General features: G+C 69.2%; 55 protein-coding genes, 5 tRNA genes and 1 riboswitch (2 of these 61 cut by a window edge). Of the genes, 20 read left to right on the plus strand and 40 right to left on the minus strand.

From position 1 onward, the window contains the following. The 6 genes in view from B842_RS10300 to pcaH are tightly spaced (at most 16 nt apart) and all read right to left on the minus strand, a layout consistent with a single transcriptional unit that may run on beyond the window. On the minus strand, positions 1–486 hold the beginning of the coding sequence (locus B842_RS10300) for an MFS transporter (RefSeq protein ID WP_040086533.1). 819 nt of this gene lie to the left of the window's left edge; 486 of the gene's 1305 nt are visible here — the first part of the coding sequence; the start codon lies at positions 484–486; its stop codon lies off the left edge, out of view. Continuing rightward, the gene (locus B842_RS10305; protein ID WP_040086534.1) at positions 487–1680 is read right to left on the minus strand and encodes a 4-hydroxybenzoate 3-monooxygenase; all 1194 of its coding nucleotides are present in this window, start codon (positions 1678–1680) and stop codon (positions 487–489) included. Continuing rightward, positions 1680–2093, minus strand: coding sequence for a 4-carboxymuconolactone decarboxylase (pcaC, locus tag B842_RS10310; RefSeq protein WP_040086535.1), 414 nt, complete (start codon positions 2091–2093; stop codon positions 1680–1682). Before pcaC ends, B842_RS10305 begins: the two co-directional genes overlap by 1 nt. Beyond that, entirely contained in the window at positions 2086–3207 is a 1122-nt protein-coding gene (pcaB, locus tag B842_RS10315) for a 3-carboxy-cis,cis-muconate cycloisomerase (RefSeq protein WP_040087605.1), read from the minus strand. The genes pcaC and pcaB overlap by 8 nt, the downstream gene beginning before the upstream one ends. Position 3208: 1 nt before the next feature. Then, positions 3209–3802: a protocatechuate 3,4-dioxygenase subunit alpha gene (gene pcaG / locus B842_RS10320; RefSeq protein ID WP_040086537.1), complete on the minus strand. Its 594-nt coding sequence runs from the start codon at positions 3800–3802 to the stop codon at positions 3209–3211. Between the two features lie 16 nt (positions 3803–3818). After that, a complete protein-coding gene (gene pcaH / locus B842_RS10325) occupies positions 3819–4508 on the minus strand; it encodes a protocatechuate 3,4-dioxygenase subunit beta (RefSeq protein ID WP_040086538.1) in 690 nt (229 codons plus the stop codon). Between the two features lie 436 nt (positions 4509–4944). On the opposite strand from pcaH, the gene B842_RS10330 reads away from it, so the two are divergent. Next, a complete protein-coding gene (locus B842_RS10330; protein ID WP_040086539.1) occupies positions 4945–5226 on the plus strand; it encodes a hypothetical protein in 282 nt (93 codons plus the stop codon). A gap of 54 nt (positions 5227–5280) precedes the next feature. Here B842_RS10330 and B842_RS10335 read toward each other — a convergent pair whose 3' ends face one another. From B842_RS10335 to catA, 3 genes are all read right to left on the minus strand, one after another. Continuing rightward, complete coding sequence (locus B842_RS10335; RefSeq protein WP_040086541.1) at positions 5281–5517, minus strand: muconolactone Delta-isomerase family protein; 237 nt, start codon at positions 5515–5517, stop codon at positions 5281–5283. Positions 5518–5533: 16 nt separating this feature from the next. Further along, positions 5534–6655, minus strand: a complete 1122-nt coding sequence (locus tag B842_RS10340) for a muconate/chloromuconate family cycloisomerase (protein WP_040086542.1) — start codon at positions 6653–6655, stop codon at positions 5534–5536. A 70-nt stretch (positions 6656–6725) separates the two neighbouring features. Continuing rightward, positions 6726–7595 (minus strand): catechol 1,2-dioxygenase, encoded by an 870-nt coding sequence (gene catA / locus B842_RS10345; protein WP_040086547.1) that lies wholly within the window; start codon positions 7593–7595, stop codon positions 6726–6728. Between the two features lie 508 nt (positions 7596–8103). Between catA and B842_RS10350 the strand changes: the two genes are divergently transcribed. Then, positions 8104–10761, plus strand: coding sequence for a helix-turn-helix transcriptional regulator (locus tag B842_RS10350; RefSeq protein ID WP_052437887.1), 2658 nt, complete (start codon positions 8104–8106; stop codon positions 10759–10761). A 54-nt stretch (positions 10762–10815) separates the two neighbouring features. Continuing rightward, positions 10816–11586, plus strand: a complete 771-nt coding sequence (gene fabG, locus B842_RS10355) for a 3-oxoacyl-ACP reductase FabG (protein WP_040086549.1) — start codon at positions 10816–10818, stop codon at positions 11584–11586. A 141-nt stretch (positions 11587–11727) separates the two neighbouring features. Here the strand turns inward: fabG and B842_RS10360 are convergent, their stop codons facing one another. The 5 genes from B842_RS10360 to B842_RS10380 all read right to left on the minus strand — a co-directional run bounded on the left by B842_RS10360 (position 11728) and on the right by B842_RS10380 (position 14897). Further along, entirely contained in the window at positions 11728–12354 is a 627-nt protein-coding gene (locus tag B842_RS10360) for an ATP-dependent Clp protease proteolytic subunit (protein WP_040086550.1), read from the minus strand. Between the two features lie 20 nt (positions 12355–12374). Then, entirely contained in the window at positions 12375–12974 is a 600-nt protein-coding gene (locus B842_RS10365; protein ID WP_040086552.1) for an ATP-dependent Clp protease proteolytic subunit, read from the minus strand. Positions 12975–13216: 242 nt separating this feature from the next. Continuing rightward, positions 13217–14578 carry a trigger factor gene (tig, locus tag B842_RS10370; RefSeq protein WP_040086553.1) on the minus strand — a complete coding sequence of 454 codons (1362 nt, stop codon included), beginning with the start codon at positions 14576–14578 and terminating at the stop codon, positions 13217–13219. A gap of 65 nt (positions 14579–14643) precedes the next feature. Continuing rightward, positions 14644–14717, minus strand: a tRNA-Pro gene (locus tag B842_RS10375). 105 nt (positions 14718–14822) lie between these two features. After that, positions 14823–14897, minus strand: a tRNA-Gly gene (locus tag B842_RS10380). Between the two features lie 168 nt (positions 14898–15065). Here B842_RS10380 and B842_RS10385 point away from each other — a divergent pair. Together B842_RS10385 and B842_RS10390 are read left to right on the plus strand one after the other, a co-directional pair. After that, on the plus strand, positions 15066–15827 hold the full coding sequence (locus tag B842_RS10385) for a DUF1542 domain-containing protein (protein WP_174520259.1): 762 nt from the start codon (positions 15066–15068) through the stop codon (positions 15825–15827). Positions 15828–15854: 27 nt separating this feature from the next. Continuing rightward, the gene (locus B842_RS10390; RefSeq protein ID WP_040086555.1) at positions 15855–16700 is read left to right on the plus strand and encodes an aldo/keto reductase; all 846 of its coding nucleotides are present in this window, start codon (positions 15855–15857) and stop codon (positions 16698–16700) included. Here B842_RS10390 and B842_RS10395 read toward each other — a convergent pair. The 4 genes from B842_RS10395 to B842_RS10410 are packed head-to-tail and all read right to left on the minus strand — an operon-like array spanning position 16621 to position 20499. After that, positions 16621–17496: a glycosyltransferase family 2 protein gene (locus tag B842_RS10395; RefSeq protein WP_156119504.1), complete on the minus strand. Its 876-nt coding sequence runs from the start codon at positions 17494–17496 to the stop codon at positions 16621–16623. The two genes, B842_RS10390 and B842_RS10395, sit on opposite strands and share 80 nt — an antisense overlap. A gap of 8 nt (positions 17497–17504) precedes the next feature. Further along, positions 17505–18449 (minus strand): hypothetical protein, encoded by a 945-nt coding sequence (locus tag B842_RS10400; protein ID WP_040086556.1) that lies wholly within the window; start codon positions 18447–18449, stop codon positions 17505–17507. After that, positions 18446–19510, minus strand: coding sequence for a glycosyltransferase family 4 protein (locus tag B842_RS14095; RefSeq protein WP_040086558.1), 1065 nt, complete (start codon positions 19508–19510; stop codon positions 18446–18448). The genes B842_RS10400 and B842_RS14095 overlap by 4 nt, the downstream gene beginning before the upstream one ends. Next, complete coding sequence (locus B842_RS10410) at positions 19507–20499, minus strand: glycosyltransferase family 1 protein (protein WP_245631340.1); 993 nt, start codon at positions 20497–20499, stop codon at positions 19507–19509. Before B842_RS10410 ends, B842_RS14095 begins: the two co-directional genes overlap by 4 nt. Positions 20500–20677: 178 nt before the next feature. Here B842_RS10410 and B842_RS10415 point away from each other — a divergent pair, with 178 nt between their 5' ends. Continuing rightward, the gene (locus tag B842_RS10415) at positions 20678–21610 is read left to right on the plus strand and encodes a WcbI family polysaccharide biosynthesis putative acetyltransferase (RefSeq protein ID WP_156119505.1); all 933 of its coding nucleotides are present in this window, start codon (positions 20678–20680) and stop codon (positions 21608–21610) included. Continuing rightward, on the plus strand, positions 21607–23559 hold the full coding sequence (locus tag B842_RS14005) for a glycosyltransferase (protein ID WP_040086561.1): 1953 nt from the start codon (positions 21607–21609) through the stop codon (positions 23557–23559). The genes B842_RS10415 and B842_RS14005 overlap by 4 nt, the downstream gene beginning before the upstream one ends. On the opposite strand, the gene B842_RS10425 is transcribed toward B842_RS14005, so the two are convergent. The 3 genes from B842_RS10425 to B842_RS10435 all read right to left on the minus strand — a co-directional run bounded on the left by B842_RS10425 (position 23560) and on the right by B842_RS10435 (position 25016). Next, positions 23560–24033, minus strand: coding sequence for a ribose-5-phosphate isomerase (locus B842_RS10425; protein WP_040086563.1), 474 nt, complete (start codon positions 24031–24033; stop codon positions 23560–23562). A gap of 104 nt (positions 24034–24137) precedes the next feature. Continuing rightward, on the minus strand, positions 24138–24395 hold the full coding sequence (locus B842_RS10430; protein WP_040086564.1) for a hypothetical protein: 258 nt from the start codon (positions 24393–24395) through the stop codon (positions 24138–24140). A gap of 3 nt (positions 24396–24398) precedes the next feature. Then, entirely contained in the window at positions 24399–25016 is a 618-nt protein-coding gene (locus B842_RS10435; RefSeq protein WP_040086565.1) for a mycothiol-dependent nitroreductase Rv2466c family protein, read from the minus strand. Positions 25017–25083: 67 nt separating this feature from the next. On the opposite strand from B842_RS10435, the gene pepN reads away from it, so the two are divergent. Beyond that, entirely contained in the window at positions 25084–27645 is a 2562-nt protein-coding gene (pepN, locus tag B842_RS10440) for an aminopeptidase N (protein ID WP_040086566.1), read from the plus strand. Here the strand turns inward: pepN and B842_RS10445 are convergent. Continuing rightward, positions 27642–28385 carry a GntR family transcriptional regulator gene (locus tag B842_RS10445; protein ID WP_040086568.1) on the minus strand — a complete coding sequence of 248 codons (744 nt, stop codon included), beginning with the start codon at positions 28383–28385 and terminating at the stop codon, positions 27642–27644. The genes pepN and B842_RS10445 overlap by 4 nt on opposite strands. A 282-nt stretch (positions 28386–28667) precedes the next feature. Here B842_RS10445 and B842_RS10450 point away from each other — a divergent pair, with 282 nt between their 5' ends. Beyond that, entirely contained in the window at positions 28668–30593 is a 1926-nt protein-coding gene (locus B842_RS10450) for an FAD/NAD(P)-binding protein (RefSeq protein WP_040086569.1), read from the plus strand. On the opposite strand, the gene B842_RS10455 is transcribed toward B842_RS10450, so the two are convergent. Further along, positions 30590–31309 (minus strand): SDR family oxidoreductase, encoded by a 720-nt coding sequence (locus B842_RS10455; protein ID WP_040086570.1) that lies wholly within the window; start codon positions 31307–31309, stop codon positions 30590–30592. The two genes, B842_RS10450 and B842_RS10455, sit on opposite strands and share 4 nt — an antisense overlap. Positions 31310–31353: 44 nt before the next feature. On the opposite strand from B842_RS10455, the gene B842_RS10460 reads away from it, so the two are divergent. Further along, the gene (locus tag B842_RS10460) at positions 31354–32295 is read left to right on the plus strand and encodes a DMT family transporter (protein ID WP_040086571.1); all 942 of its coding nucleotides are present in this window, start codon (positions 31354–31356) and stop codon (positions 32293–32295) included. Between the two features lie 119 nt (positions 32296–32414). Here the strand turns inward: B842_RS10460 and B842_RS10465 are convergent, their stop codons facing one another. Together B842_RS10465 and B842_RS10470 are read right to left on the minus strand one after the other, a co-directional pair. Further along, the gene (locus tag B842_RS10465) at positions 32415–33599 is read right to left on the minus strand and encodes a cystathionine gamma-synthase (RefSeq protein WP_040087611.1); all 1185 of its coding nucleotides are present in this window, start codon (positions 33597–33599) and stop codon (positions 32415–32417) included. 49 nt (positions 33600–33648) lie between these two features. Continuing rightward, the gene (locus B842_RS10470; RefSeq protein WP_052437889.1) at positions 33649–34425 is read right to left on the minus strand and encodes an ABC transporter ATP-binding protein; all 777 of its coding nucleotides are present in this window, start codon (positions 34423–34425) and stop codon (positions 33649–33651) included. Between the two features lie 23 nt (positions 34426–34448). On the opposite strand from B842_RS10470, the gene B842_RS10475 reads away from it, so the two are divergent. Beyond that, positions 34449–34859, plus strand: a complete 411-nt coding sequence (locus B842_RS10475; protein ID WP_040086573.1) for a globin — start codon at positions 34449–34451, stop codon at positions 34857–34859. On the opposite strand, the gene ald is transcribed toward B842_RS10475, so the two are convergent. Then, complete coding sequence (gene ald, locus B842_RS10480; protein ID WP_040087612.1) at positions 34816–35907, minus strand: alanine dehydrogenase; 1092 nt, start codon at positions 35905–35907, stop codon at positions 34816–34818. The two genes, B842_RS10475 and ald, sit on opposite strands and share 44 nt — an antisense overlap. Positions 35908–36017: 110 nt before the next feature. On the opposite strand from ald, the gene chrA reads away from it, so the two are divergent. Next, positions 36018–37226 carry a chromate efflux transporter gene (chrA, locus tag B842_RS10485; RefSeq protein WP_052437890.1) on the plus strand — a complete coding sequence of 403 codons (1209 nt, stop codon included), beginning with the start codon at positions 36018–36020 and terminating at the stop codon, positions 37224–37226. A 5-nt stretch (positions 37227–37231) separates the two neighbouring features. Here the strand turns inward: chrA and B842_RS10490 are convergent, their stop codons facing one another. The 6 genes from B842_RS10490 to arsB form a co-directional block, all read right to left on the minus strand. After that, positions 37232–37855, minus strand: coding sequence for a DUF8185 domain-containing protein (locus B842_RS10490; RefSeq protein WP_211257055.1), 624 nt, complete (start codon positions 37853–37855; stop codon positions 37232–37234). Beyond that, complete coding sequence (locus B842_RS10495) at positions 37852–38301, minus strand: acyl-CoA thioesterase (RefSeq protein ID WP_040086574.1); 450 nt, start codon at positions 38299–38301, stop codon at positions 37852–37854. Before B842_RS10495 ends, B842_RS10490 begins: the two co-directional genes overlap by 4 nt. Positions 38302–38500: 199 nt before the next feature. Beyond that, positions 38501–39127, minus strand: a complete 627-nt coding sequence (locus tag B842_RS10500) for an arsenate reductase ArsC (protein ID WP_040086575.1) — start codon at positions 39125–39127, stop codon at positions 38501–38503. A gap of 44 nt (positions 39128–39171) precedes the next feature. Continuing rightward, positions 39172–39585, minus strand: a complete 414-nt coding sequence (locus B842_RS10505) for an arsenate reductase ArsC (protein WP_040086576.1) — start codon at positions 39583–39585, stop codon at positions 39172–39174. 3 nt (positions 39586–39588) lie between these two features. After that, complete coding sequence (locus B842_RS10510; RefSeq protein WP_040086583.1) at positions 39589–40005, minus strand: arsenate-mycothiol transferase ArsC; 417 nt, start codon at positions 40003–40005, stop codon at positions 39589–39591. Then, complete coding sequence (gene arsB / locus B842_RS10515) at positions 40002–41120, minus strand: ACR3 family arsenite efflux transporter (RefSeq protein ID WP_040086584.1); 1119 nt, start codon at positions 41118–41120, stop codon at positions 40002–40004. Before arsB ends, B842_RS10510 begins: the two co-directional genes overlap by 4 nt. A gap of 81 nt (positions 41121–41201) precedes the next feature. Here arsB and B842_RS10520 point away from each other — a divergent pair, with 81 nt between their 5' ends. Further along, positions 41202–41549 (plus strand): ArsR/SmtB family transcription factor, encoded by a 348-nt coding sequence (locus B842_RS10520; RefSeq protein ID WP_040087615.1) that lies wholly within the window; start codon positions 41202–41204, stop codon positions 41547–41549. A gap of 289 nt (positions 41550–41838) precedes the next feature. Here the strand turns inward: B842_RS10520 and ettA are convergent, their stop codons facing one another. From ettA to B842_RS10535, 3 genes are all read right to left on the minus strand, one after another. Beyond that, the gene (gene ettA / locus B842_RS10525) at positions 41839–43509 is read right to left on the minus strand and encodes an energy-dependent translational throttle protein EttA (RefSeq protein ID WP_040086585.1); all 1671 of its coding nucleotides are present in this window, start codon (positions 43507–43509) and stop codon (positions 41839–41841) included. 97 nt (positions 43510–43606) lie between these two features. Next, entirely contained in the window at positions 43607–44131 is a 525-nt protein-coding gene (locus B842_RS13865) for a single-stranded DNA-binding protein (protein ID WP_052437891.1), read from the minus strand. A 133-nt stretch (positions 44132–44264) separates the two neighbouring features. Further along, a complete protein-coding gene (locus B842_RS10535; protein WP_082028437.1) occupies positions 44265–46424 on the minus strand; it encodes a bifunctional copper resistance protein CopD/cytochrome c oxidase assembly protein in 2160 nt (719 codons plus the stop codon). Between the two features lie 120 nt (positions 46425–46544). On the opposite strand from B842_RS10535, the gene B842_RS10540 reads away from it, so the two are divergent. Next, positions 46545–46618: transfer RNA gene (locus B842_RS10540), tRNA-Arg, on the plus strand. Between the two features lie 94 nt (positions 46619–46712). On the opposite strand, the gene B842_RS10545 is transcribed toward B842_RS10540, so the two are convergent. Then, on the minus strand, positions 46713–48068 hold the full coding sequence (locus B842_RS10545; RefSeq protein ID WP_040086586.1) for a Na+/H+ antiporter family protein: 1356 nt from the start codon (positions 48066–48068) through the stop codon (positions 46713–46715). A gap of 84 nt (positions 48069–48152) precedes the next feature. Between B842_RS10545 and cmrA the strand changes: the two genes are divergently transcribed. The 4 genes from cmrA to B842_RS10565 all read left to right on the plus strand — a co-directional run bounded on the left by cmrA (position 48153) and on the right by B842_RS10565 (position 50291). Next, positions 48153–48956: a mycolate reductase gene (cmrA, locus tag B842_RS10550; protein WP_082028438.1), complete on the plus strand. Its 804-nt coding sequence runs from the start codon at positions 48153–48155 to the stop codon at positions 48954–48956. A 1-nt stretch (position 48957) separates the two neighbouring features. Next, positions 48958–49587, plus strand: coding sequence for an oligoribonuclease (gene orn / locus B842_RS10555; protein ID WP_040086588.1), 630 nt, complete (start codon positions 48958–48960; stop codon positions 49585–49587). Between the two features lie 49 nt (positions 49588–49636). Further along, a tRNA-His gene (locus B842_RS10560) sits at positions 49637–49709 on the plus strand. 210 nt (positions 49710–49919) lie between these two features. Continuing rightward, the gene (locus B842_RS10565) at positions 49920–50291 is read left to right on the plus strand and encodes a carboxymuconolactone decarboxylase family protein (RefSeq protein WP_040086589.1); all 372 of its coding nucleotides are present in this window, start codon (positions 49920–49922) and stop codon (positions 50289–50291) included. A 4-nt stretch (positions 50292–50295) separates the two neighbouring features. On the opposite strand, the gene B842_RS10570 is transcribed toward B842_RS10565, so the two are convergent. Both B842_RS10570 and B842_RS10575 read right to left on the minus strand, forming a co-directional pair. Continuing rightward, complete coding sequence (locus tag B842_RS10570; RefSeq protein WP_040086590.1) at positions 50296–51567, minus strand: LLM class flavin-dependent oxidoreductase; 1272 nt, start codon at positions 51565–51567, stop codon at positions 50296–50298. 4 nt (positions 51568–51571) lie between these two features. Continuing rightward, positions 51572–52348, minus strand: coding sequence for a 3-oxoacyl-ACP reductase (locus tag B842_RS10575; RefSeq protein WP_040086591.1), 777 nt, complete (start codon positions 52346–52348; stop codon positions 51572–51574). A 30-nt stretch (positions 52349–52378) separates the two neighbouring features. Further along, a riboswitch (TPP riboswitch) is annotated at positions 52379–52480 on the minus strand. 111 nt (positions 52481–52591) lie between these two features. On the opposite strand from B842_RS10575, the gene B842_RS10580 reads away from it, so the two are divergent. After that, on the plus strand, positions 52592–53473 hold the full coding sequence (locus B842_RS10580; RefSeq protein ID WP_040086592.1) for an SDR family oxidoreductase: 882 nt from the start codon (positions 52592–52594) through the stop codon (positions 53471–53473). Here the strand turns inward: B842_RS10580 and B842_RS10585 are convergent, their stop codons facing one another. Further along, positions 53474–54664 (minus strand): L,D-transpeptidase, encoded by a 1191-nt coding sequence (locus tag B842_RS10585; RefSeq protein WP_245631338.1) that lies wholly within the window; start codon positions 54662–54664, stop codon positions 53474–53476. A 238-nt stretch (positions 54665–54902) separates the two neighbouring features. On the opposite strand from B842_RS10585, the gene B842_RS10590 reads away from it, so the two are divergent. Beyond that, a tRNA-Lys gene (locus B842_RS10590) sits at positions 54903–54975 on the plus strand. Between the two features lie 164 nt (positions 54976–55139). Here the strand turns inward: B842_RS10590 and B842_RS10595 are convergent. Continuing rightward, on the minus strand, positions 55140–55510 hold the 3' portion of the coding sequence (locus B842_RS10595) for a membrane protein (protein ID WP_040086594.1). It continues 292 nt past the right edge of the window; only the last 371 of its 663 coding nucleotides appear in the window; the start codon falls outside the window, past its right edge; it ends in the stop codon at positions 55140–55142.

Raw genomic sequence — 55510 nt, forward strand, 5'->3', positions numbered from 1 at the left:
CAGGGCGGTGAGGACGGCGCCGACGTGGTAGCCGGTCATGACGGTGGTCGTCGAGGAGCCGGCCCGGGCGCGGCCACGGAACTCGGTGACCATGGAGATCGCGGTGGGCAGGCAGCCGCCGAGGCCGACGCCGGCGAGGAAGCGCAGGAGCATGAGCATCCACACGGAACCGGCGAAGCCCATGCCGAGGGTGAGCAGGGAGAAGGCCAGGACGGAGACGATCATCACCCAGCGGCGGCCGAGTTTGTCGGTGAGGGTGCCGATGGCTAGGGCGCCGATGGTCATGCCGATGAGTCCGGCGGTGACGATCTGGGTGCCCTCGGCCGCGGTGACCTGCCAGGTGGGGTCCTCGATCATGGAGGGCAGGACGGCGCCGATGACGACCATGTCGAAGCCGTCGAGAAGCACGGCGATCCACAGGAGGATCGTGACGGTCAGGGTGGAGCGGGTGCCGGCGCGGGGCGCGGGCGGAGCGGTGGTGGTCATCTACACCTCGAACTTCGGGAGGTCGAGGCCGACGTACTGCTGCGCCAGGTAGGTGCGGCCGGCCTCGGTGGACAGGACGGAACGGAGCTCGGCGTGCGAGCGCTGGGTCTGGAAGTGGTCACCGTCGGGGACGGTGTGGAGCATGGAGGACATCCAGTAGGAGAAGTGCTGGGCCTTCCAGACGCGGGGGACGGCGAGGGAGGAGTAGGCGTCGAGAAGATCGGTGTTGTTCTTCTTCAGCGCCCGGGCCAGTCCCGGGGCCAGGACGGAGACGTCGGCGACGGCGAGGTTGAGGCCCTTCGCGCCGGTCGGCGGCACGGTGTGGGCGGCGTCACCGGCGAGGAACAGGCGGCCGCGCTGCATCGGGTCGGTGACGGCGGAGCGGAAGCGCAGGACGGCCTTGTCGAAGATCTCTCCCTCCGAGACCCGCAGGTCATCGGTGGAGACGCGCTTGTGCAGCTCCTCCCAGATGCGCTCGTCGGACCACATGTCCACGGTGTCGTCCGGGTCGCACTGCAGGTAGTAGCGCTGGACGGAGGGGGTGCGGGTGGAGATCAGCGCGAAGCCGTGCGGGGAGTTCGCGTAGATGAGCTCCTTCTGGGTCTGCGGCGCGTTGACGAGGATGCCGAACCACGCGTACGGGTACTCGTGCTTCGAACGCACCGCACCGGGCAGCTCGGTGATGAGCTTGCGGCGCGGGGAGGCGGAGCCGTCGCCGGCCATGACGTAGTCGGCGGTGAGGGTCTGCTGCTCCCCGCCCTCGGTGGCGTAGGTGACGGTGACGCGGTCATCGTCGTAGCCGGTGACGTCGTCGACGGTGGTGTTGAACAGGATGGTCTGGCCGGCGGCGAGACGGGCGGCGATGAAGTCCTTGAGGTACTCGTGCTGCGGGTAGACGGCCATGGGGTGGCCGGTCAGTCCGGCGAGGTCGATGCGGGTGCGCTGCCCGTCGAGGGCGATGTCGATGGCGTCGTCGATGTCGGCCTCACGGTCCATGCGCTCGCCGACGCCGGTCTCCCGCATGAGGTTCATGGTGCCCTGCTCGAGCACGCCGGCGCGGACGGTCTCCTCGACGTCCTGCCGGGAGCGGGACTCGAAGACGACGGATTCGATGCCGTAGTTGTGGTGGAGGAGGTGGGCGAGGGTGAGGCCGGCGGGGCCGGCTCCGATGATGGCTACGGGTGTGTGGGACATCAGTTGTCTCCTTCGAGGTCGGTGACGGCCTGCTGCAGGAGCTTGAAGCCGTGGTTGGAGTTGGGCACACCGGCGTAGACGGCGGTGTGGAGGAGGACCTCTCCGATGAGGTCGGCGTCCACCCCGGCGCGCAGGGCGGCGCGGATGTGCATGTCGAGTTCGCCGTCGTTGCCCACGGCGGTGAGGATCGCGATGGTGAGCAGGCGGCGCTGCGTGTGGTCGATCGCCTCGCGGTTCCAGATGTCACCCCAGGCGGTGCGGGTGATGAAGTCCTGGAACTTCTCGGTCACGGGCGTCTGCTTGGCGACGGCCGCGTCCACGTGCGCGTCCCCCAGCACCGCACGGCGGTTGCGCATTCCGGTCTCATGGGCCGCTGCGCGGCCCCCGTCGTAGATGTTCGTGGAGTCAGTCACGGGTCTCCCCTTCCAGGATGAGGTCGGTGATCTCGGCGGCGTGCCCGGTGGCCCGGTCAGCGGTGCGCTGCGCCATGGTGTCGGTGTGCACCCGGATGCCGTCGAGGCTGGCGTGGAGGCGGGCGACGGCGGAGGCGGTGGCGGCGAGCAGGTCGCGGATGGTCTGCCACTCGGCGTGCCAGCTGCCGGTGCCGCGCTGCCAGCGGCAGTCGAGGGTGTCGAGCAGGGTGGCGGCCAGACCCGGGGTGCGGCGGGCGTAGCCGTCGCAGGCGACGGCGGCCGCGGGGTTGGCCTTGTGCGGCATGGAGGAGCTGCCGCCCGGGGTGGCCTCGGCGAGTTCGGCGATCTCGGTGGCCGAGGAGACGATGATGTCGCCGGCGATCTTGCGCACGGCGCCGGCCACCTGGGCGGTGGCCAGGCCGACGCTCACCAACGGCAGGCGGTTGGTGTGCCACACCAGCGGGCGGTCCGCCAGGCGGAGGTGCCGGGCGAGCCGGTCGTGGACGTCGATGCCGTGCGGGTGGGTGGCCACCAGGTTGCCGGTCGCCCCGGCGTACTGCACGGGCAGTGCCTCGGCGGCCAGGCCCAGCTGGCGGGCGGACTCACGGACGGCCTCGAGCCAGCCGCCGGCGATGAGGCCGAAGGTGGTCGGCAGGGCCTGCTGGCCGAGGGTGCGGCCCATGACGGGGCTGTCGCGGTGGGTGGCGGCGAGGTCCGCCAGCAGCGTCTCGACGTCACTCAGCTGCCCGTCCAGCTCCCGCACCGCACGACGCACGCACAGCACGAGGGCGGTGTCGACGGCGTCCTGGCTGGTGGCGCCGACGTGGATGCCGGCGGTGTCGGCGGCCTGCTCCTTGAGGGCGGCGACAAGGGGGATGGCGGGGTTGCCTCCCGCCGCGGAGGCGGCGGCAATGGCGGTGACGTCGAGCTGGTGGGCGTCGATGGCGTCGCGCGCGGCCTGCGCGGACTCCGGGCTGATGTGGCCGGCCTCGGCGGCGGCGTCGGCGAGGGCGCGTTCGAACTCGAGGATCGCGGCGAGGAACGCGCGGTCCGAGAGGTGCTCGTGGACGCGGGTGTCGCCGCCGGCGACGTCACTGTAGGTGGTGCGGCTCAGGTCAGACACGGAAGAACGGGGTCTCCTTCTCCGGATCCTCGTGCTGCATGACGATGGTCTTCCGGAAACCACCGTCCACCGGTTCCGCGAGGAGGAGGTCGCGGCGGGGGGCGTCGACAAGCTGGAGCACCGGGTCGGCGCTGTTGTCGTTGGCCGGGAAGTAGAGGCGGGTGTACAGGCGCTCGAGCATGCCGCGCGCGAACACACCGACCTTGAGGTGCGGGGCCTCCTCGCCGGCGGCACCCGGCAGCACGGTGGTGAAGGTGACGGAGCCGGTGTCGTCGCACATGCCCCGGCCCAGGCCGCGGAAGCCCTCGGCCTCCTCGGTGTTGTAGGTGCCGTCCGGGCCGGTCTGCCAGATCTCGATCATGGCGTCGGCCACCGGGTCGCCGTTGCCGTCGAGGACGGTGAAGGTGACGTCGACGGTGTCGGCGGTGCCCTCCGGGGCGATGATCTCGGAGCCCTCACGGGTGAGCCCGATGTGGACGTAGGGGCCAACCGTCTGGGAGGGGGTGATGCCGAAGCCGGCCTCGTCCTGGTCGCGGATGTCGGAGACCTCGTAGCGGAACTCGCCGGTCTTGTGGGTGTCGATCATGGGTTTTCCTCTGTCTCTACTCGAAGGGGGTGGCGTTCTTGCCGCGCAGGACGATGTCGAACTTGTAGCCCAGGGCGTAGTTCGGGCGGGTCTCGTCGTAGTCGAAGACGGCGATCATGCGCTCGCGGGCGCCGGCCGGGACCGCGTTGTAGATGGGGTCCTGAAAGAACATCGGGTCGCCCGGGAAGTACATCTGGGTGACCAGGCGCTCGGTGAACTGGCGGCCGAAGAGCGAGAAGTGGATGTGCGCCGGGCGCCACGCGTTGTGGTGGTTGCCCCACGGGTACATGCCCGGCTTGACGGTGTAGAAGCTGTAGTGGCCGTTCTCGTCGGTCATGGTGCGGGCCACGCCGTTGAAGTGGGGGTCGAGCGGGGCGGGCCAGGAGTCGTTCTTGTGGCGGTAGCGGCCCGCGGAGTTGGCCTGCCACGCCTCGATGAGGGTGTTCGGGACCGGCTTGCCGTCCCAGCCGAGGACACGGCCGTGGACGAGGATGCGCTGGCCGATGGCCTCGCCGCCGTTGGCCTGGGTCATGTCGTTGTCGATGCCGCCGAGGTCGTAGCTGCCGAAGACGGGGCCGGAGAGTTCACCGAGACGCTCGGGGACCATGATGAGGTCGTTGTTCGGGTTGCGCTTGACGGTGGTGCGGTACTCCGGGAAGTGGAGTGGGGCGAAGAAGCCGTCGGTGGCGGCGTTGAGGGTGGTCATGGGTGGGTCCTCCTGTTCCCTGTGGGGTGTTGGACGTCACCGTAGAGACGTGGTTCACATTTTGGCAAGGGGTTCGCCATGCGAACGTACCGCTCCCGAATGAATCCCCGCTGGCCAGCGCGTTTAGCGCGCCCATTTGACCCGGGGGTTAGTTAGGGGTGTGCACCAGGGTGACGGAGGGCGGCCGAGAAATCAGACCGGCGGGGCGTCGATAAGCGGCAACACAGGGACCACCCCCTTTGCCCCCAAAACAAAACACGGCTGACCTGTTGCAATGGTCATCCGTGTGAAGCAGAACACCCCCATTGGGCCACAGAATGGCAACTGTTGGCCGCAGGACGAGCATCCACTGAAGAGCACACATAACCTCGGGACTAAGCACCACCCACAGTGCGAATAAAGTTCCCCATACACTGCACCTACACAGGAGGCTCCCATGCTTCGTAAGTCCATCGTCGCCCTCGCCACCACCGCCCTCGTCCTGGGTGGCACCTCTGCCGTCGCCAACGCGCAGTCCGCGGCCCCGTTCCCGTCCTCCGAGATCCCGGTCGACCACGCGTGGGTCCAGGGCGTCCAGAACGTCTTCCCGGGCGCTCCGGCCGACCAGATCCACGCCGGCATCCAGATGGGCGCCGCCTGGGTCCTCTGGTCCGTGGGCTCCTCCCTCGTGGGTGGCGGCCTGGGCCTCGGCTCCTCCGCACTGACCTCCTCCCTGTAGAGGAAAAAGCCGACTCCCCGTCCCTGCATCAGGGACGGGGAGTTCTTTCATGCCTCACAACCGGACGAGCGGCTCCACCGTGACGTCCAGCCACGGCCCCAGCGGCAGCCCGGCGACGAGTGCGTGCGGGTCCGCCGACTCCACACGCGCGACCACCGTCCACCCGCCCGGGATGCGCCACACCTCACCGGGCCATCCGGCGAGCAGGTCGGCGGTGCGCTGGAGGAGGTCGGCGCGGACCTCGGGATCCATGTCGAGGGGCAGGCGTGCCACGAGTCGGATGAGCCACATGATGGCGAGGATATCGCTAGTCGCGGGTGAAGTGGTTGATCTTGTCCCAGTCGGGCTCCAGGCCCAGTCCCGGACCCTCCGGCAGCCGGACCACGCCGTCCTCGTAGACGAGGTCCTCGGTGGTGTAGGACTCCCGGAGCAGCATCGGGCCGAAGAGCTCCGAGCCGTAGGAGATCGCCTTGGTGGAGCACGCGAAGTGCAGGGACGCGGCGGTGCCGAAGGGCCCCTCGAGGGAGGTGGCGCCGTGGCAGGCCAGGCCGGCGGCCTCGGCGATGGCGGCGGTCTTCTTCGACTCGAGGAGACCGCCGAGCTTGGTGGTCTTCACGGCGATGACGTCGGCGGCCTCCTCGCGGACCACGGCCAGGGCATCAGCCGGGGAGCACACGGACTCGTCAGCCATGACGGGCACGCCGATGCGGCGGGTGATCTCGCGGAGGGTGGCCAGGTCATGGGCCGGGGTGGGCTGCTCGAAGAGCTCGATGCCCGCCTCCGCCAGGACCGGCAGGTACTTCAGGGAGGTGATGCGGTCCCAGCGGGCGTTGACGTCGATGCGCAGACCGACGCGCCCGTCGAGTTCGCGGGCCAGCTCGGCGATGCGCGAGGTGTCCACGGCCGGGTCTCCGGAGCCCATCTTGAGCTTGAAGGAGGTGTGCCCGTGGGAGGCGATGCGCTCCTCAATCTCACCGACGGCCTCCTCCAGCGGCAGGACGCCGAGGGCCCAGGTCACGTCGATCTCGTCGCGGACACGGCCGCCGAGCAGGTCACGCACCGGGATGCCCAGGGCGCGGGCCCAGGCGTCGTGCATGGCGATGTCGCAGGCGGCCTTGGCGAAACGCATGTTGGCCACGGAGCGCTCGAAGTCGGCCATGATGCCGGCGAGTTCGTTCACCTCCCGGCCGACCATGATGGGCGCGAGATTGCCGTCGATGATGACCTTCATGGTCTCGGCGTTCTCGCCTCCCCACCAGGCACCGCCGGGGACGACGCCCTCGCCGAAGCCGGTGACCCCGCCCTCGAGGGTGACGGAGACCAGCAGGATGGGCTGGGCGGTGGCGGTGTAGGTGGCGAAGCCGTGGGGGCGGAAGAGGGGGACGTCGAGAAGGCGGGCCTCGACCTTCGCGATCTTCAGATCAGACAAGTGTTACTCCTGGTAGTGAATGGGGAAAAGCCCCACGCCCGGAGGGGGCGTGGGGCAGTTCAGGCAAGGACTAGTCTTCCTTGTCGAGCGCGAAGTTGTAGGTGACCTCGTGCGTGCCCTCGGCGTTGGGCTGCGGGTTGAGCATGAGCTCCGGCTTCACAGCGGTGGCGACGTCGTTCTCGACCCACTCGCCGCCCTCGAAGTAGAGCTGCGTGGTGATCTCACGGTAGCCCGGGTGCTTCACCATGAGGTGCAGGTGGGCCGGGCGCCACGGGTGGCCGCCGTAGGAGTCGATGAACCAGCCGGTCGGGCCGTCCGCCGGGATCTGGTACGGGGCCGGGAACAGGGTGGTGATCTCGAACTCGCCGTTCTCGTTGGTGCGGATGGTGCCGCGCAGGTTCCACTCCGGGATGCCCGGCGCGAACTGCGCGTAGAGGCCGTCCTCGTCGGCGTGCCACAGCTCGACGGTGGCGCCGCCCAGGCCCTTGCCCTCGACGTCGGTGACCTGGCCCTTGAAGATCAGCGGATCTGCGGCCTTGTCCTTCTCCCGCATCGGCATCTCGGTCTTCCACGGAAGCTCCGGTGCGTTCGGGACGTAGTACGGGCCCTCGATGGAGCCCTTGGTGCCGGTGTAGTCGTGGCGGTTGTAGTTGATCTCCTCGATCTCGTGCTCGACGAAGACGTCCAGCCACAACGGCCACTCGCCGTACTCGCCGACCTGGATCATCCAGTTCTTGAGCACGCGGTACTCGTCATAGGTGACCTGGTGCTTGTGGGCGACCTCGGCGATGGCGGCGAGCAGATCGGTGTAGATCGCGTTCGCACGCTCCTTGGAGGTGTCGGACTTGACGGTCTCGCCCTTGAACTTGTCGGTGGCTGCGCTGCCGGCACCCTTGGCGGTCGGGTCGCCCTGGACGCCGGAGAGGTTCTCGAAGGTCATGATGCTCCCTGTGATCAGTTGAAGAGGTGGGGCCCAGCAACGAGTGAGGTGTTCGCTGGAATGACAACACTGTGTCCCACCTCACCCTTGAGGCGCAACCGTTTTCCACGTCCGGCGCCCGACGCTTCTCGACGCCACCCCGCTCCCCCTCCCCCATTCCCGCAGGTCATCCCACTATCCGCCGGCGAACCGGGGTTCGCTGAACCCCTCACCCCGGCGAAATCCTAGGCCCTGCCCTAGGACAGGAACGCAGAGTCGGGGGCGTACAAAAGTATGGAAATTACCCCCGGTCCGCTGACGCCGTCGTCGACGGCGGACGGAGACCCCCTGGTAAACACACAAAATGAGCCCCACCTCGCGCGCGGCGTGGGCGGTTGACGGCGGGCGTCGCAAAGATATGACATTGCTGCCAGCGGCGGACGCAGACCGAACATGGGCACATGCTGCGAACACCGCCCCCTTGGGTAACCCTCAACGCCCCCTGGCATGAGGGTGTTAGCGTGGGACCGTGCACTCCTCCCGTAACCTCGGCCCCCAGCAGACCTCCGGCAGCCTTCTGCGCACGGTGATCGACGAGGTCACCGAACTGCCCCCAGGCGGCGGCCTGCTCACCCTGGTCACCGGCCCCGTCGGCGCCGGCAAGTCCTCGCTGCTCAGGCAACTCTCCCGCGCCCTGCCCGGCTGGTCCGGCATCCGCGTGTCCGCCCTGTCCTGGCATGCGCAGAACGAGGGTGAGCTGCTCGCCCAGATCCTCGGGCGTGCCGACCACGCGGGCCCGCTCACCGGACTCGTCGACCGGGACGGTGCCCGCACCGCCCTCCTCATCGACGACGTGCACTGGGCCGACGTCACCTCCCTGCGCGAACTGGTCGACGCCACCCGCCGCCTGCGGAAGGGCAGCCTCGCGGTCATCATGACGGCCTCCGACCATGACGACGCCTCCGACGACCTGCCCATGTCCCACCTGCGGGAGATCGTCGACACGGCGCTCACCCTCGCGCCCCTCGACGTCGAGGACGTCTCCGCCCTCGCCCTGCACAGCATCGGCGCGCACCTCTCCCCGCTCGCGGCGGCGGAACTGCGCGACCTCACCGGCGGCCGCCCGGGCCTCATCCAGGAGGTCCTGCAGGCCGCACCCGCCGACCACTGGCGGCTGTCCAACCCGCAGATCCCCCTCCCGAAGCCGTGGCGCGCCGCCCTCGCACGCCGCACCCGCGGCCTCGACGTCGGCGCGGTCCTCGCCGCAGTCGCGGTCCTGCCCGGCACCGGCACCGGCACCCCCGACCTCGTCCGCTTCCTCGCGGACGACCTCGACGGCTCGCTTCTCGACGCCGCCGTCACCGCCGACCTCCTCGAACTCCTGCCCAGCTCCGGTGATCCGGTGCTGAGTTTCACCCACCCCACCGACCGCGCCGTCATCCGCGCGACCACCGGCCCGGCGCAGGTCCGACGCCTGCACCGCCGCGCCGCCCAGTACCACCGCGCGTACCACAACATCGACGCCGCCCTCATCCACGAGGCGCTCAGCGCCGAGGGCACCGACGACGCCACCGCCCGCCAGCTCGCCGAACGCGGCGAACAGCTCGGCGCCGCCGGCCAGTGGCTCGACGCCGCCGACGCCTTCACCCTGGCGGCCAAGGTCGCCTCGCACCCGGATGTCTCCCACGACCAGCACCTCAACTCCATCGAGGCGCTCCTCGCCGCGGCCGACATCCCCCGCGCCCGCCTCCACGCCGGTTCCCTGTCGCGGGCGGTCCGCGACGTCAAGGTCGACTCCGTGCGCAGCTACCTGGCGCTGCACGAGGGGCGTCGCAACGAAGCAGTGTCCCTCATCGACCGCGCCTGGGACACCCTCGAGGAGACCCGCTCCACCGACGCCGCCCTGCGCACCCGCGTCGCCTCCCGCAAGGTGCTCATCCACCTGGCGGACTGGGAACCGGAGAAGGTCATCCACTGGGCCGGCGTCACCGACGACTGGGCGCCCGAGACCTCCGCCTCCCGCCTCCAGGCGCAGTACATCTCCCTCGTCGGCCGCAGCGCCCTCACCCGCTCGATCCCCTCCGACGTCCCCCTACCCGGCGAGACCCCCGCCCTGGCGCAGCGTCGCAACATGGCCGCCGGCTGGATCCACCTCGTCCACGACGACCCCGTCGCCGCCCGCCGCTACCTGCAGTTCAACCCCGGCAACGAGGGCTCCGAACGCATCTCCCTGTGGATGGACGCCTGGCTCGCCCGCACCCAGTTCCTCCTCGGCGAGTACCGCGAGGCCGAACGCACCGTCGAGCGCGGCCTGGCCCGTGCCGAACGCTTCGGCATCCGCTTCCTCGAACCCCTCCTCCTGTGGACCGGCTCCCAGGTCGCCGCCTACCGCGGCGACCGGGAACTGTCCCGCGCGTACATCAACCGCCTGACGTTCAGCCACGACGCCTTCGCTATCCAGCGCATCCCCTCCGCCATGTGCCGCCTGCTCGTCGGCAGCATCGAGGGCGACGCCTCCAGCCTGGAACGCGCCGGCGAGACCCTGGTCAACATCAGCCGCGAGACCGACATCTCCCAGCCCGGCTTCTGGCCCTGGGAGGACGTCTGGGCCCAGCACCTCGTGCTCACCGGGCGTATCGACGACGCCGACGACCTCACCTCCCGCGCCGAGGAACGCGCCGCCGAGTCCGGCATCGGCTCCCTCCACGCCAAACTCGCCGTCCCCCGCGCCGGCATCCTCATGCAGCACGGTGACATCGAGGGCGGCATCCGCCGTTTCGAGGAGGCCGTCGAGCAGATCGAGTCCCTCACCATGCCGACCTACCAGGCCCGCATCCTCTACGAGTACGGCCGGGTCCTGCGCCGACTGGGCAGGCGTCGGCAGGCGGACGAGATCTTCGCCCGCGCCGGTGACGTCTTCGCCGCGATGGGCGCCACCGAGTTCGTCAACCGCTGCAACCGCGAACGCCGCGCCGGCGGCCTCGGCACCCGCACCACCGGGGCCGGCGGCCTGACACCCCAGGAACAGGAGATCGCGAAGCTCGTCGCCGAGGGCGCCACCAACCGCGAGGTCGCCCGCGAACTGTTCCTCTCCACCAAGACCGTCGAGTACCACCTCACCCGCGTGTACCGGAAGCTCGGGGTGCGCACGAGGAACGAGCTGCCGCGGGTTCTCGACGAGCTGTAGACCCCTCGGTACCGTGGGTGGGGACCCGATCCCCCACCCCAGGAGTCGTGACCCATGTTCGACCTGCACAACCAGACCGCCATCGTCACGGGAGGTGCCGCGGGTATCGGCCGCGGCATCGTCGAGTCCCTCCGCGAGGCCGGCGCCACCGTCATCATCGCCGACCTCGACCTCGCCGCCGCCGAGCGGACCGCCGCCGAGACCGGCTCCCATGCCCGTGAACTCGACGTCACCGACCGCGACCAGGTCCGCGCCGTGTTCGCCTCCGTCGCCGAGGAGTTCGGCGGCATCCAGATCCTCTGCTCCAACGCCGGGGTGTTCCCACAGGCCACCCTCGACGAACTCACCGACGAGAAGTGGGAGCAGATGTTCAACATCAACACCCGCGGCACGTTCGTCGTCGTGCAGGAGGTCCTGCCGTACATGCGGCGGGAACGCTACGGACGCATCGTCATCACCACCTCGATCACCGGCTCCCACACCGGCTACCCCGGCTGGTCGCACTACGGTGCCTCGAAGGCCGCCCAGCAGGGCTTCATGCGTGGCGCCGCCCTCGAGGTCGCCCGTGACGGCATCACCATCAACGGTGTCCTGCCCGGCAACATCCTCACCGACGGCCTGCGCGCCCAGGGCGAGGAGTACCTCGCGCAGATGGCCCGCGGCATCCCCGCCCTGCGTCTGGGCGACCCGCGTGACATCGGCAACGCCGCCGCCTTCCTCGCGTCCCGCGAGGCCGGGTACATCACCGGGCAGACCCTGGTCATCGACGGCGGTCAGATCCTGCCCGAGTCCCCCGAGGCGATCCTCCCGCCGCACGAGGACTGATCGGAGATCTTGGCCAGCAACCTTTTCGTACCGCGAGGGGCCCGGGGCGCTCACCCGCCGATGCCCTCACGGTATGAACGGGTTGGCCCGGACCAGGCAACGAAAAAGGGGCCCCGCAGGGCCCCTTCCACGTGACTGCCTCTAAGCGTTGAGCTTGCGGTAGTCGAAGACGGTGTCGATGATGCCGTACTCCTTGGCCTCCTCGGCCGTGAGGATCTTGTCACGGTCGGTGTCCAGGCGGATCTGATCCGCGGGCTTGCCGGTGTGACGCGAGAGGGTCTCCTCCATGAGACGACGCATGCGCTCGATCTCGGCGGCCTGGATCTCCAGGTCGGAGACCTGGCCCTGGGTGCCCTGGGTGGCCGGCTGGTGGATGAGCACGCGCGCGTTCGGCAGGGCGGCACGCTTGCCCGGGGCGCCGGCGGCCAGCAGCACGGCGGCGGCGGAGGCGGCCTGGCCGAGGCAGACGGTCTGGACGTCGGGGCGGACGTACTGCATGGTGTCGTAGATCGCCATCAGCGCGGTGAAGGAGCCACCGGGGCTGTTGATGTACATGGTGATGTCGCGGTCGGGGTCAAGACCCTCGAGGACCAGCAGCTGCGCCATGATGTCGTTGGCGGAGGTGTCGTCGACCTGGGTGCCCAGGAAGATGATGCGCTCCTCGAAGAGCTTGGCGTACGGGTTGGTCTCCTTGGTGCCGTAGGCGGACTGCTCGATGAAGGAGGGCAGGACGTAACGCGACTGGGGCATCTGGAATCCGTTGTTCATAATTTCTCTTCTCACATTCCCTAGTTGCTGATCGGGCCCTCAGCGTGGCTGATGACGTGGTCGACGAGTCCGTACTCCTTGGCCTCCTCGGCCGTGAACCAACGGTCACGGTCGGAGTCCTTGGTGATCTGCTCGAAGGTCTGGCCGGTGTGCTCGGCGATGAGCTCGGCCATCTCGCGCTTGGTCTGGGCGAACTGCTCGGCCTGGATGGCGATGTCCGCGGCGGTACCACCGACACCGGCGGACGGCTGGTGCATCATGATGCGCGCGTGCGGCAGGGCGTAACGCTTGCCCTTGGTGCCGCCGGAGAGCAGGAACTGGCCCATGGAGGCGGCCAGACCCATGCCGTAGGTGGCGATGTCGCACGGGGAGTACTTCATCGTGTCGTAGATCGCCATGCCAGCGGTGACGGAACCACCCGGGGAGTTGATGTACAGCGAGATGTCGCGGCTCGGGTCCTCCGCCGTCAGCAGCAGGATCTGCGCGCAGATCTTGTTCGCGATCTCATCGTCGACCTGCTGGCCGAGGAAGATGATGCGCTCACGCAGCAGGCGCTCGTACACCGAGTCGCCGAGGTTCATGCCCGCCCCCGGGGACGTCATCCGGATCTCATCAGTCATGTCAGTCAAACTCCTGTGTCTCATTTTTGTCGATGGCTCCCAGGGTACTAGCGGTGCTCCCCGGATCGCCCTTCTGTTCGCTCACAGCGTCCCAACGCTTCTCGACGCCCCCGCATTCCAGGCTGCCGACGCTGCGGCGTCGGCACTGGCTTGCGTCAGATGTGCACGACACCGCTTCCCGCTCCACGAAAAACGCGCCCCCGACCCGTAGGTCAGGGGCGCGTTCAACGTCTCAGGGAGGACTAGTCCTCGGAGGACTCGGTGTCCTCAGCCTCGGCCTCCGGCTCCTCGCCGAAGTACTCGGAGGGGTCGACGTCGTTGCCCTGGTCATCCTTGACGGAGACACGGCAGATGGCGGCGGCCAGGGCCTTGCCGCGACGGACGTCGGAGAACAGGTTCGCGATCTGGCCGGACTGCTGCAGCTGGCCGACGAACTGGTTCGGGTCCATGCCGTAGGACTGGGCGGTGAACAGGATGTGGTCGGTGAGCTCCTGCTGGGAGACCTCCGGGTTCTCCTGCTCGGCCAGGGTGTCCAGGAACAGCTGGGTGCGGACGGCGTTCTCGGAGTCCTCGCGGGCCTGCTTGTCGAACTCCTCGCGGGTCATGCCCTGGGCCTTGAGGACCTCGTTGAGGGCGTTCTCGTCGTGGGCCATCTGGCCGAGCAGCTGGTGGAGCTGCTGGTGGACCTGCTCGTCGACGATGGACTCCGGCAGGGCGAAGTCGGTCTTCTCGAGGGCGGCCTTGAGGACCTCGTCGCGGATGTCGGCGGCCTGCTGGGCCTTCTTGGACTCCTCGACCTGGGCGCGGGTGGCCTCGCGCAGCTCGTCGGCGGTGTCGAACTCGGACGCCATCTGGGCGAACTCGTCGTCGAACTCCGGCAGCTTGCGCTCCTTGGTCTGCTGGACGTGGACGGCCACGGTGGCCTCCTTGTCCTTGTGCTCACCGGCGGCGATCTTGGTGGTGAACTCGTTGTCCTCGCCGGTCTTCATGCCGCGCAGGGCGGTGTCGAGGCCGTCGATCAGGTCGCCCTGGCCGATCTCGTAGGAGAGCCCCTCGGTGGTGGCCTCCTCGACGACCTCGCCGTCGACGGTGGCCTTCAGGTCGATGATGGCGTAGTCGCCGGTCTTGAGCTTGCGCTTGGTGTCCTTGAGCTCACCGAAGCGGCCGCGCAGACGGTCGATCTCCTCGTCGACGGCGGCGTCGTCGACCTCGATGGCCGGGACGGTGACGGAGAGCTCGGAGAAGTCCGGGACCTCGAACTCGGGGCGGATGTCGACCTCGGCGGTGAACTCGACGAACTCGTTGTCCTCGATCTTGGTGACGTCGACGGTCGGCTGACCGATGGCGACGATCTCGTTCTCCTCGATCGCCTTCTGGTACTGGACCGGCAGCATGTCGTTGACGACCTGCTCCAGGATCGGGCCGCGGCCGTAACGGGCGTCGATGAGCTGGCGCGGTGCCTTGCCCTTACGGAAACCCGGGATGGACACCTGCTGAGCGAGGGCCGTGTAGGCCTGGTCAATCTCAGTCTTCAGGTCCTCGAAGGGGACGTTGACGGTGAGCTTGACGCGGGTGTCGCTCAGCTTCTCGACGGAACTCTTCACGAGTAACTCTCCTGGTTTCACATTGACTGTCAGTTCATTTAGGCCGGCCGGAACCGGACCCTACGTCGGGGCGACAGGATTTGAACCTGCGACCCCCTGCTCCCAAAGCAGGTGCGCTACCAAACTGCGCCACGCCCCGTAGGTGTGTTCAGCAGTCTACCGGCAGATGATTCCGGGCCGTTGCATGGGGGTCGGAAACAGGGAAACCCCGCACCGGCGTTCACCGGTGCGGGGCTTGAGAAATTGGAGGGAATGACGGGAATCGAACCCGCGTCTTCAGCTTGGAAGGCTGAGGTATTAGCCACTATACGACATTCCCCTGCGTGTGCCGGACCAGTCTAGCGCATGGAGGGGGATTTAGGAAAACCGGAACAAGGGGGCGTCGAGAAGCGTTATAGGGGTGACTGACCCGACGACTATCGAAGGTGACCTACTCGTGGAACTTCTCCTCCTCCTGCTGATCCTCGGCGGTGGCGCCGCCTACTTCATGAACCGGAACAACAAGAACCGGGCGGCGGAGGTGGAGCAGACCCGCCTGGAGGACGCGCAGGCCGACGCCCGCCGCTGGATCGAACGCCTCGGCTCGCAGGTGCTCACCATCGCGGGCAACGACGCCGCCTCCACGCAGGCCATCGCCGACGCCTCGGAGCGCTACAACGCCGCAGCCTCCGCCATCTCCCAGGCGCAGACCGTCAAGCAGGCGGAGCTGGCGCGTGAGTCCGCGCTCGAGGGCCTGCACTACATGAACGCCGCCCGCGAGATCATGGGCATGACGCCCGGCCCGGAGCTGCCGCCCCTGGAGGGTCAGCGCAACGCCGGCAAGGTCACCGAGCGTCGCACCATCGAGCACGAGGGTCAGACCATCACCGCCTCCCCGGTGGCCACGGACCAGACGCCGAACTACTACCCGGGCGGCAACGTCGCGGGTCGTCCGGTCCCGGCCGGCTGGTACTCCCGCCCGTGGTGGGCCGACGCGATGGCCACCGGCATGTGGACGGCGACGTCGATGATGATGTTCTCCATGATGTTCTCCGGCATGGCCGGTGTGGGCTACGGCGGCGACGCCTGGGCCTCCGGCTACGGCGAGGGCTACGAGGAGGGTCTGGCCGCCGGTGGCGAGGACATGGGCGATGCCGGCGACATGGGTGACACCGGTGACATGGGCGGCGGTGAGGACATGGGCGGCGGCTTCTTCGACGGTGGAGACGGCGGCGGCCTGTTCGACGGAGGCTTCGACTTCGACTTCTGACCGGGGTGCGCGCGTAGCATCGCGGGCATGACCGTTCCCACCATCACTCTCAACGACAACACGTCGATCCCCCAGCTGGGGTTCGGCGTGTTCCAGATTCCGCCGGAGGACACCGAACGCCTCGTCAGTGAGGCCCTCGAGGCCGGCTACCGGCACATCGACACCGCCGCGATCTACCGCAACGAGGAGGGCGTCGGCCGGGCGATCGCCGCGTCGGGCATCCCGCGCGACGAGCTGTACGTGACCACGAAGCTGTGGAATCGGCGGCACGACGACCCGGAGGTCGCCCTCGCCGAGTCCCTCGAGCGCCTCGGCCTCGACAACGTCGACCTCTACCTCATCCACTGGCCGTGCCCGCGGCAGAACCGCTACGTCGAGGCGTGGCGCGGGCTCATCGGGCTGCGGGAGCAGGGGCTGACCACCTCGATCGGCGTGTCGAATTTCCTGCCCGAGCACCTCGACCGCCTGGAGATGCAGACCCCGGTCACCCCGGCGGTCAACCAGGTGGAGCTGCACCCGGCGTTCCAGCCGTGGAAGGACATCGACGCCGCCCGCGTCCACGGCATCCGCGTGCAGGCGTGGTCGCCGCTGGGCATGGGGAGGAACGGGCTTCTCGACGCCCCGGAGGTCGTCGACGTCGCCGCCGCCCACGGGGTGTCGCCCGCGCAGGCGATCATCCGCTGGCACCTGCAGAACGGGGTGATCCTCTTCCCGAAGTCCGCCCACCCGGAGCGCATCCGCGAGAACATCGACGTCTTCGGTTTCGAGCTCACCCCGGACGAGATGGCGGCGATCACATCACTGGACGAGGGTGAAGCGGGGCGCGTTGGGCCGCACCCGAACGAGTTTGAACCCGCGCCTGCCGGGAGTTGACGGCCACCCAGCGGCCGTCGCGGAACTCCACCGCGCCTTCGTCGGCGAACTTCTCCAGCCACCCGGTCATGGGCCAGAAACCCCAGATCTCGTGGAAGCGTTCGGCGTTGCGGAGGATGTCGTGGAAGTGCTCCCACGGCGGGTCGGAGACGGGGTGCCACTGGTGGTAGGCGTCGGCCCCGCCGACCCAGAACAGGGGGATCCGCCGGGCGCGGAGGTGCTGACCGAAGTCGGTGTCCTCCGCGCCGTAGCCGGTGTAGCCCTTGTCGAAACCGCCGAACCCGCGCCGGATGCGCCGCCACGTGTCGGCGGTCAGGGCGAAGGAGAGGGACCAGAAGAGTTCGTAGCCGCGGTCGTCGGCACGCAGGAGGGTGCCGGCGGGCGGGTTGGGGCGCGCCGGATGGGGGTCAGGCCGCGTGGTGCGGCGGTCCCCGTCGGGCAGGTAGGTGACGGGCCCGGCGACGACGGCCTCGGGGTGGGCGTCGAGCGCGAGGCGGTAGTAGCCGATGAGGTTCTCGCCGGGGAGGCAGTCGGCGTCGAGGAAGACGATGATGCCGTCGGCGTTCTTTGCCGCGAGGTCGCCGCCGAGGTTGCGGGCGCCGGCGAGGGAGAACTCCCCGAGGGGGATGACCTCGGAGTCGGGCAGCGCGGCGGCCAGTGCCTCCGCGTCGCCGAGGGCGACGACCAGATGACGGACGTCGCGGGGCAGGCACGCCGCCTGGCGGGCGACGTGGGCCAGTCGCCCGGCGTTGGACAGCGTCACCACAGTAACGGGGGTGTTGGCTGTCGTTGTCATCGACGTTGTCACTGTGTCACCACCTTCCGGATCACATCAGCCGCACGCTGGGCTGCACCGGAAGTCTGCCACCGGATCCACCGGCTGTCCAGCGAATTCGTCACATCGAGCAGGTCGGGCCAGTCCGCGGCGGTGGGGAACTGAGGACGGACCACGGCGAGTCCGGCGGCGTCGAGAAGCGCGGCCGTGGCGTGCTGCTCGGCGAAGGGGCGCTCCTGCGGGAGGACGAGCGCCGGGGTGTCGGCCACGGCGACGTCGGCGACGGAGTTCTGGCCGCCGGCGGTGACCACGACGCGCGCCCCGGCGAGGTACGGCAGGGGGTCGGCGACGGCCGTGTCGCCGCCGAGGAAGCGGAAGGAGCGGTCGGGGCAGGCCTCCTGCACGGCGTCCCACTGCCCGCGGGTCCACCCGGAGCCGCCGCGCCCGCTGAGGACGACGACGTCACCGTCGATGACGTCCTCCACGCCCCGGAAGCGGGAGATGCCGCCGACCTGGTGCACGCGCGGCCCGTGGGCGCGCAGGTGCTCGGGCAGCGGCACCCAGTTCGGCCACGCCGCGATGATGGCGGCGGCCTGCCGGTAGCCGAGCTGGTGGGCGGCGTCGTCGCGCACCCCCGGCATGGCGAGGGTGATCACCGGCACGCCCATGAGCCGGGCCAGCAGCGCCACCTCGACGGAGACGTCGACGTAGAAGGCGGCGGGGCGGTGCTCGTCGATCCACGCCGCGATCTGCGCCATGCGCCCGCGCAGCCCCGCGTGCCCGGGCGGCACGTGGTGCAGGGTGCCGTGGGCGTCCCGGTCCCCGCTTATCGACGCCCCCGCATCGTCCACCAGCACCACATCCGCGGACGGGTCGGTGGACAGCAGTTGGGCGGGACGGTCGAGGGCGGCCATGATGGCGCGACACCGGTGCACGTGACCGCTGCCGTGGTGGTGGGCGTAGAAACCGATCATCGGGTGGGCACCTCGCTGTAGAGCTCCGCGTAGCGACGCGCGACCTGGGTGAGGCTGTGGTGGCGGACGACCCACTCGCGGACCACGGGCCGGTCGATCCCGGCGGCGACGTGGACAGCTGCGGCGAGGGACTCGACGTCGTCGGGCACCGCCAGGGCCGCGGGGGCGCTGGTGAGGAGTTCGCCGAGGCCGCCGCGTCGGAAAGCGGCGACCGGGGTGCCGCAGGCCATCGCCTCGAAGGCGACGAGGCCGAAGGGCTCCTCCCAGCGCGGGGTGACCAGGCAGACGTGGCACTGGCTGACCAGGGTCTGCAGGCCGACGTGGTCGAGTTCGCCGACCCACGTGGCGGCCTGGCCCGTCATGCGGGGGACGATCTCCGTGGAGAAGTAGCGGTGGTCGCCGACGCGGCCGGCGAACAGCAGGGGGATCCCGGCGCGGCGGCAGGCGTCCATGGCCAGGTGCAGGCCCTTCTCGGGGACGATGCGGCCGAACCACACGGCGGCCTCGCCCCCGGGGCCGGGCCGCCAGAGGTCGGTGTCGACGCCGTTGGGGATCACCGTGGCCGGGCGGGGCAGCACCCAGTCCGCGGCGGTGGCGGCGGACACGGCGGTGAAGCGCCCGGCGCGGGGGCCGGCGGCGGCGATGGCGTCCTGCACCTCCGGCAGGGCGGGTGTGTGCAGGGTGGTCAGCAGCGGCAGCGGGTGCTCGAAGAGGACCGGGGTGAGGCTGTTGTTGTGCACGATGTCGTAGCCCTCCCGCGCGAGGTGACGGGCCAGGCGGTGGAAGGCGGCATCCTCCGCGGCGCGCGCCCCGGGCGGGTAGGCGGTGTCGCTGGCCTCGAGGGGGTCGCGGGACCAGGAGATGCCGGGCAGCTCGACGTCGCGGACGTGCCCCTGGGAGCCGGCGGCGGCATAGAGGTCGACGGTGTGGCCGAGGGAGCGCACGGCGCGGACCAGGGTGTGGCAGAAGGCCTCGAGCCCGCCGGCGTAGGGCTCCCGGATGGGATAGCGCGCGGGCGCGACCAGCGCGATGCGGCGGCGCGGGGTGGTGGCCAGCGTCATCGGCCGCTCACCTCCCGGTACACCTCGCGGTGGGCCTGCCGGATGTCCTCCAGCTGGCGGTCGCGGTCGCCCGTGTAGGGCAACGGTCCCTGCTCGTGGAGGTGGATGAGGGCGCGGGCGGCGTCGAGGGGATCCCCGGTGATGTACTCCTCCACGCCCCGCGGATCGTCGGCCTGGGCGACGTACATGCCGCAGTCGGGGACGGCGACGTCGACCCCGAGGTCGCGGCACATCTCCAGCCAGCCGGAGTGGGTGCCCCGCAGGTACGGCAGGAGCACGACGGCGCACCTGCCCACCGCCGCGTGCAGGGTGTCGTCGGACATCGGGGTGTGGGAGCGCACGTCGAGGAAGCCGGCGGCCTGGTCGCGGGACAGGGCGTGGGTGAGGTGCGCGGTGCGGGAGTCCTCGTGCAGGTGGACGCGCAGGGGCTCGCCGGTGGCGCGGTGCACGGTGCGGGCGAGGATGCGGTAGAAGACGGGGTCGGTGATGACGTTCGCCCGCAGCGACTTGAGGAACACCCCGATCCCCGTGCCCGTGCCGGTGGCCTGCGGCGGATGGGTGACCACGCGCGGGTGCGGGATGATGCGGGCACCGGGGCGCAGCCGGGTGGCGGCGGCGTCGGTGAGGGTGATACGGGCGGCGGCGGCGTCGAGAAGCACGTGCAGTTTGGCGTGGTGCTCGGACTGGTCGACGAAGTGCGGGTTGTCCAGATCGTGGACAGTCACCACGAGCGGCACGCCGCGGTCCCGCAGCACCTCGACGAGGGCGCGGGTGTCGGCGACGCTGAGGTGGTCGAAGCCGAAGTGCAGGTGCACGAGGTCGGGCAGGTCGGCGTCGGAGCGGGTGTGCCACCAGGCGGCGTCGAGGGCCGGGTGCGGCCACCAGTTGCCGTCGATGTCGGGGTCCGGGCGGTAGCGGACGTCGAGGGGGCGGACGGCCTCCGTGTAGACGTGTCCGGCCGGGATGGACAGGACATCGAGTGTGTCCACACCACCGTCTGGGCGCATTTCTCACCTCACTGTCAGTGACCGATCAGGAACAGGGCGAATCTCGGGGCGCTCATCAGCCTCCGCTAATGTCGCCCCACCCGGTCATCATATGCCGGTTATTATGTTGTGGAAGAAAAGTGAGATCCCGAATATGCAGAAACCTTGATAAATTGGCGTCATGACCACCCCACACGACCTCCCCCGCCGTCGCCACTACGGCAACTTCTACCAGGTCAACCCGACGAAACGTCACGACAACCGCCCCTTCGTCGTCGTCATGGGCAACTGCCAGGCCGAGTCCCTCCGCATCCTCCTCGACAGCGCCGGCACCGTCGATTCCTTCCGCATTCCCCCGGTTCACGAGTTCACCGCCGAGGACGTCGAGCTGCTCGCCCCGGTCCTCGCGCGCGCCGACGTCCTCGTCTCCCAACCCATCCGCGACGGTTACCGCGACCTCCCCCTCGGCACCGCCGAGCTGGCCGCCCTCCTGCCGCCCGGCGCGTCGGTCATCCGCTACCCGGTGCTGCGCTGGGACGGGCTCATGCCCTTCCACGCCATCATCCGCGACCCGGCCGACCCCTCCCGCAACCCGCCGGTCGTCCCGTACCACGATCTGCGCCTCGTCGTCGCCGCCGACCGCGGTCTCGACGCCCCCGTCGACGTCGACCCCGGGGCCCCGGCCTTCCGCGAGGCCGCCGCCCTGTCCATCGGCCACCTGCGCACCCGCGAGCAGCACCACGGCACGGTGGTGGTCTCCGATCATCTCGAGACCGCCCCGGTGTGGCACACCATCAACCACCCCTCCAACGAGACACTGGCGTACATGGCGCAACAGGTCCTCGACGAGATCGTCCCCGGCGGCACCGTCACCCCGCCCGCCGACCGCGAGATGCTCGGCGGGCTGCAGGCCCCGGTGGAGCCCCGCGCGGCACACGCCCTCGGGGTGCCGGACGCCGCCGTGGGCCGCGAGCAGTGGACCGCCGCCGGCGCCCCCCTCGACTGGCCCTCACTCGTCGCCGAGCAGCTGGCCTTCTACCGGGAGCACCCGCAGATTGTGGCAGCCGGCCTGACGCGCCACGCCGAGCGCCTCGCCCTCCTGGGTCTGGCATGATCTGCCACCTCATCGTCGGCCCCGACGGCCACGGCGTCACCGAGTACGCCCGCTCGCTGGCCGCGCACTCGGCCGGTTCCGTGTTGGTGGGGATGGGCCCGCTGCCGCCGGGGCCCGTCCACGTCACCTTCACCGACCACCTCTTCGGCGACACCCCGGAGCGGGCCGTCGACGCGGTGCTGGCCCGCTGCGCCGGGCATCCGCTGAGCGTCAGCCTTCACGACATCCCGCAGGAGGCGGAGGGCGCGGCGCGGTTCGCCCGCCGGGCCCCCGCTTATCGACGCCTCGCCTCCGCCGCCGACCTCGCCGTGGTGAACTCCCACCACGAGGCGGCATTCTTCGACGATCCGCTGCCCGTGGTGCCGTTGCCGGTTCCCACCATCGACTCCGCCTATGATCCGGAGTCCTCCACGGTGGGGATCCTCGGCTTCATCTACCCCGGCAAGGGACACGACGACCTGCTCCGCGCGGTGGCGGGCACCGGGCTGCGCGTCCGTGCGCTCGGCGGGGTGAGCGCGGGTCACGAGGACTGGGCCGCCCAGCTGCAGGAGCTGGCCCGGGAGCTCGACGTGGACTTCGAAATCACCGGCTGGCTCTCCGATTCCGAGCTCGCCGCCGAGATGGGACGCATCGAGATCCCCGTGTGCGCCCACCGCCACTACTCCGCCTCCGGCTCCCTCATGGCCTGGCTCGGGGCGGGCCGGACGGTGCTGGTCAGCGATTCGCCCTACACCCGGGAGATGGCGCAGCGCTGGCCCGGCGTCGAGGTGGTCGACGACTGGGGTGCGGCGCTGCGGGACTTCTCCCCCACCCCACCTGCGGCCAACGAGGGCTGGGACTGGCCGGACCTCGCCGCCGAGTGGGAGCGGCACTGGCGTCGGCTGTGGCCGCGCGTGTCCGTCGTCATCCCCCACTACAACAACCCGGAGGGGCTGCGGGAGGTGATGCGGGGCGTCGAGAAGCAGGACTACCCGGGGGAGATCGAGATCATCGTCGCCGACGACGGCTCCACCGTCCCGCCGGACGTCGACGCCATTGTCGTGCGCCAGGAGGACCTCGGATTCCGCGCGGCCGCGGCCCGCAACCTCGGTGCCGGGGCGGCGAGCGGTGAGGTGCTCACGTTCTTCGACGGCGACACCGTGCCCGGGCCCGGATACCTCACGGCCGTCGTGCCGCACGTGGTGGCCGACGGCCGCGCAGTGGTCGTCGGCACCCGCCTCACCGGCCCGGAGCGGGAGGAACCGCAGTGGCTGCGCGACGCCTGGACGCACACCGGGCACCTGCAGCGCGCCGACGACGGCAGCTGGCGCTACGTCATCTCCGCCGCACTCACCTGTGGGCGGGAGTTCTTCCGGGAGATCGGCGGTTTCGACGGCTCCCTGGTCGGCTACGGCGGTGAGGACTGGGAGTTCGGCCACCGCGCCTGGGAGGCCGGCGCCCGCCTCGTCCACGAACCCCGCGCCGTCGCCGTCCACGACGAACCGGACTGGGGCGGACGCAGCGCCGACCCCGCGGAGAAGAACTCCGAGACCATCGCCCTCGCCCACCGCATCACCCACCCCCTGGCCCGGCCCGCCGGCGTCATCTTCGACACCGCCGACATCGAGGTCCACGTCCCCGGCTGGCCCGAGGCCGGCGTCACCGAGACCGTCATCATCGGGTGGCTGCGCGCCGGAGACGTCCACGTCATCATCGACCCCGTGCCCGAACTCTTCCTCGCCGATCCCCGCGTTCGCCCCGCAGGCAACGGCGCCCGCATCACCGTGCTTCTCGACGCCCCCGTCATCCCCGACACCCTCCCCACCACGCACAACGCCACCTGCCTCCGGGAAGGAGAACAGGTGGCGAGGGTGAGGGGGCGGCGTCGGGAAGCTCCCGTCACGGTCGACGTCACATGGACGCTCGTCGACGGACCGCGACGCCTCGAACGCGACTTCGCGGGCTGGTGACTATTCGGCCGGGAGCTCCGGGGCGACGCCCGTGCGCTCGTAGTCGGCGAGGATGTCGATGCGACGCTGGTGACGCTCCGCCTTCGACCAGTCCTGATCCAGGAACGCATCGACGATCGCCAGCGCCTCCTCCTCGGAGTGCATGCGACCACCCAGGCCGATGAGCTGGGCATTGTTGTGCTCACGCGCCAGGCGGGCGGTCTCCGGGGACCAGGCCAGAGCGCACCGGGCACCCTTGACCTTGTTCGCGGCGATCTGCTCGCCGTTGCCGGAACCACCGAGCACGATGCCCAGGGAACCCGGATCGTTGACCGTGCGGGAGGCGGCCTCGATGCAGAAGGCCGGGTAGTCGTCGTCGGGATCGTAGGTGTGGGCGCCACAGTCGATGACGTCGTGGCCCTGCTTCTTCAGGTGCTCGGCGATGATGTTCTTCATGTCAAAGCCGGCGTGGTCTGCTCCAAGGTAAACGCGCATGGTGCTGATCCTACCGGGGTGGCTTGGGGCGCCGCGGTTTGGCCACTTCTGGGGTGTTTGAACACCCCGGAAGTGGCCAAGCTGCGCCGCAGTGGACCCGGGCCCTACCTCCGCCCGGCCTCGGACCGCGAGGTGAACACCTTCCACGCGATCCAGATGCCCAGGACGAGCAGCAGCACGGGGATGATCCGCAGGACGAGGATCACGGTACCCAGGAATCCCGCCAGCACGGCGACAGCGGCGGCGACGAGGCAGACGACGGCGCCGAGGGAGGCCACCGCCTTGTTGGTGTTCCAGGTGAAGTAGGCGACCGCGGCGGCGACGGCCGCGATGATGGTGGCTGTCAGCGTGGTCTCGAACATGCCTTACACCTGGGGGTTCTCGGTGCGGGACCGCTTGAGCTCGAAGAAGTAGGGGAACTGGGCGAGGCGGACGGCGGCGTCGAAAAGCTCGCCCGCCTCCTCCCCCTCCGGCACGCGGGTGATGACCGGACCGAAGAAGGCGGTGTCGCCGAGCTTGAGCACCGGGGTGCCGACATCGTCGCCGACCGACTCCATGGCGGCGTCGTGGAACTCGCGGAGCTTCTCGTCGACCTGCTCGGAGTTGGCGGCGGTGGCATAGATGGAGCTCAGGCCGGCGTCCTTGAGGGCCTGCTCGATGACGCCGTCGTAGGCACCGAAGCCCTTCTTACCGCTCTCCTTGCCGGCGTGGATGATGGTGCCCATGGCGGTGTAGAGGCCGTCGACGGCACCCGGCTCCTCGAGGGCGACGCGGGTGAACACGCGCGCGGGGCCCCAGGCGGCCTCCATGGCGGACATGTAGCCGGGGTCGAGGTCGCGGCCGTCGTTGAGGACGCTGAGGGACATGGGAATCCACTCGACGGTGATGTCGCGGACCTTCTCGACCTCCTTGATCCAGCGGGAGGTCTGCCAGGCGAAGGGGCAGGTGACGTCGAACCAGAACTGCACAGTATTTGTTGTCATGAGCACATGGTACGTGCGGACTAGTGTGGGCGGTGCGAGAAAATTCATCCGACCGAGGAGTACCCCCGTGACCTCCATCAACCTCACCCGCGAGGAGGCGGCGCACCGCGCTCGTCTGCTCGAGGTCGACCACTACGACATCGCCCTGGACCTGACCGATGACCGGGAGTTCGGCAGCATCACCACTGTGAGTTTCACTGTGCGGGAGGCCGGGTCGACGTTCATCGATCTGCGGGCCACGCATGTCGACGGCGTGTACCTCGACGGACAGAACATCCGCCGGGAGGCGCTCACCCTCGACGAGGACGGCTACGACGACACGTACGGCATCGCGCTGACGGATCTCACCCCGGGGCGTCACTCCCTGCGGGTGACGGCGACGATCCCCTATTCGCGGACCGGCGAGGGCCTGCACCGTTTCGTCGATCCGGCGGACAACGAGGTCTACCTCTACTCCCAGTTCGAGACGGCCGACGCCAAGCGCGTCTTCGCCTGCTTCGACCAGCCGGATCTCAAGGCCACGTACAGCCTGACCGTGACCACCCCGGCGGAGTGGAAGGTCATCTCCAACGCGGAGCAGACCACCACGGTGCAGGGCCCGCACGCGACGCACCGCTCCCGTATCGACTATCCCCTCTCGACCTACCTCGTCGCCGTGTGCGCGGGCCGTTTCCACGAGGTCACCTCCACCTGGCACGGCACGCTCACCCACCACCCGGAGACCCCGGCGGACCAGCCCACCGAGCTCAGCGTCCCGATGGGCCTGTACTGCCGTCGTTCCCTGGCGCGGCACCTCGACTCGGACCGCCTGTTCGCCGAGACGAAGCAGGGCTTCGACTGGTACCACGCGCACTTCGGCATGGCCTACCCCTTCGGCAAGTACGACCAGGTCTTCTGCCCGGAGTTCAACTTCGGGGCGATGGAGAACGCCGCCTGTGTGACCATCCGCGACGAGTACGTCTTCACCTCCCGGGCCACGCACTACAAGTATGAGCGCCGCGCAGAGACGATCCTCCACGAGCTGGCGCACATGTGGTTCGGCGACCTGGTCACCATGCGGTGGTGGGACGACCTGTGGCTCAACGAGTCCTTCGCCACCTGGTCCGCGGCGATCTCCCAGGCGGAGGCGACGCAGTACGACACGGCGTGGGTGACGTTCGCGAACGTCGAGAAGGCCTGGGCCTACTCCCAGGACCAGCTGCCCTCCACCCACCCGATCCTCGCCGACGCCACCGACATCGAGACCGTCGAGCAGAACTTCGACGGCATCACCTACGCCAAGGGCGCCAGCGTGCTCAAGCAGCTGCAGGCCTACGTCGGCCGCGACGCCTTCCTGTCGGGCGTGCGCCGCCACTTCGCCGACCACGCGTGGGGCAACGCCACGTTCGACGACCTGCTCGGCGCGCTGGAGTCCGCCTCCGGCCGTGACCTGTCAGGCTGGGCGGACCAGTGGCTCAAGACCACCGGCATCAACCGCCTCTCCCCCGCCTTCACCGTCACCGACGGCGTCTACGACTCCTTCGCCGTCGCCCAGGGTGGCGCGGAGCCCGGCGCGGGTGAGCTGCGCACCCACCGCGTGTGCGTCGGGCTCTACTCGCTTGTCGACGACCGCGTGGTCCGCACCCACCGCGTCGAACTCGACGTCACCGGGGAGTCCACGGACGTGCCGGAGCTGGTCGGTGCCCCGGCCGCGGACCTCGTGCTGGTCAACGACGAGGACCTCACCTACTGCCTCATGCAGCTCGACGAGGACTCGCTGGCGTTCGTGGTGGAGAACATCGACCGCATCGACGACCCGATGGCCCGCACCCTGTGCTGGTCCGCGGCGTGGGAGGCCACCCGCGACGGCCGCATGCGGGCCCGCGATTTCGTCCGCCTCGTCGCGCGGGGTGCGGCGGCGGAGACGGAGCTGGCGGTGCTGGAGCGCATCCTCTCCCAGGCGACCACCGCGCTGCGCACCTACGTCGACCCGGCGTGGGAGCGGGAGGGCACCTCCCTGCTCGTCGACACCTTCCTCACCGGCCGCACCTCCCCCGACCAGGAGGTCGCGCTGGTGTTCTCCCACGCGCTGACGAGGCTGCCGCTCAACGACCGGGCCGCCGACAAGCTGGCCCAGGTGCTCGAGTCCTCCCGCGACGCGGAGCTGCGCTGGCTGGCGCTGGCCGCACTCATCGCCTACGACCGCGTCGAGGTGGAGACCATCGCCCGCGAACGTTCCCGCGACCGTTCCGCCACCGGCCACCAGGCGGCGCAGCGGGCGGAGGCCGCGATCAACGACCCGGCCGCGAAGAAGAAGGTGTGGGACGCGGTCGTGACGGGCGAGCTGTCCAACGTCGACGCCCGCATGCGCATGGAGGGCCTCGTCTACCCGGGTTCCGCCGAGCATCTCGCGCAGTTCAACGACGCCTACTTCGAGGTCGCCGAGACCCTGTGGGCGCACCCCTCCTCCGAGATCGGTCTGAGCACCCTCACCGGCCTGTACCCGGTGTGGGACATCTCCGCCGAGGGCCTGGCCCGGGCGGACCGTTTCCTGGAGAGGGAGCTGCCGGCCGGTCTGCGCCGCGTCGTCTCCGAGCAGCGGGATCGTGTGGCCCGGGCGCTGCGCAACCGGGAGTTCGACGCCTCCTAGTCGTCCTGGTCGTGCGGCCGGGTGACCACCCGGATGTGGGCGACGTCGGCACGCAGGACGTCCTCGGAGTACTCGACGGGCACCCCGTCGCGGGTGGTCGCGGTGCGGCAGATCCGCAGCAACGGCAGGCTGCGGGTCACGCCGAGGACGTGCTGCTCCCAGCTCGACGCCACGCCGGGGACGAGGGTCTCCGTCTTGACCACGGGACGCAGGTCCCAGGTGGCGTCGAGAAGCTCGTGGAGGGAGCGGGACAGGTCCTGGTCGAGCATGCCGGGAACCAGGGCGGCCGGGAAGTAGGCGTTCTCCACGACGAAGGGGGTGTCGCCCGCCGTCCAGAGGCGGACGATCTGCACGACCTTCTCCCCGAGCGGGACGTCGAGCGACTCCGCGACGACCGGTTCCGCGGGGACGAGCCCGGCCTCGAGGACCTCGGGGGGCACCTCCAGGCCGTGGTCCCGCAGCTGCGGGATGAGACCCTCCATGCGGGTCAGTTCGATCACCGGGGGGATCGAGCGGATGAAGGTGCCGCCGGTGCGTCCGCGGCGGCGTTCGATGAGGCCCTCCATCTGGAGGATGTCCAGGACGTGGCGGACGGTCATGCGGGCGACGCCGAACTCCTCCACGAGTTGCCGCTCGGTGGGCAGCCTGTCTCCACCGCTCAACTCACGACGCTCGATGCGACCGCGCAGGTCGTCGGCGATGGCAAGGTACGCCGGAGGCCGGCGGGACGGGGAACTCACCACTCCAGAATAGCCACACCCATACAAAAAGCCGCATAAGCAGTGTTGACGGCACTGATTCCCCCTCCCTATCCGGGCATGTACTTTTGCCGCGGGGACTGTTTCCACTGCTAGTAACACGTGCTGCATGAAAATCCGCCGCCGCCCAAACGGGGGCAGTCCCGCGCGGGCACGCTCGAGGTGGGGGCGGTTTCCACAAACGGTTCACAGTGTGTCCCACATCACGTACACTGCTTTTAGTTATCCGTCATTCACTGAAATTCCCCGTCCCAGGAGCACACCGTGTCCCCCTCCCCCACCATCGCCGTCGTCGGACTGGGTCCCCGCGGGATCTCCGTCATCGAGCGCCTCGCCGCCCAGCTGCCGGCCGGCACCCGTCTCACCCTCCACCTCATCGACGACGCCCAGCACGGCGCCGGCCGCGTCTGGGACACGGAGCAGTCCCGCACGATGTGCATGAACACCCTCTCCGGGGCCGCCACCCTGTTCACCGAACCGGGCTCCTCCGTGGAGGCACCCGTCGTCGAGGGCCCCACCCTCCACGAGTGGATCCGCCACCTGCGCGGCGAGGAGATCGAGGGACCCCGCGCCCGGCTCCTCGCCGAGCATCCCCCGCAGGCGGAGGTCGCGGCCGCCTTCGCCGCGGAGGCCGCCGTCACCCGCCCCGACTCCCACCCCACCCGCGCCCTCTACGGCGCCTACCTGCGCTGGGTCTTCGACGTCGCGCTGGCCCGCCTCCCGGAGTCGGTCACCGTCGTGCGTCACGACGCCCGCGTCACCGACCTCCGCGACACCGGCGCCGACTCCGATGAACTCACCCTCTCCGACGGCTCCACGGTCCTCGCCGACGCCACCGTCCTGGCCCTGGGCTGGCAGACCCCGGGACTCACCGCCGCGGAACAGGAGATCGCGGACTCCGGCCACACCTGGCTGCGCCCCGGCAACCCCGTCGACCAGGGCGTGCACCGCGTGCCCGAGTCCGGCACGGTCCTCGTCCGCGGCCTGGGCATGGGCTTCTTCGACACCATGGCCCTGCTCACCCTCGACCGCGGCGGACGCTTCGTCGAGGACCCCACCACCCGCTCCGGCCTGCGCTATGAACCCTCCGGCCGCGAACCACACCTCGTGGCCACCTCCTTCCGCGGCTACCCCTACCTGCCGAAACCCGTCTTCGGCTCCCTCGGGCCCCGCACCCCGCGCTGCCACCTGAAGAAGGCGATGGCCGAACTCCGCGGCGCCGCCCGGATCTGCTTCGACACCCAGGTGTGGCCCGCCGTCGTCGCCGACACCTACGAGGCCTACTACCGCACCCTCGCGCGGGTGCGCCCGGGGTCCGTCCACCTGGACGCCGACGACTTCGCCGCCGCCCTGGAGGAGCTCCTCCTGGCGGGCGGGATCACGGGGGACCTGGGGGGCGTCGACACACTCATGGAGCAGCACACCTCCGAACCCTTCACCCTGCGCACCTACACCGAACCCCTCGCCGGGTTCCGGGGCACGCGCGCCGAACTCACCGCACACCTCGGGGAGCGGATGGCAGCCGACATCCGCGATGCGCTCGACGGCGCCGACAGCCCCGTCAAGGCCGCGCTGTGGTCGATCAACGCCTCCCGCAAACTCGTCTCCGTCCTCGGCGCGGAGGACCGCTACACCCGCGAATCACGCGACGGCCTCTACGCGACCATGGTCGGCCTCGGGCAGATGGTCGGCTCGGGGCCGCCGCTGTTCCGCAGCCGCCAGCTGCTGGCGCTCGTCGACGCCGGCCTCGTCTCCTTCCTCGGCGCCGACCCGCAGATCCGGGTCGACGCGGCGGGCTTCACCGCGACGTCCGCGAGCGTGCACGAGGAGGTGCACTCCGACGTGCTCATCGACGCCTGGATGTACAACCCCGACGTCCGCCGCCCCGCCGACCCCCTGCTCCTCTCGCTTCTCGACGCCGCCCGCGCCCGCCCCTACGCCCTCACCGCCGCCGACGGCACCCCCGCGCCCGGCCCCTCCCCCGAGGTGCACCCCGCCTCCCGCCTGCTCATCGGCGCGGACGGGGAACCGGACCCAAGGGTCATGCTGCTGGGCATCCCCACGTGGGGGCAGATGCCCGACACGTTCATCTCCCCGATGCCCGGCACCGACCCCCTGCTGCTGCAGGAGACGGACAAGGCCTCCCGGACCGCCCTGCGCGTCGCACTCGGCGCCCGGGTGCCCGCCTAACGCCTGTCCCCCACCTCGATGCGCGGACGCACGACCACGTCCGTGACCTGCGTGCTGGGCCCCGCGTCCACCACCATGCGGATCGCGCGGGCGATCTCGGCCGGCTCGATGAAGTGCTCCGGCCGGTACTCCCGGTCATCCTGCGCGTAGAGACCCTGCAGCATCGGGGTGTCGGTCGGGCCCGGCGCGACCGTGGTCACCCGCACCCCGGCGTTCGACTCCGCCTTCCGCAGGCCGTCGGCCAGCGCGTAGAGTGCGTGCTTCGTGGCGGCGTAGACGATGTTGTCCCCGTAGGACCCGCGGCCCGCCCCCGAGTTGATGAACACCACCGTGCCCTGCGCGGCCCGCACCGCCGGCAGCAGACGACGGGTCAGCTCGGCCGGCACGTGGACGTTGAGGTCCATCGCGTACCGCCAGTCCCCCACCCCGGCGGACTCGACGCTGAACTTCTCCGCGATCGCCGCCGCGTGCACCACCACGTCCACGCGGGTGAGCTCCGCGAGCCGCTGCACAGCGGAGGGCGCCTCGGTCGAGTCGAGGAGATCCACCACCAGGTCGGAGTTGACCGGGGTGACGTTGGCCAGCGCCCCGAGCTCCGCCAGGGCGGTGTCATCCCGCCCGAGCGCGTAGACATGATGGGTACGGGCGAGGTCCGCGACAATCTCACGGCCCATGCCACCCGTGGCTCCGGTAACGACGGCAATTGCTTCGGTCATACCATGGACTCTAGCCGCGGTTACGCTGTCCGGAGGAGGTACTCATGCTCGCAGTGGTCTTCGGAGTGCTGGTCGGACTGGTCATGCCCGTCCAGACGTCCGCCAACTCCCGCCTCCGCCTGTCGGTCGGCTCCCCGTTCCTGGCGTCGCTGGTGTCGTTCTCGGTGGGCTTCGCCACCCTGCTGCTGGCCGCCCTGCTCATCGACGGCCACCTGCCCCAGCCCTCCCTTGCCGCCTCCCTGCCGGCGTGGATCTGGGCCGGTGGCGTCCTCGGCGTCGTGGTCCTGACCGGCAACATCTTCCTCTTCCCACGCCTGGGGTCGGTGCAGACGGTGGTGCTGCCCATCGCCGGCCAGGTCATCATGGGCCTGCTCATCGACCACCTCGGGCTGTTCCACGCCCCCGTCCACCGCCTCGACGCCACCCGCCTGCTCGGGGCGCTCCTGCTGGTGCTCGGCGTGCTCGGGGCGATCGGCGCGGTCGACGCGCTGCTGCGGCCCGGGCGTCACCTCAGCACCGGCACCAGCTCGGGGTTCAGCCTGTGGGCGTGGCGCGTCGCCGGCGTGGTGTTCGGCATGTTCTCCGCCGCGCAGACCGCCATCAACGGCCAGCTCGGCGTGGCCCTCGGCTCCGCGGTCGGCGCAGCCCTGGTGTCCTTCACCTTCGGGGTGGCCACGCTGCTGCTCATCGTGCTGGCCACCCGCGCCCCCTGGCGCCTGACGCTCCCGGAGGGGCACCGCCGCAACCCGTGGTGGATGTGGATCGGCGGCTTCCTCGGCGCGGCCTTCGTCTTCGGCAACGCCTACCTCTCCCCCGTCATCGGCACGGGTCTGACCGTCATGACGATCCTGCTCGGCATGATGGTCGGCAGCCTCCTCATCGACCACTTCGGGCTGCTGGGGGCGAAGAGGAAACCGACCACCCTGGTCCAGGCGGTGGGCCTGGCGCTCATGGTGGTCGGTGTGGCGGCGATCCGGCTGCCCTGAGGGGGCCGGAGCCAGGGGCGGGCTCACATGTTCGGGAGGAGTACCCGTCTCGACACTGCGCCGCCCGGGAGGAGCCGTCCCGCACATGTCCTCTCGACCGTGTGCGGGGCGGTCATCACTCAGGCGTCGACGGAGGCCTCAGCGGCCGCCTCCGCGGCCGCGACGGCCTGGAGGGCGACGTCGATGTCCGCGATGAGGTCCTCGACGTCCTCGATGCCGATGGAGATGCGCACCAGGTCACGCGGGACCTCCAGCTGGGAGCCGGTGGCGGACTGGTGGGTCATGGTGGCCGGGTGCTCGACGAGCGACTCGACGCCGCCGAGAGACTCGGCCAGACAGATCAGTCGGGTGTTCAGGCAGAAGACGCGGGCGGCCTCCTCGGAGCGGAAGCGCACGGAGATCATGCCGCCGAAGCGCTTCATCTGGCGCTTGGCCACCTCGTGGCCCGGGTGGGACTCGAGGCCGGGGTAGAGCACGGTCGCGACCTGGTCGGAGGCCTCGAGGTGCGCGGCGATGGCCTCGGCGTTGTCGCAGTGGCGCTCCATGCGCACGGCCAGGGTCTTGATGCCGCGGGCGGTGAGGTAGGCGTCGAAGGGGGACGGGATGGGGCCGACGCCGCCCTGGAACCAGAGGAGCTGCTCGTCGAACTCGGCGCAGTTGGTCACCACGAGGCCGCCGACGACGTCGGAGTGACCGCCGAGGTACTTGGTGGCGGAGTGCAGGACGTGGTCCGCGCCGAGGGCGAGCGGCTGCTGCAGGTACGGGGACGCGAAGGTGTTGTCCACGACGAGGGCGGCCTGCTGCTTGATCGCGGCGATGGCGGCGATGTCGGTGATGGACAGGGCCGGGTTGGTCGGGGTCTCCAGCCAGATGAGCTTGGTGTTCGGGCGGAGGGCGGCCTCGACGGCGGCAACGTCGGTGGTGTCGACGACGGTGTACTCGACGCCCCACTGGCCGAAGGCCTGGTCGATGAGGCGCCAGGTGCCGCCGTAGGCGTCGTGGCCGAGGATGAGGTGGTCACCGGGGCGCAGGAGGATACGCAGGATGACGTCGGTGGCGGCCATGCCGGAGGAGAACGCGCGGCCGTACTGTGCGCCTTCCAGGGCTGCGACGGTCTTTTCGAGGGCGTCGATCGTGGGGTTGCCGCAGCGGGTGTACTCGAAGCCACCGCGCAGCTCGTTGAGGCCGTCCTGCGCGAAGGTGGTCGACGCGTAGATCGGCGTGTTGATCGGGCCGTAGAGGCTGTCAGGCTCGTATCCGGCATGGATGGAACGAGACGAGAAACCAGAAAGTCCGTGGGTCATGTCGGCCACTATAGACCAAGCGGTTCACTTTCCCGGCAGCATCCGGGAATTATATGCAGAGCGCGAACCAGCGTCCGTGGACCTTCTCCAACGACACCGGCAGGTCGTAGAGTGCCGACAGGTTCCCCGAGGTCAGCGTCTCGTCGACGGGTCCGGAGGCCAGGACGCGGCCCTCCTTGAGCAGCAGGACATCGCTTGTCGACGCCGCGATCTCCTCCACGTGATGCGTCACCAGCACCGTCGTCAGGCCGGGCTGCGCCGCGCGGAGCCGGTCGATCACACCGAGCAGTCTCTCCCGTCCGGGGAGGTCGAGGCCGGTGGTGGGTTCGTCGAGAAGCAGCAGCTCCGGTTCGTTGATGAGGGCCCGGGCGATGAGCGTGCGGGCACGTTCGCCCTGCGAGAGGGCGGACCACCGGCGGTCGCGTTTGGCGGCCATGCCGGTGAGCTCGAGGAGCTCCTCCAGGCGGGCGAGTTCCGCAGACTCCGGCGTCCAGCGCGGGAGCAGCCCGTTGGAGGCGGTGACGCCGGAGAGCACGAGTTCGGCGACGGGGTGGTCGCCGAGGCGCTGGCGGGGGTCGACCCAGCCGATGCGCCGCCGCAGACGCTGCAGCTCCACCCGGCCGAGGCGTTCCCCGAGGATGTCGACGGTCCCGGTCGTCGGGTACCACCAGCCGCCGGCGAGGCGCAGCGCGGTCGACTTGCCGGCCCCGTTGGGGCCGAGGACCGCCCAGTGGGAACCGACCGGCGCCTGCCACGTGACGTCGCGGATGAGGTGGGTGGAGCTGCGGCGGACGGTGGCGTCGAGAAGCGAGAGGGCGTGGGACATGCCCGCCAGCCTAGACTGGCCACATGAGTTCCCTTTATGACGCGGTCGGCGGTGACGCCACCTTCTCCCGGATCGCCGCCGGGTTCTATGCGCAGGTGAAGACGGACGACATCCTGGGGCCCATGTACCCCGAGGACGACTGGGAGGGCGCCGAGAACCGCCTCAAGTGGTTCCTCGCCCAGTACTGGGGCGGACCGGCCACCTTCAACGAGAAGCGCGGCGCCCCGATGCTGCGCCGCCGCCACCACGAGTTCCCCGTGGACCGCGCGGCTGCGATCCGCTGGCTGGAGCTGATGAAGGTGTCACTCGACAGCATCGACGAGGAGACCATCCCCGCCGGGTACCGCCACCAGATCTGGGATCACATGGAGCGGGTGGCGGCGATGCTCATCAACCGAGAAGATCCGGGAACGCCTCCTTCACTGGCTCACTGATCAGGCGGCCGTCGCAGGTCATGATGCCCGGCTCCAGACCCGGGTGGTTGTCCACCGCCCGGTCCACGCCGCCCGCCGCGATCGCGCGGACGTAGGGCAGGGTCGCCGAGGTGAGCGCCCGGGTCGAGGTGTTGGCCACCGCGCCGGGCATGTTGGGCACGCAGTAGAAGCGGGTGCCGTGGACCTCGTAGGTCGGGTCCTCGTGGGAGGTCTTGCGGGAGGGCTCGAAGCAGCCGCCCTGGTCGATGGCGACGTCGACGAGCACGGCGCCCTGCTTCATGCGGGCGACCAGGTCGTCGCTGACCAGCGTCGGGGCCTTCGCGCCGGCGACGAGGACGGCGCCGATGACGAGGTCGGCGTCGAGAAGCTCGGTCTCGATGGTCATCGGGTCGGACAGCAGGGTGCGGACGTTGCCCTGGTAGAGGTCGTCGAAACGCGCGAGCACCTGCGGGTCGAGGTCGAGGACCGTGACGCTGGCGCGCAGACCCTGCGCGATCGCGACGGCCGAGGCGCCGACCTGACCGCCGCCGAGGACGACGACCTTCGCCGGGGCGGTGCCGGGCACGCCACCGAGCAGCACGCCGCGGCCCCCCTTGGAGCTCATGAGGTGGTGCGCGCCCTCCTGCACGGCGAGGCGGCCCGCGACCTGGGACATCGGGGTGAGCAGCGGGAGGCCGCCGCGGGCGTCGAGGACCGTCTCGTACGCCAGGGACAGGGTGCCGGCGTCGAGCAGCGCCTTCGTGCACTCACGCGAGGACGCCAGGTGCAGGTAGGTGAACAGGATGAGGTCCGGGCGGAGGAAGCCGTACTCCTCCGGCAGCGGCTCCTTGACCTTGAGCACCATCTCGGCGCCCCAGGCCTCCTCCGCGGAGGCGACGACGCGCGCGCCCGTCGCCTCGTACTCGGCATCGGTGAACGAGGAGTTCTCGCCCGCCCCGGCCTGAACAATCACCTCATGGCCGTCGGCTACGAGGGTGCCTGCCCCGAGCGGGCTGAGGGCCACGCGGCCCTCCATGTTCATGATTTCCTTCGGGATTCCGATACGCATGACCACTGACTCTACTAGGCGCCTTCCGGACGCTCGTCGGAACCGGCTGGTTAATGATGTAATCCCGGTTACTGTCGCTCGACGCGCACTTCTCGACGCCCCGCCCTACCATGACGAGCGTGAAGGAATCCGCAGACAAGAACAACGGCACCACAGGAGAGGTCATCCGCAGCTTCGGGCTGCTGGGCGTCACCGCCTTCGGCGGGCCGACCGCCCACCTCGGCTACTTCCGCGAGGAGTTCGTCGCGCGGCGCAGGTGGCTGAGCGAGAGGTCCTACGCCGACATCGTGGCGGTCGCGCAGTTCCTGCCCGGCCCGGCATCCTCGCAGGTCGGCATGGCCCTGGGTTACCACCGGGCCGGCTGGCCCGGCATGCTCGCCGCCTGGGTGATGTTCACCGCCCCGTCGGCGCTCATCCTCGCCCTGTTCGGCGTGCTCCTGTCCACCACAGGTGTCGACGCCGACCAGGGCTGGATCCGCGGCCTGCTCGCCGCGGCGGTCGCCGTGGTCTTCCACGCGGTGGCGGGCATGGCGAAAAACATGGCGAACACCCGGATCACCGCCACCATCGCCGTCCTCGCGGGCCTCATCGTCCTGGCGGTGCCCAGTCCGTTCACCCACGTCGCCGTCATCCTCGCAGCGGGCCTGCTGGGCCTGGTGCTGCTGCGCGGCACGGACGTCGACCCGGAGGAGGAGTCGGGACTCGACGAGGTCCGCCCCGTCAGCTCCCGGGCGGCGGTCATCGCGCTCAGCCTGTTCTTCGTGCTGCTGGCCGGCCTCATGCTGGGGGCGGGCGCGTTCGGCGGGTGGCTGGTCACCCGCCTGGCGGCCTACTACCAGGCCGGTTCCCTGGTGTTCGGCGGCGGCCACGTCGTGCTGCCGCTGCTCGAGCAGCTCACCGTCGCCGAGGGCTGGCTGGGCCAGTCGGAGTTCCTCGCCGGCTACTCCGCTGCCCAGGCGGTGCCGGGCCCGCTGTTCACCTTCGCGTCCTTCCTCGGCGCCGTCGACGGCGGCTGGGCCGGGGCACTCCTGGCGACGGTGGCGATCTTCCTGCCCTCCGCCCTGCTCATGACCGCGGGCCTGCACTTCTGGGGCCGCTGGCGCCACTCCCCCGTCCTGCGCACGGCCTTCACCGCCGTCAACGCGGCCGTCGTGGGCCTGCTCGGTGCGGCGCTGTGGGACCCGGTGTTCACGCACGGCGTCACCGGGGTCGCCTCCCTGACGATCGCGGCACTGTGCTGGCTGGGACTGGCGAAGTGGCAGCTCCCGCCGTGGTCGATCGCGCTGTTCGCGGCGCTCGCCGGCTGGGTCCTGCTCTAGGGGCCCTAGAACAGGGACAGCGTGCTGGAGCGGTAGACGGTGCCGAAGGGGGCGTCGACACGCACCCAGCGCCCCACCATCGACACCCGCAGGTGACGGGGGATATCGAGGGGTGCGGCGAAACCGGGGATGAGCCCCAGCGACGTGCACGTGAAGATCGTGCGCATGGGGATCTCCGCGGTGCCGGCCTCGCCGGTGACCGTCAGGACCGTCTGGTCCAGCAGGCTGGCGGGCGGGCCGAGGGGGCCGGAGAACTGCCGCGCGAGGGCCTGCCCCTTGTCCGCCAGGTCGCGGACAACGTCGACGGGGATCTCGTCGAGCAGCTGGAAACCGGTGGCCGGGGGCAGCGCGCCGGGCCAGTTCGGGTCGCGGGCCGGACCAATGGTGGAGGTGCCGGCCCGGAGGGCGTCGAGAAGCTCCACCGCGGAGACGACCGCCCCGTCGCGCGAGACCTCCCCCTGGACGCGGCGGGAGGCGATGACCTGGAAGGGCGTGGTGACGAAGACGTCGACCCAGTCACCCAGCTGGCGGAAACGCACGGAGGCGGAGGCGTCGAGGTCGGTGGCCCGGCCGATGAGTGACTGCAGACCGGCCGCGCCGTCGAGGATCCGCAGGGACTCCTGCATCACTTGTCGGAGTCGCCGGCCTCGAGCTGGTCGAGATCCTCGGCGCGGGTGAGGATCTTCATCTCGAGTTCGGTGATGGAACGCGGGCGCTCGGTGTTGAGGTCGATGGCCACCTGGACGCACTCGACGATGCAGGCGATGCGGCCCTGCCGGTCCTTGATCTCCTGGCGGGTGGTGAAGGAGGTGTTGCCGATCTCGACGACCTGCGTCTCGATGAGCAGCTCCGTGGTGTCCGGCATGACCGGGCGCAGGTAATCGACGTCCAGGTGGCGGACGAAGACGGCGAAGTCGTGGCCGCGGGCCGTGAACTCCTCCTCGGCGAACTGCAGGCGCGCCTCCTGGGCGACCTCGATGTAGTTCGCGTTCATGATGTGGCCGTAGCGGTCGAAATCGGACCAACGGACCGGCACGGTCGTCACATGCAGGGCGGAGTTCTGGTCGGCGTTCATGTGGGGGCTGTTCCTCTTCAGGTGTTGCTCGCGGGATTAATCACGGAGTTGATCACGGTGTGCGCGGATTGCTCCCGTCCAATCTATACCGGATCGCCGGCAGGTGGGCCTCGGGCTGCGCCGCTCCGCCGGGAGACACCGGGAAAACGAAGGAGCGGGCCGGCTGATCCGGCCCGCTCCCCCGCTGATTGAGCATCTTCTAACGGACGGTCTGCCAGAGACTCTTCACGCGCTCGTCGATCTCATCGACGATGGCCTCCACCTGCTCGCGGCTCTGGTCGGCCGGATCTGCCAGATCCCAGTCCAGGTAGTGCTTGCCGGGGTAGATCGGGCAGACGTCGCCGCAGCCCATCGTGATGACGTAGTCGGCTGCCCGCACCACGTCGTCGGTCAGCGGCTTCGGGTAGGCGCCGGTGAGGTCGAGTCCGCGGTCCCGGAGGACCTCGACCGCCATCGGGGAGATCTCGTCGCCGGGGGTGGAACCTGCGGAACGCACCTCCACGCCGTCGCCGGCGTAATGCTTCAGCAGGGCGGCGGCGATCTGGGAGCGTCCGGCGTTATGGACGCAGACGAACAGTACCTGCGGCACCACGGAGGCGATCTTGCCCTCCGCCTGGGCCAGCGCCCGCAGGCGGTCCTTGGCGAAGCGCTCCGCGAGGACCGGAAGGTAGGTCTGGACCTTGGCCGTGCGGGCCAGTGCCGTGTAGGACTCGTAGACGTAGCGTTCGATGGTCTCGGCGGAGAAAACTCCCCGGTAGGTGTCGGTGAGGTTGCCGGTGATCCGCTTGAGGAGGTTGGTGTGCAGCGCAGAAGCTTCGGTGGACATGCCGTGCCTTTCCTGGAGCATGTAGGTGACGGTGGGTGGGGTGGTCAGGGGATCAGTTCAGCGAGCAGAACGGTGACGCGGCCCTTAATGTCGTCGCGGATGCCGCGGACGACTTCGAGGTCCTTTCCGGCCGGATCCTCGAGCTGCCAGTCCTCGTAGCGTTTGCCGGGGAAGATGGGACAGGTGTCTCCGCAGCCCATGGTGATGACCACGTCGGAGGCCTGGACCGCCTCGGTGGTGAGCACCTTCGGGGAGGCCTGCGTCAGGTCGATGCCCTCCTCCGCCATGACGGCCACCGCGGCCGGATTGAGCCGGTCACCGGGTTCGGAGCCGGCCGAGAGCACCGACACCTTCCCGCCGGACAGCTCCTGCAGGTAGGCGGCGGCCATCTGGGAGCGGCCCGCGTTGTGCACGCAGACGAACAGGACGCTGGGCCGGTCGTTTCCGGTGGCGGCCACGGCTCAGCCCGCGAGTTCCGCGACGAGCTGCTGGACGCGGGCGTCGATGTCGTCGCGCACCAGGCGCATGCGCTCGACGCCCTCGATGCCGCGTTCCGACGGCTCGTCGGTCACCCAGCGCTCCAGCGTTCCGCGCGCGTCCGCGGGCAGCTCAAGCTCTGCGTCGGCGCCGAGGATGACGGTGCGGTCGACCCCGCGCAGCAGCTCGGGGTCGATGCCCTTCGGCGTCCCCTGGGACATGTCCGCGCCGACCTCGGCGATGGCTTCGACGGACTGGGCGTTGAGCTTGCTGCCCGGCTTCGTGCCGGCGGAGTGGATCTCCAGGCGGTCGCCGGCGTGCTTGGCGGCGAGTGCGGCGGCCATCTGGGACTTGCCGCCGTTGCCGACGCAGACGAACAGGACGGAAGGTGTGGTGGTCATGATGCGACGGTTTCCTTTGCAGTGGTGTGGTTGGTGGAAGGCGTCCTGCCGGTCGGCAGGGTGGGATCGTTCGGGAAGAGCTTCGGTCCCACCCACAGCATGACGTAGACGAGGCCGACGAGCACGGGGATCTCGATGAGCGGGCCGATGGTGCCGGCCAGCGCCTGGGCGGAGGTGGCGCCGAAGGTGCCGATGGATACGGCGATGGCGAGTTCGAAGTTGTTGCCCGCGGCGGTGAAGGACACCGACGCGGACTGGGCGTAGCCCATCCCGGACGCCTTCGAGGCGAACAGTGCGATGGCGAACATGCCGACGAAGTAGGCCAGCAGCGGGATCGCCACCCGTGCCACGGTCCAGGGCTGGGAGGTGATCTGCTCACCCTGCAGGGAGAAGAGCAGCACGATGGTGTAGAGCAGACCGATCAGCGCCAGCGGCGAGATCGCGGGGATGAACTTCGACTCGTACCAGCGCCGGCCCTTGACCTTCTCGCCGATCACCCGGGACAGCACACCTGCCAGCAGCGGGATACCCAGGAATACGAGGACGGAGGTGACGATGGACCAGAAGGAGAACTCCGCGGAGGTCGTCTCCAGGCCCAGCCAGGAAGGCAGGACCTGCAGGTAGAACCAGCCCAGGACGCCGAACATGAGGACCTGGAAGACGGAGTTGATGGCCACGAGCACGGCGGTGGCCTCGCGGTCGCCGCAGGACAGGTCGGACCAGACGAGCACCATGGCGATGCACCTGGCCAGTCCGACGATGATCAGGCCGGTGCGCAGCTCCGGCTCATCGGGCAGGAAGATCCAGGCCAGGGCGAACATCAGGGCCGGGCCGACGATCCAGTTGAGGATCAGGGAGACAGCCATCAGGCGTTTGTCGGCGGTGATCTCGCGGGTCTTGTCGTAGCGGACCTTGGCCAGGGGTGGGTACATCATCACCAGCAGGCCGAGGGCGATCGGCAGCGAGATGCCGCCGACCTCCAACGCACCAAGGGCGTCGCCGATCCCGGGGACAGTGCGTCCGATAATAAGGCCGGCGGCCATGGCGAGGATGATCCATACCGGGAGATACTTGTCGAGGAAGGACATACGAGGGGGTCTGACTGGTGCAGTCATGCGACACCTTTCAAGGTATTGACGATTATCAATACCTAAAGTACTTCCCTTATCGACATCCGTCAATATATGCTGGCCTACATGACCGCCGTGCAGATTCTCCCCCTGGCCGACCTCTCCGCATGCTGCTCGCTCGGCACCGACCCGCTCACCGACGACGAGGCCAACCGCTATGCCGCGCTGTTCAAGGTGCTCGCCGAGCCCGCCCGGCTGCAGATCCTCTCCCAGTTGGCTGCCGGGGGCTGCGGCCCGGTCAGCGTCAACGAGCTGACGGACCTCATCGGGTTGAGCCAGCCGACGGTCTCCCACCACCTGAAGAAACTGACCGAGGCGGGGCTGCTGGAGAGGATCCGGGAAGGCCGGACCGTCACTCACCGGGTCCGTCCCGAGCTCTTCGCCGAGCTGCGCACCGTCCTGCAGATGGATTAGGCGTCACGGGGGACCGGTTAGTGGGGTCCGACCCCCCGGCCCCCGGCCCTCCCGGTTGGCCCGGCTGGCCTGGTTGGCCGAACGGCGCGATCTCAACTACGCGATCGCGCCTTCTATCGCCACTATGTGCATAATAAGCGTCATGGATGAGTGATCGCGTAGTTGAGATCGCGCCTTTTGTCACGTCCCGCCCCCCTCGCCCCTCAACCCAGACCAGCCCCGGCCCGCACCCCGGGAACGCCGAAGGCCCGCACCCCGGATGGAGTGCGGGCCTCGCCCAAAAGTCGTGTTAGCGGGTCAGGCGACGGTGGGTGACGCGCGACGGACGTGCGGCCTCCGCGCCGAGGCGCTCGACCTTGTTCTTCTCGTAGTCACCGAAGTTGCCCTCGAACCAGAACCACTTGCCCTCCTCGATGTTGCCCTCCCAGGCGAGGATGTGGGTACAGGTGCGGTCCAGGAACCAACGGTCGTGGGAGATGACCACGGCGCAGCCCGGGAACTGCACGAGCGCGTTCTCGAGGGAACCGAGGGTCTCGACGTCGAGGTCGTTCGTCGGCTCATCGAGGAGCAGCAGGTTGCCGCCCTGCTTGAGGGTCAGCGCCAGGTTGAGGCGGTTGCGCTCACCACCGGACAGGACCTTGGACGGCTTCTGCTGGTCCGGGCCCTTGAAACCGAAGGCGGACAGGTACGCGCGGGACGGCATCTCGTTCTGGCCGACCTTGATGTAGTCCAGGCCGCCCGAGACGACCTGCCACACGGTCTCCTCCGGGTCGATGTTCTCACGGCCCTGGTCGACGTAGGACAGCTTGACGGTCTCGCCGACCTCGACGGTGCCGGCGTCCGGCTGCTCCAGACCGACGATGGTCTTGAACAGGGTAGTCTTACCCACACCGTTCGGGCCGATGACGCCGACGATGCCGTTACGCGGCAGGGTGAACGACAGGTCCTTGATCAGGACGCGGCCGTCGAAGCCCTTCTGCAGGTCCTTGACCTCGACGACCTTGTTGCCCAGGCGCGGCGGGGTCGGGATCTGGATCTCCTCGAAGTCCAGCTTCCTGTACTTCTCGGCCTCGGCGGCCATCTCCTCGTAGCGCTCCAGACGGGCCTTGTTCTTGGCCTGACGGGCCTTCGGGGAGGAGCGGACCCACGCCAGCTCGTCCTTCAGGCGCTTCTGCAGCTTCTGGTCCTTCTTGCCGGCGACCTCGAGGCGCTCCGCCTTCTTCTCCAGGTAGGTGGAGTAGTTGCCCTCGTAGGGGTGCAGCTTGCCGCGGTCGACCTCACAGATCCACTCCGCGACGTGGTCGAGGAAGTAACGGTCGTGGGTGACGGCCAGGACGGCGCCCTTGTAGTCGGCGAGGTGCTTCTCCAGCCACAGGACGGACTCGGCGTCCAGGTGGTTGGTGGGCTCGTCGAGCAGCAGCAGGTCCGGCTCGGACAGCAGCAGCTTGGCCAGGGCGACGCGACGACGCTCACCACCGGAGAGGTTGGTCACCGGGGAGTCGGACGGCGGGCAGCGCAGAGCCTCCATCGCCTGCTCGATCTTGGAGTCGACCTCCCACGCGTCGGCGGCGTCGAGCTCCTCCTGGAGGCGACCCATCTCCTCCATGAGCTCGTCGGTGTAGTTCGTCGCCATCTCCTCGGCGATCTCCTCGAAGCGCTGCTTCTTCTGGAAGATCTCGCCCAGACCCTCCTCCACGTTCTCGCGGACGGTCTTCTCCTCGTTGAGCGGCGGCTCCTGCAGCAGGATGCCGACGGTGGCACCCGGATCCAGGAACGCCTCGCCGTTGGAGGGCTGGTCGATGCCGGCCATCACCTTGAGGACGGAGGACTTGCCGGCACCGTTGGGTCCGACGACGCCGATCTTGGCGCCCGGGTAAAAGGCCATCGTGACGTTGTCAAGGATGACCTTGTCGCCGACGACCCTTCGCACATTCTTCATCGTGTAGATGAACTCGGCCATTTCTCCCCTATGTTGCTAGTGCGGTAAAGACACTCCACAGGGTACATGACCGGCCATGTCCTGCGGGAACCGTGTGACCGGTGCCGCCGCCCGGAGATCAGAACGGCGGCGCGGTGTCTCCCTCCCCGCTTTCCGACGTCGCCGTGGCCACCGTCCCCACGTCCGGCTCGCCGTTGTCCCTGTGCACCTTGTCGCACAGGCTCTGCGGGTCCACGTCCGCCGGCAGGGCCGCGCCGATGAGGTTCTTCTCCGCGGTCTCGATGCGCTGCGAGGCGATGACGTAGCGGTTGAGGTCGAGTCCGAGGGAGTAGCAGCGCAGCAGGACCATCTGCTGCTTCTTCCCCTCCCTGTCGTCCCACTCCGCGGTGACGAACGTGCCGTGCGCGATGACCGGCATGCCGCGGCTGAGGGACTTCTTGGCGTTGAGGGCCAGTGGCCCCCACATCTCGAGGTAGATGTAGAGCGGGTCGACGTCGTTCCAGGTGTCGGGCCGCTCCTTGTCCCGGACCCGCCGGGAGGAAGCGACGCGGACGCGCGCCTTGTAGTTGCCGGTCTTCTCGAAGTGGTGGAGCACCGGTTCCTCGGTGAGGTTGCCGATGATGGTTGACGTGGTCTGAGCCATGGTGAGTCCCCCTCGGGTGTGGTGTCGTGCTGACACCTCGCACCCTGGCAGGGACCGGGAGGGACGACAAGCGGGCGTCGTCACGCCTGTGGACAGACCCCCTCCATCCACAGGCACGGGTGCGCCGCGGAGTCTAGCGCTTGCGGCGCGCCCGCAGATCGAGTACCGGCCCGGCGTCCTCGACGGGGGTCTCCGCGGGGGCGTCCTCCTGTGCGCGGCGGAACTCCTTCTCCTCGAACTCCTCGCGGGCGGAACCACCGGCGGCCATGCGGGCGAGCATCTCGTTGTAGGACTCCCAGTCATGGTCCTCGCCGGACTCGACGCGCTTCTCGTAGGCGACCTCGGTCGCGCGGTCCTCACGGCGCCAGCCGATGAACAGCAGCAGGAACACCAGGCCCATCGGGAAGGAACCGGAGGCCCAGCCGATGCCGCCGCCGACCTTCTGGTCCTCGAGGAGGTTGAGCTCCCAGGGCAGGCCCAGGGTGGTGTAGAACTCCTCACCCATGACCGTGGTCAGCTGCATGAGGTAGATGCCGGCGAAGAGGTGGAACGGCATGGAGCCGACCAGCCACGCCAGACGGATCGCCGTCGGACGCTTCACCGGCACCGGGTCCGGGCCCACCAGCTCCCAGAAGTACAGGTAGCCGGAGATGAGGAACGCCCAGTTCATCGCCAGGTGGCCGGCGTGCTCGGAGATCGCCAGCTCATACAGCGGGATGAACATGTACAGGACGTAGAAGACCACCAGGAACTGCACCGTGTTCACCAGCGGATGCATGATGAACCGCAGCAGCGGCGCCTTCGTGATCGCCAACGCCCAGTCATGCGCCGTCGGCTTGCCCGGCTCACCCGGCTCGTAGGCGGCCATGATGAGCGACAGCGGCGCGCCGAGCGCGAGGAACAGCGGCACCACCATCGACAGGGTCATGTGCACGATCATGTGCATCGAGTAGGTGGCCGGCATGTTCATGCCCAGGCCGGAGCTCGTGGTGACGAACAGGCTGCCCGTGCCCACCAGCCACATCGCGGTGCGCAGGTGGTTCCAGGAGCCACCGCGGCGGTGGACGCGCCACAGGCCGTACAGGTACCCACCGGTGATGAGGATCGCGATGGCGCCGAACATCACGTCGAAACGCCACATCGTGAAGACGTTGCTCAGGGTCGGCTTCTCGTAGAGGTCGTAACCCATCTGGATGGCCATCTGCGTGAGGTTCGGGTCACGCGGCGGGGGCGGCGGGGTGCGGCCCATGGTGATGGCCACGCCGGTGACCGCCGCCATGATGATCGCCTCCCCGACGGCGAACCACAGGAACAGCTTCGGCTGACGGTTGATCTGCGGGATCGTGATCATCCGGTGCACGAAACCGAGGAAACCGAGCACCACCAGGCCGACGGTCTTGGTCACCAGGATCCAGCCGTAGGTCGTGGTGAACCAGTCCTCCCACTCGACGCGCACCGCGGCGTTGATGAGGCCGGAGACGATCATCACGAGGATGGAGAACAGGGCGACCGTCGAGTAGCGGCGCAGCCCCCGCTCCATGTCCGGGCCGAGACGCCGCCCGTGCGCGATGAGCGCCATGAGGCCACCGACCCACAGGATCATGCCCACCAGGTGCCACAGGTAGGAGTTCGTGCCGTAGTCGTGCGCACCACCGGCCGCCGCGTGGCCCTCCATGCCCAGCGGCACGATCGTGAGAATCGCACCGATGAGCAGCAGCGGCTGCGCGATCCACCTGCGGAAGATCAGCCCCGACACACCGACGATGAGACAGACGACCGCCACCACGGACCACGCCAGCGCCGTCGCCACCTGGCTCACGGCCACACCCCACATGTCCAGTGCCAGCGCGTTCCGGAACGGCGTGCCCGACACGTCGGAGAGCACCAGCGGGATCTGGACCGTGGCGATGAGACCGAAGCACAGCGTCGCCACCGCACCCGTCCGCGCCGCGATGTCACCGTCGACGCTCAGCGGCGCCTCGACGAGGCGTGAGTTGTCGTTGTCCGGCACCTTCGGCGAGATGTAGAACGCCGAGAACATGAACGAACCGACGGCCAGCGCCGCCAGCATCCAGCCCACCGCGCGGGTGAACGGCAGACCCCAGGTGGTCACCGGCCCCGGATCGGGGATGCCCAGCGCCACGAGCGACTCCGTGAGGAACTCGAAGGAGATCGTCGCGCCCACCAGTCCGGCGACGGCGAAGAACAGGAGGTAGAGCGGCCACGTGGGCCTCACCCTCGCCGTGCTTCTCGACGCCTGCGTGGTTTCTTCCCTGACCTGCGGTGCTGACATGCGCTCTACCCTAATCCGCTTCCCGTGGCAGGCATAGCCGGAGACCCGGCACGTGAAACTGCTCACTACCTGGGAACTTTTCTTCCTGGGCAGGTCGGTGCGTTAAGATCTAGCACGCATGCCTCCGTAGCTCAGTGGATTAGAGCAGTCGGCTTCTACCCGATTGGTCGCGGGTTCGAATCCTGCCGGGGGCGCTTCTCACCTCCCGGTGTCGATCGCCGGTGAACATCACCGATCCCGGCCGCCGGGACGGGCGATGTTCACCGGCGATCGACCTCCCCGGGGTGGTTACAGCACCATCGCCGCCGCCCAGCCGGCGATGAGCAGCGGGATGTTGAAGTGGAGGAACGTCGGGATCACCGAGTCCCGGATATGGTCGTGCTGCCCGTCCGCGTTGAGACCGGAGGTCGGACCCAGCGTCGAGTCCGAGGCCGGGGAACCCGCGTCACCGAGGGCGCCGGCCGTGCCGATGATCGCCACCGTCGCGACCGGCGAGAAACCCATCGTCAGGCACAGGGGGACGAAGATGGTGGCGATGATGGGGAGCGTCGAGAAGCTGGAGCCGATGCCCATGGTGACGATGAGGCCGACGACCAGCATCGCCAACGCCGCCGCCGGCTTCGAGCCCGCGAACAGGTCGGCGGCCGCCACGACGAGGGACTCCACCTCGCCGGTGGCGGACATCACCGCGGCGAAGCCCTGGGCGGTGATCATGATGAAGCCGATCAGCGCCATCATCTTCATGCCGGAGGTGAAGATGTCGTCGGCCTGCCCCCACTTCACCGCACCCGTCGCGAGGAAGATCGCCAGACCCGTGAGCGAACCGACGAGCAGCGAGTTCGCCTCCGAACCACCGGCCTGCATGACGACCTGGATGGCGAACGTCGCGACGATCGCGATGAGCGCCACCACCACGCGGTAACGGGAGATCGGCTCGTCCTCCACGCCGGTGCCGACGGTGATGGGGCGGTCGGCGTAGTCACGGGGGCGTCGGTAAGTGAAGAGCACCGCGATGAGCAGACCGACGATCATGCCGGACGCCGGCAGGGACATGGTGGTCACGATGTTGATGCCGCTGGTGTCCAGGCCGGCGCGCTCGATGTTGCCCAGCAGAATGTCGTTGAGGAAGATGTTTCCGAAGCCGATCGGGATCCACATGTAGGTGGTGACCAGGCCGAACGTCATGACGACGGCGACGAGACGACGATCGATCCGCAGACGGTTGAACACCGCCAGCAGCGGCGGGATGATCAGCGGGATGAACGCGATGTGCACCGGGATGAGGTTCTGCGACATGACCGCCATCGCCAGGATGCCGGCGACCATACCCCACTTCGTCCACATGATCGTGCGGGTCTTCGCGGAGGTGCTGTCGACGCCCAACTTCCCGATCAGCCAGTTCGCCAGCAGATTCGGCAGCCCCGAACTCGCCACCGCCATGGCGAAGGCACCGAGCAACGCATAGGACAACGCGATCTGCGCACCCCCGGACAACCCCTCCTGGAAGGCGAGCATCGTCCCGTCCAGGCCCAGCCCACCCAGCAGGCCACCCACGATGGCACCGATGAACAGAGCCAGAACCACATGGACCCTGACGACGGACAGTATGAGCATTACCAGCACGGCGATCAGCACGGCATTCATGAGTGCCAGAATATGTGGTTCGGTGCGGTGGTCTGACATCAGGTCGGGGGCGGGGACGGTGGGGCGTCGATTAGCCTGGGTCCCATGACTCTCCCCTCCCCCAGCCCGGAATCTTTCGCGGTCGTGACCGGCGCCAGCCAGGGCATCGGCATGGCCATGGCCCGTGACCTCGCGTCGATGGGCCACAATCTGATTGTGGTGGCGCGTCGAGAAGCGGTGCTCCGCGAGCTTGCCGACGCCCTCGAGGCCGCCCACGGCGTCACCGTCGAGGTCGTCGCCGCCGACCTGAGCAAGCATGAGGACGTCTCGCGCCTCATCGAGCACATGGATGCGCGGGAGGTGTCGATCCTCATCAACTCGGCGGGTATCGCCACGTTCGGCCCGCTGGTCAGGCAGGACTGGGATCATGAGGTCGATCAGTTCCACCTCAACGCCACCGCCGTGCACCGGCTCACGCGCGCGGTTCTCGACGGCATGCTGGCCCGACGCTCCGGCGCGATCTGCAACGTCGGTTCCGCGGCGGGCAACGTGCCGATTCCGAACAACGCGACGTACGTGTTCACGAAGGCCGGCGTCAACGCCTTCACGGAGGCGCTGCACTACGAGCTCAAGGGCACCGGCGTGACGTGCACGCTGCTCGCGCCGGGTCCGGTGCGGGACGCGGTGGTGCCGGAGGAGGAGAAGTCGATCGTCGACAAGGTGGTCCCCGATTTCCTGTGGACCACCTACGAGTCCTGCTCCCGCGAGACCCTCGAGGCGATGGCGAAGAACCAGCGCCGCGTCGTCCCGGGTCCGCTGAGCAAGGCGATGAACGCGATCTCCAAGGTGGCGCCGACGGGGCTGCTCGCCCCGCTGATCGGCCGTTTCTACGCGAAGATGGGAGCCTGACGTGAACGTCGCACCGAAGAATGACCGCCTCGTGTGGGTCGACCTGGAGATGACCGGTCTCGACCCTGACAGGCACGTCATCGTCGAGATCGCCGCGCTGGTGACCGACGCGAACCTGCAGATCATCGGCGAGGGCGTCGACCTGGTCGTCCACGCCACCGAGGAGGAACTGGCGGAGATGGACGATTTCGTCACCAACATGCACGAATCCTCCGGCCTCACCGAGCAGATCCGCACCTCGACCGTGACCATGGAGGAGGCCGAGGACGCCGTGCTCGCGCTCATCGCCGAGCACTGCAGCCCGGAGCACCCGGCCCCGCTGGCCGGCAACTCCATCGCCACGGACCGGGCGTTCCTCCGTGCGCAGATGCCGCGTCTCGACGCCGCCCTGCACTACCGCATGGTCGACGTCTCCTCCATCAAGGAGCTGGCACGCCGCTGGTTCCCGAAGGCGTACTTCAACCAGCCGGAGAAGGGACTGGCCCACCGCGCGCTGGCGGACATCGTGGAGTCCATCCGCGAACTCGACTACTACCGACGCTCCGTCTTCGTCCCCGCGCCGGGCCCGGAGTCCGCCGCCGCAGCCGAGTGTTCGGCGGCCGCAACCGCCCACTACCAGCGGTTTTTGTAATTCGGGGATAATGGGTTAATCTGTAGTCCGCTGCGATACAGCAGCGATGGTGGCTGTAGTTCAGTTGGTAGAGCACCAGGTTGTGATCCTGGGTGTCGCGGGTTCGAGCCCCGTCAGCCACCCCGAGGGAAACGCCCTCCGGCTTCGTGCCGGAGGGCGTTTCGCATTTCCCACACGCAGGGTCGAGAGGACATGGTCGGGGCCGGAGTGGTCTCGAACGTGCACCGCGCCTGGCGGACTGGTCCCGACCATGTGATCCCGCACCAGCGAAGGGCGCTCCCCGCCCCGCCCATCTCCTATACTGTCGGCGCCAGTCAACCAAAGGAGAGAACATGACGTTCAGCATGGACAAGGGCAACGAGTTCGTCGCGGAGACCCAGTCGCCGGAGGGCGCGGCGGCCTGGAAGGAGCAGCTCGACGCCTTCGCGCCGGGCGCGTCCGACTGGGTCGTCGGTGCCGTGTTCGGCGGCACCTACCAGCGGGAGGGCATCGACCTGCGCACCCGCCAGCTGCTCAACATCGCCGCGCTGGCCGCGATGGGTGGCGTTGAGCCGCAGCTCACGGGCCACATCAAGACGGCTCTCGACGTGGCCGGGATGAGCCGGCAGGAGGTCGGCGAGTCCATCGTCCACCTCATGCCGTACATCGGCGTGCCCAAGACGCTGGCCGCCATGCGCTGCATGAAGGCCGCCGTCGAGGGCTGACCCCCTACTCCGAGAGGTGCCCGCGCAGCGTCGTCCCCTGGTAGGAGGTGCGGAACACGCCGCGCTCCTGCAGGACGGGGATGACCATGTCGACGAAGTCCTCGATGCCGGCGGGCAGGGACGGCGGCATGAGGTTGAAGCCGTCGGCGCCGCCCTCCTCGACCCAGCGCTGCATCTCGTCGGCGATCTGCTCGGGAGTGCCCACGAAGGTGGCGTGCCCGCCGCCGGCGGCGAGGTAGCCCAGCAGCTCACGGACGGTGGGCTGGCGGGACTCGATGATGCGCAGGATCGTCGCGTAGCGGCCCTGCGGTCCGGTGAACTCCTCCAGTGGCGGCAGCGGAGGCACAGGGGCATCGAGTTCCCACTCCGAGGTGTCCTGCTGGATGAAGTACTCCAGCCCCCGCAGGGCGTCCGCGACGGGCAGCAGCTCGTTGAGCGCGCGCTGCTTGGCGCGGGCCTCCTCCTCGGTGCGGCCGACATAGGTGACCAGGCCGGGCATGACGATCAGCCCGTCCGGGTCGCGGCCCAGCTCCTGTGCCCGGCGGCGGACGTCGAGGCGGTACTCGCGGGCCATCTCCAGGTCCCACGCCACGGCGTAGATGCCCTCGGCGTAGCGGGCCGCCAGGTCGCGCCCCGGCTCGGAGGCCCCGGCCTGGAACAGGACGGGGCGGCCCTGCGGGCCGGCGGGGATGTTGAGCGGACCGGCGACGTCGAAGAAGTCGCCGGAGTGGTGGGGCGTCGACAAGCGGGAGGCGTCGGCCCAGGACTCGTCGCACACGACGGCGTCGGCCGGGAAGGAGTCCCACAGGTCGTTGACCACGCGGATGAACTCGTCGGCGCGGGCGTAGCGCTCGGCGTGCGGCGGGAGGGCCGGCATGCCGTGGTTGCGGGCCTCGTCGTCGCCCATGGAGGTGACGACGTTGATCCCGGCGCGCCCACCGGAGATGTGGTCGAGGCTGGCCAGGAGGCGGGCGGCGTGGAACGGGGGCCAGAAGGTCGCGGAGATGGTCGTGACCAGGCCGATGTGTTCCGTGGCGCGGGCCAGGGCGGTGAGCGTGGTCACCGGCTCCAGGAACCAGGCGGGGCCACCGCCGACGCCGCCGATCGCCGCGGACTGGCCGTCGGCGAGGAAGAAGGCGTCGAGGCAGCCGCGCTCGGCGATCTGCGCGAGCTCCTCCCAGTAGGTGATGTCACCGAGGCGGTGCACCGAGGAGTCCTCCGCACGCCAGGCGGAGGTGTGGTGTCCCGCCGCGAAGGCGAAGAGGTTGATGTGCACGGATCTAGTCCTTGACCAGGCCGCCGTCGACGACCAGGTTCTGGCCGGTGATGGAGCGTGCCCACGGGGAGGCGAAGAAGAGGATCGCGTCGGCGAACTCCTCCGGGGTGGTCACCGACTGCAGCGGGGTGCCCTGCGCGATGAAGTCGAAGACCTCGTCCGGGGTGGCGGCGGAGGCGTCCGTCTTGCGCAGCAGGCCGCCGGACAGCATGTTGACGGTGACGCCGCGCGGTCCCAGGTCGGCGGCGAGGGTGCGGGTGAGGGAGAGCAGGGCGGCCTTCGCGGCGGTGTAGTCGTGGTACGGCACGACCGGGTACTGGAAGAGGTTGGTGCCGATGGTGATGACGCGGCCCGAACCGAACTCGTCGAAGCCCGGCAGCGCGGCCTGGGTGACGTTGAGGGTGCCCTGGACGGCGCCCGCGAACTGGCTCTCGAAACGCCCGTAGGTGATCTCGTCGGCCTTCGGGCGGGCGTCGCCGTCGAAGGAGAAGTCGATGAGCGCGTTGGACACGACGGTGGTCACGGGCGTGCCGAACGCCTCGCGGGCCTGCGCGAACAGGGCGTCGATCTGCGCGCGGTCACGGACGTCCGCCTGGATGGCGACCGCCTGCCCCGGGTGCTTCTCGACGAGCGCCTCCGCCTCCTCCGCCGAGGAGAAGTAGTTGATCACGACCTTGGCGCCCTCACGCAGGAACGCCTCGGTGACGGCCTTGCCGAGCCCGCGGGCTCCGCCGGTGACCAGCACGATCTGCTCGTTGATGGGTGTTGCGGTGATGGACATGCGTACGCCTTTCTCGGTGAGAAGGCGAAGGTAGCGCCTCGTGGACATTCCCTTCGCCAGCATTAACTGGATCAGGTTCGACGGGTGTGTTCTCAGCTGCCCTCTTCAGGGGCAGCACCCCGTGTCACGTGACCGCCACCATACCAACTCGCGGGGGCGGGCCCAGCCGGTGGCGTCGGGAAACCCCGGGCCGATACTTTCCGTATCCTCGATTGCACATCCACTAATGAAAGGACCGGAGCCATGAACGCTCACGATCCCCGCTCGCTCCACCCCACGATCGACCCACCGCAGCAGACCCAGCCCCACCCGGGCCTCGACGCCGAACTGGAGCCGAAGGCCGACCTCGGACTCGACACCTACGAGGGCCACGGCCGCCTCCGGGGCCGGAAGGCCCTGATCACCGGCGGCGACTCCGGCATCGGCGCCGCCGTGGCCGTCGCCTACGCCCGCGAGGGTGCCGACGTCGCCATCTCCTACCTCCCCGAGGAGGAGCCCGACGCCCGGAAGATCATCCAGGCCATCGAGGACGCCGGCCAGAAGGCCCTGGCGCTACCCGGTGACCTGCAGGAACTCGCACAGTGCGAGAAGATCGTCGCCGACACCGTCGAGGCCTTCGGCGGGCTGGACATCCTGGTGAACAACGCCTCCCGCCAGATCTGGCACGACGGCATCGAGAACATCCCCGACGAGGACTTCGACGCCACCATGAAGTCCAACGTCTACTCCGCCTTCCGCGTGACCAAGGCGGCGATCCCGCACCTGCAGCCCGGCGCGGCGATCATCTTCACCTCATCCATCCAGGCGTACCAGCCCTCCCCGCACCTGCTCGACTACGCCCTGACCAAGGCCGCGATGAACAACCTGTCGAAGGGACTGGCCGAGCAGCTCGCCCCGGAGGGCATCCGCGTCAACGCCGTCGCCCCGGGCCCGGTGTGGACCCCGCTGCAGCCCTCCCACGGGCAGCCGCCGGAGAAGATCGAGGGCTTCGGGCAGCAGACCCCACTGGGGCGCGCCGGGCAGCCGGCCGAGCTGGCCGGGGCGTTCGTGTTCCTCGCCTCCGACGAGGCCTCCTACGTCATGGGGGAGACGCTGGGCGTCACGGGCGGCACGCCCACCCCGTGATCACCAGGCCGAGGTCTCGTCGGCGTTGCCCTTCTTCCACTTCTCCCACGGGATGTTCCAGTCGCCGAGGCCGTCCCAGCCGGAGAGGGTCCCGCCGACGGTGTTGCGCACCACGACGGGGTCGCCGCGCTTGACGGTGTTCTGGAACCACTGCGCAGCCTCGTCGGTGACGTTGATGCAGCCGTGGGAGACGTTGCGGTAGCCCTGGTCCCCCACCGACCACGGGGCGCCGTGCACGTAGATGCCCGACCAGGACATCTGCGTGGCGTAGGCGACCTTCGTCTTGTAGCCGCCCTGGTCGTAGGCCAGGCCGTAGGTCATGGAGTCCATGATCATCGACTCCAGCTGGTCACCGACGATGTACGTGCCGTTCGGCGTGGCCCAGCGTTCCGTGTCCCGTCCCAGCGACACCGGGATGGTGCGCAGCACCTCACCGTTGCGGGAGACGGTCATGGTCTTGGTGGCGTCGTCGACGACGGTGCGCACGTCCTCGCCGATGGTGAAGCTCATCGCGTTGTCCTTCGAGCCCCACACGCCGCCGCCGAGATCCTTTCCGTAGAGGTCGGCCTCGACGGTGACCTCCGTGCCCGGGGTCCAGAACTCCGCCGGCCGCCAGCGCAGCTCGGAGTTGTTCAGCCAGTAGAACGCGCCCTCCACGGGCGGCGAGGTGGTCACGGTGATGGCGTCCTGCGCCGCCTGCCGGTCCTTGATGGGAGTGCCGAAACGCATGGTGATGGTCTGCGCGACGCCGACCACGGCGCCGTCGAGAGGTGCCAGGGCGACACCGCTTGTCGACGCCGGGTCGGGCGTCGAGAAGCTCACCGTCGTCCTCTGCCCCGCCCGGTCCTCTGCGACGACCTTGTACGTGCGGTGGTAGCCGAGCACCTCCGTGGTGGTCCACGTCCGGCCGTCCGCCGACAGCTCCGACTCCACGACCTTGCCGTCCTGGTTGGTCATGGTGACCGAACGCAGCCCCTCCTCCGAGGTGACGGTGACCGGCTCCGTCGGATCGTGGTCCCGGGCCCCGTCCTTCACCGACACCAGCGTCGGCGCCGGGGCGACGGACGTCTCCACCGCCGTCCCGCTTGCCGACGACCCCTCGATCGTGCAGCCCGCCACGAGACCGCCGACCAGTACGGCCGCGACCGCCCCTGCTCCGAACCGCCGCAGCGGGATGAAACCGAACCTCAAGAAAATTCCTCTGCCGTGGTACGGGGCGCACCGTCCGCGCCCCACTCAATACGTGACAGCGTAACCGTTCCGGGAGAGGCTGACCAAGATTCCATCATGAACCATGCTTTTAAGACGTGCATGACATGCCTCAAAAACGCCTTTTGACCTGGCGATTTGTCAGGTTACATGATTGCCTGTTATATTTTTCTTCGTTGCCCGGACAGCCCGAGACAAAGGGAAGAACGGAAAACGGAAAGCGCCATTAGCTCAATTGGTAGAGCAACTGACTCTTAATCAGTGGGTTCGGGGTTCGATTCCCTGATGGCGCACAACAAGGACAGGCCCCGCAGTGTTTCACTGCGGGGCCTGTTGCGTTGCTCCCGGGCTCCCCGAACAACGTCGAGATCACATCGTCGGGAGGACCCCCGCTACGCCGTATACGTTCGAGACCACATGTGCTTCCGACCATCTGGTCTCGAACTTGTCCGGCGCCCTACAGCAGCGCCACCGCACCGAACAGCGTCAGCGCCACCGCGACGATGTAGCCCGCCAGCTTCACCATCAACTCCTGACGCTCCCGCATCCACTCGAAGGCGCGCCCGAAAGCGGAGTACGGGTACGCACGTACCATGCCGACGAACACCGCCGACACGGTAGGCAGGCTGAGCGCCAGGCTGGCGTAGACGACGAGGCCGACGTAGCGCACAGCCACGTGGTAGTCACCGGCGGAGAGGTAGGCCAGGCCGGTGAAGAACGGCACGGAGGTGGCCGACTGCACCGCGCCGAGGATGAAGCCGACGAGCACCGTCTTCGCGGAGGGCGCCTGCAGGGGCTCCAGGATCCGGCGGACCAGGGGCGAGTCCC

Source organism: Corynebacterium humireducens NBRC 106098 = DSM 45392 (assembly GCF_000819445.1).
Lineage (GTDB): Bacteria > Actinomycetota > Actinomycetes > Mycobacteriales > Mycobacteriaceae > Corynebacterium > Corynebacterium humireducens.

What these genes read in the sequence shown, in the direction of transcription:
- B842_RS10305 (WP_040086534.1), bottom strand. Translation starts at nt 1,680, where the DNA reads ATGTCCCACACACCCGTAGCCATCATCGGAGCCGGCCCCGCCGGCCTC.
- pcaG (WP_040086537.1), bottom strand. Translation starts at nt 3,802, where the DNA reads ATGATCGACACCCACAAGACCGGCGAGTTCCGCTACGAGGTCTCCGAC.
- pcaH (WP_040086538.1), bottom strand. Translation starts at nt 4,508, where the DNA reads ATGACCACCCTCAACGCCGCCACCGACGGCTTCTTCGCCCCACTCCAC.
- B842_RS10330 (WP_040086539.1), top strand. Translation starts at nt 4,945, where the DNA reads ATGCTTCGTAAGTCCATCGTCGCCCTCGCCACCACCGCCCTCGTCCTG.
- B842_RS10335 (WP_040086541.1), bottom strand. Translation starts at nt 5,517, where the DNA reads ATGTGGCTCATCCGACTCGTGGCACGCCTGCCCCTCGACATGGATCCC.
- catA (WP_040086547.1), bottom strand. Translation starts at nt 7,595, where the DNA reads ATGACCTTCGAGAACCTCTCCGGCGTCCAGGGCGACCCGACCGCCAAG.
- fabG (WP_040086549.1), top strand. Translation starts at nt 10,816, where the DNA reads ATGTTCGACCTGCACAACCAGACCGCCATCGTCACGGGAGGTGCCGCG.
- B842_RS10360 (WP_040086550.1), bottom strand. Translation starts at nt 12,354, where the DNA reads ATGAACAACGGATTCCAGATGCCCCAGTCGCGTTACGTCCTGCCCTCC.
- B842_RS10365 (WP_040086552.1), bottom strand. Translation starts at nt 12,974, where the DNA reads ATGACTGATGAGATCCGGATGACGTCCCCGGGGGCGGGCATGAACCTC.
- B842_RS10385 (WP_174520259.1), top strand. Translation starts at nt 15,066, where the DNA reads ATGAACCGGAACAACAAGAACCGGGCGGCGGAGGTGGAGCAGACCCGC.
- B842_RS10390 (WP_040086555.1), top strand. Translation starts at nt 15,855, where the DNA reads ATGACCGTTCCCACCATCACTCTCAACGACAACACGTCGATCCCCCAG.
- B842_RS10395 (WP_156119504.1), bottom strand. Translation starts at nt 17,496, where the DNA reads ATGACAACGACAGCCAACACCCCCGTTACTGTGGTGACGCTGTCCAAC.
- B842_RS10400 (WP_040086556.1), bottom strand. Translation starts at nt 18,449, where the DNA reads ATGATCGGTTTCTACGCCCACCACCACGGCAGCGGTCACGTGCACCGG.
- B842_RS14095 (WP_040086558.1), bottom strand. Translation starts at nt 19,510, where the DNA reads ATGACGCTGGCCACCACCCCGCGCCGCCGCATCGCGCTGGTCGCGCCC.
- B842_RS10415 (WP_156119505.1), top strand. Translation starts at nt 20,678, where the DNA reads ATGACCACCCCACACGACCTCCCCCGCCGTCGCCACTACGGCAACTTC.
- B842_RS14005 (WP_040086561.1), top strand. Translation starts at nt 21,607, where the DNA reads ATGATCTGCCACCTCATCGTCGGCCCCGACGGCCACGGCGTCACCGAG.
- B842_RS10425 (WP_040086563.1), bottom strand. Translation starts at nt 24,033, where the DNA reads ATGCGCGTTTACCTTGGAGCAGACCACGCCGGCTTTGACATGAAGAAC.
- B842_RS10430 (WP_040086564.1), bottom strand. Translation starts at nt 24,395, where the DNA reads ATGTTCGAGACCACGCTGACAGCCACCATCATCGCGGCCGTCGCCGCC.
- B842_RS10435 (WP_040086565.1), bottom strand. Translation starts at nt 25,016, where the DNA reads ATGACAACAAATACTGTGCAGTTCTGGTTCGACGTCACCTGCCCCTTC.
- B842_RS10455 (WP_040086570.1), bottom strand. Translation starts at nt 31,309, where the DNA reads ATGACCGAAGCAATTGCCGTCGTTACCGGAGCCACGGGTGGCATGGGC.
- B842_RS10460 (WP_040086571.1), top strand. Translation starts at nt 31,354, where the DNA reads ATGCTCGCAGTGGTCTTCGGAGTGCTGGTCGGACTGGTCATGCCCGTC.
- B842_RS10465 (WP_040087611.1), bottom strand. Translation starts at nt 33,599, where the DNA reads ATGACCCACGGACTTTCTGGTTTCTCGTCTCGTTCCATCCATGCCGGA.
- B842_RS10470 (WP_052437889.1), bottom strand. Translation starts at nt 34,425, where the DNA reads ATGTCCCACGCCCTCTCGCTTCTCGACGCCACCGTCCGCCGCAGCTCC.
- B842_RS10475 (WP_040086573.1), top strand. Translation starts at nt 34,449, where the DNA reads ATGAGTTCCCTTTATGACGCGGTCGGCGGTGACGCCACCTTCTCCCGG.
- ald (WP_040087612.1), bottom strand. Translation starts at nt 35,907, where the DNA reads ATGCGTATCGGAATCCCGAAGGAAATCATGAACATGGAGGGCCGCGTG.
- chrA (WP_052437890.1), top strand. Translation starts at nt 36,018, where the DNA reads ATGACGAGCGTGAAGGAATCCGCAGACAAGAACAACGGCACCACAGGA.
- B842_RS10495 (WP_040086574.1), bottom strand. Translation starts at nt 38,301, where the DNA reads ATGAACGCCGACCAGAACTCCGCCCTGCATGTGACGACCGTGCCGGTC.
- B842_RS10500 (WP_040086575.1), bottom strand. Translation starts at nt 39,127, where the DNA reads ATGTCCACCGAAGCTTCTGCGCTGCACACCAACCTCCTCAAGCGGATC.
- B842_RS10510 (WP_040086583.1), bottom strand. Translation starts at nt 40,005, where the DNA reads ATGACCACCACACCTTCCGTCCTGTTCGTCTGCGTCGGCAACGGCGGC.
- arsB (WP_040086584.1), bottom strand. Translation starts at nt 41,120, where the DNA reads ATGACTGCACCAGTCAGACCCCCTCGTATGTCCTTCCTCGACAAGTAT.
- B842_RS10520 (WP_040087615.1), top strand. Translation starts at nt 41,202, where the DNA reads ATGACCGCCGTGCAGATTCTCCCCCTGGCCGACCTCTCCGCATGCTGC.
- ettA (WP_040086585.1), bottom strand. Translation starts at nt 43,509, where the DNA reads ATGGCCGAGTTCATCTACACGATGAAGAATGTGCGAAGGGTCGTCGGC.
- B842_RS13865 (WP_052437891.1), bottom strand. Translation starts at nt 44,131, where the DNA reads ATGGCTCAGACCACGTCAACCATCATCGGCAACCTCACCGAGGAACCG.
- B842_RS10535 (WP_082028437.1), bottom strand. Translation starts at nt 46,424, where the DNA reads ATGTCAGCACCGCAGGTCAGGGAAGAAACCACGCAGGCGTCGAGAAGC.
- B842_RS10545 (WP_040086586.1), bottom strand. Translation starts at nt 48,068, where the DNA reads ATGAATGCCGTGCTGATCGCCGTGCTGGTAATGCTCATACTGTCCGTC.
- cmrA (WP_082028438.1), top strand. Translation starts at nt 48,153, where the DNA reads ATGACTCTCCCCTCCCCCAGCCCGGAATCTTTCGCGGTCGTGACCGGC.
- B842_RS10565 (WP_040086589.1), top strand. Translation starts at nt 49,920, where the DNA reads ATGACGTTCAGCATGGACAAGGGCAACGAGTTCGTCGCGGAGACCCAG.
- B842_RS10575 (WP_040086591.1), bottom strand. Translation starts at nt 52,348, where the DNA reads ATGTCCATCACCGCAACACCCATCAACGAGCAGATCGTGCTGGTCACC.
- B842_RS10580 (WP_040086592.1), top strand. Translation starts at nt 52,592, where the DNA reads ATGAACGCTCACGATCCCCGCTCGCTCCACCCCACGATCGACCCACCG.